This is a genomic window from Sphingomonas sp. CFBP9019, from assembly GCF_034045155.1.
GTDB lineage: Bacteria > Pseudomonadota > Alphaproteobacteria > Sphingomonadales > Sphingomonadaceae > Sphingomonas > Sphingomonas aerolata.
This window is the reverse complement of sequence record NZ_JAXCWK010000006.1, coordinates 1-57,671: the sequence shown is the minus strand read 5'-3', so window position 1 is coordinate 57,671 and position 57,671 is coordinate 1. Positions and strand designations below refer to the sequence as shown.

At 68.2% G+C, this 57,671-nt stretch carries 45 protein-coding genes and 1 tRNA gene (1 of these 46 running past the window's edge); 15 read left to right on the top strand and 31 right to left on the bottom strand.

The annotated features are described in order from the left end of the window. The 4 genes from SOM18_RS17545 to SOM18_RS17530 all read right to left on the bottom strand — a co-directional run. A protein-coding gene (locus SOM18_RS17545; RefSeq protein ID WP_160172593.1) for an MFS transporter crosses the window boundary here: on the bottom strand, positions 1-701 show its 5' portion. 649 nt of this gene lie to the left of the window's left edge; 701 of the gene's 1,350 nt are visible here — the first part of the coding sequence; it begins with the start codon at positions 699-701; its stop codon lies off the left edge, out of view. Then, a complete protein-coding gene (locus tag SOM18_RS17540; RefSeq protein WP_235188264.1) occupies positions 679-2,865 on the bottom strand; it encodes a glycoside hydrolase domain-containing protein in 2,187 nt (728 codons plus the stop codon). Before SOM18_RS17540 ends, SOM18_RS17545 begins: the two co-directional genes overlap by 23 nt. Positions 2,866-2,969: 104 nt before the next feature. Beyond that, positions 2,970-4,199 carry a YdcF family protein gene (locus tag SOM18_RS17535; RefSeq protein WP_200874005.1) on the bottom strand — a complete coding sequence of 410 codons (1,230 nt, stop codon included), beginning with the start codon at positions 4,197-4,199 and terminating at the stop codon, positions 2,970-2,972. Then, a complete protein-coding gene (locus tag SOM18_RS17530) occupies positions 4,196-6,739 on the bottom strand; it encodes a TonB-dependent receptor (RefSeq protein WP_031439267.1) in 2,544 nt (847 codons plus the stop codon). Before SOM18_RS17530 ends, SOM18_RS17535 begins: the two co-directional genes overlap by 4 nt. Before the next feature lie 122 nt (positions 6,740-6,861). Here SOM18_RS17530 and SOM18_RS17525 point away from each other — a divergent pair, with 122 nt between their 5' ends. After that, positions 6,862-7,974 (top strand): ROK family transcriptional regulator, encoded by a 1,113-nt coding sequence (locus tag SOM18_RS17525; protein WP_031439268.1) that lies wholly within the window; start codon positions 6,862-6,864, stop codon positions 7,972-7,974. Between the two features lie 15 nt (positions 7,975-7,989). Here the strand turns inward: SOM18_RS17525 and SOM18_RS17520 are convergent, their stop codons facing one another. The 5 genes from SOM18_RS17520 to SOM18_RS17500 form a co-directional block, all read right to left on the bottom strand. After that, positions 7,990-9,306: an MFS transporter gene (locus SOM18_RS17520; RefSeq protein ID WP_031439269.1), complete on the bottom strand. Its 1,317-nt coding sequence runs from the start codon at positions 9,304-9,306 to the stop codon at positions 7,990-7,992. Beyond that, entirely contained in the window at positions 9,303-10,196 is an 894-nt protein-coding gene (locus SOM18_RS17515) for an ROK family protein (RefSeq protein ID WP_320482086.1), read from the bottom strand. Before SOM18_RS17515 ends, SOM18_RS17520 begins: the two co-directional genes overlap by 4 nt. After that, entirely contained in the window at positions 10,193-11,995 is a 1,803-nt protein-coding gene (locus SOM18_RS17510; protein WP_320482085.1) for an alpha-amylase family glycosyl hydrolase, read from the bottom strand. Before SOM18_RS17510 ends, SOM18_RS17515 begins: the two co-directional genes overlap by 4 nt. A 13-nt stretch (positions 11,996-12,008) precedes the next feature. Further along, positions 12,009-14,543, bottom strand: a complete 2,535-nt coding sequence (locus SOM18_RS17505; RefSeq protein WP_320482084.1) for a TonB-dependent receptor domain-containing protein — start codon at positions 14,541-14,543, stop codon at positions 12,009-12,011. Positions 14,544-14,668: 125 nt separating this feature from the next. After that, positions 14,669-15,652 carry a LacI family DNA-binding transcriptional regulator gene (locus tag SOM18_RS17500; protein ID WP_320482083.1) on the bottom strand — a complete coding sequence of 328 codons (984 nt, stop codon included), beginning with the start codon at positions 15,650-15,652 and terminating at the stop codon, positions 14,669-14,671. 283 nt (positions 15,653-15,935) lie between these two features. Between SOM18_RS17500 and SOM18_RS17495 the strand changes: the two genes are divergently transcribed. Further along, a complete protein-coding gene (locus SOM18_RS17495; RefSeq protein WP_197975323.1) occupies positions 15,936-16,871 on the top strand; it encodes a DMT family transporter in 936 nt (311 codons plus the stop codon). A gap of 34 nt (positions 16,872-16,905) precedes the next feature. Further along, complete coding sequence (locus SOM18_RS17490; protein ID WP_200874009.1) at positions 16,906-18,375, top strand: sugar porter family MFS transporter; 1,470 nt, start codon at positions 16,906-16,908, stop codon at positions 18,373-18,375. Positions 18,376-18,396: 21 nt separating this feature from the next. Here the strand turns inward: SOM18_RS17490 and SOM18_RS17485 are convergent, their stop codons facing one another. Then, a complete protein-coding gene (locus SOM18_RS17485) occupies positions 18,397-19,350 on the bottom strand; it encodes a LacI family DNA-binding transcriptional regulator (RefSeq protein ID WP_031439654.1) in 954 nt (317 codons plus the stop codon). A 110-nt stretch (positions 19,351-19,460) separates the two neighbouring features. On the opposite strand from SOM18_RS17485, the gene SOM18_RS17480 reads away from it, so the two are divergent. Beyond that, entirely contained in the window at positions 19,461-21,290 is a 1,830-nt protein-coding gene (locus tag SOM18_RS17480; RefSeq protein ID WP_031439653.1) for a DUF885 domain-containing protein, read from the top strand. A 13-nt stretch (positions 21,291-21,303) separates the two neighbouring features. Here the strand turns inward: SOM18_RS17480 and SOM18_RS17475 are convergent, their stop codons facing one another. From SOM18_RS17475 to moaA, 6 genes are all read right to left on the bottom strand, one after another. Further along, complete coding sequence (locus tag SOM18_RS17475; RefSeq protein WP_320482082.1) at positions 21,304-22,959, bottom strand: L,D-transpeptidase family protein; 1,656 nt, start codon at positions 22,957-22,959, stop codon at positions 21,304-21,306. A 37-nt stretch (positions 22,960-22,996) separates the two neighbouring features. After that, entirely contained in the window at positions 22,997-23,341 is a 345-nt protein-coding gene (locus SOM18_RS17470) for a hypothetical protein (protein WP_031439651.1), read from the bottom strand. Between the two features lie 7 nt (positions 23,342-23,348). Then, positions 23,349-24,179, bottom strand: a complete 831-nt coding sequence (locus SOM18_RS17465; protein WP_320482081.1) for an aldo/keto reductase — start codon at positions 24,177-24,179, stop codon at positions 23,349-23,351. A 155-nt stretch (positions 24,180-24,334) separates the two neighbouring features. Beyond that, positions 24,335-24,409 (bottom strand) — tRNA-Asn (locus SOM18_RS17460). Between the two features lie 90 nt (positions 24,410-24,499). Beyond that, positions 24,500-25,279 (bottom strand): NAD kinase, encoded by a 780-nt coding sequence (locus SOM18_RS17455; RefSeq protein ID WP_056405940.1) that lies wholly within the window; start codon positions 25,277-25,279, stop codon positions 24,500-24,502. After that, a complete protein-coding gene (moaA, locus tag SOM18_RS17450; protein ID WP_320482080.1) occupies positions 25,276-26,304 on the bottom strand; it encodes a GTP 3',8-cyclase MoaA in 1,029 nt (342 codons plus the stop codon). The genes SOM18_RS17455 and moaA overlap by 4 nt, the downstream gene beginning before the upstream one ends. A gap of 115 nt (positions 26,305-26,419) precedes the next feature. On the opposite strand from moaA, the gene SOM18_RS17445 reads away from it, so the two are divergent. After that, positions 26,420-28,105 carry an EAL domain-containing protein gene (locus tag SOM18_RS17445; RefSeq protein WP_031439647.1) on the top strand — a complete coding sequence of 562 codons (1,686 nt, stop codon included), beginning with the start codon at positions 26,420-26,422 and terminating at the stop codon, positions 28,103-28,105. A gap of 17 nt (positions 28,106-28,122) precedes the next feature. Further along, entirely contained in the window at positions 28,123-28,548 is a 426-nt protein-coding gene (locus tag SOM18_RS17440; RefSeq protein ID WP_042466595.1) for a YybH family protein, read from the top strand. A 12-nt stretch (positions 28,549-28,560) separates the two neighbouring features. On the opposite strand, the gene mfd is transcribed toward SOM18_RS17440, so the two are convergent. Then, positions 28,561-32,031, bottom strand: coding sequence for a transcription-repair coupling factor (gene mfd, locus SOM18_RS17435; RefSeq protein ID WP_031439645.1), 3,471 nt, complete (start codon positions 32,029-32,031; stop codon positions 28,561-28,563). A gap of 128 nt (positions 32,032-32,159) precedes the next feature. Then, positions 32,160-32,426, bottom strand: a complete 267-nt coding sequence (locus SOM18_RS17430; protein ID WP_031395519.1) for a succinate dehydrogenase assembly factor 2 — start codon at positions 32,424-32,426, stop codon at positions 32,160-32,162. Positions 32,427-32,499: 73 nt separating this feature from the next. On the opposite strand from SOM18_RS17430, the gene recG reads away from it, so the two are divergent. After that, positions 32,500-34,551: an ATP-dependent DNA helicase RecG gene (recG, locus tag SOM18_RS17425; protein WP_031439644.1), complete on the top strand. Its 2,052-nt coding sequence runs from the start codon at positions 32,500-32,502 to the stop codon at positions 34,549-34,551. A 12-nt stretch (positions 34,552-34,563) separates the two neighbouring features. On the opposite strand, the gene SOM18_RS17420 is transcribed toward recG, so the two are convergent. From SOM18_RS17420 to serS, 5 genes are all read right to left on the bottom strand, one after another. After that, positions 34,564-34,881 (bottom strand): PilZ domain-containing protein, encoded by a 318-nt coding sequence (locus tag SOM18_RS17420; protein WP_031439643.1) that lies wholly within the window; start codon positions 34,879-34,881, stop codon positions 34,564-34,566. Between the two features lie 105 nt (positions 34,882-34,986). Beyond that, positions 34,987-36,210 carry a tyrosine--tRNA ligase gene (tyrS, locus tag SOM18_RS17415; protein ID WP_320482079.1) on the bottom strand — a complete coding sequence of 408 codons (1,224 nt, stop codon included), beginning with the start codon at positions 36,208-36,210 and terminating at the stop codon, positions 34,987-34,989. 205 nt (positions 36,211-36,415) lie between these two features. Next, positions 36,416-37,636 carry a M23 family metallopeptidase gene (locus SOM18_RS17410; protein WP_320482078.1) on the bottom strand — a complete coding sequence of 407 codons (1,221 nt, stop codon included), beginning with the start codon at positions 37,634-37,636 and terminating at the stop codon, positions 36,416-36,418. Further along, entirely contained in the window at positions 37,633-38,397 is a 765-nt protein-coding gene (gene surE / locus SOM18_RS17405) for a 5'/3'-nucleotidase SurE (protein WP_320482077.1), read from the bottom strand. Before surE ends, SOM18_RS17410 begins: the two co-directional genes overlap by 4 nt. Beyond that, positions 38,397-39,677, bottom strand: a complete 1,281-nt coding sequence (gene serS / locus SOM18_RS17400) for a serine--tRNA ligase (protein WP_166748086.1) — start codon at positions 39,675-39,677, stop codon at positions 38,397-38,399. Before serS ends, surE begins: the two co-directional genes overlap by 1 nt. Before the next feature lie 97 nt (positions 39,678-39,774). On the opposite strand from serS, the gene SOM18_RS17395 reads away from it, so the two are divergent. Beyond that, the gene (locus SOM18_RS17395; RefSeq protein ID WP_031441820.1) at positions 39,775-40,215 is read left to right on the top strand and encodes a host attachment family protein; all 441 of its coding nucleotides are present in this window, start codon (positions 39,775-39,777) and stop codon (positions 40,213-40,215) included. Positions 40,216-40,292: 77 nt separating this feature from the next. Here the strand turns inward: SOM18_RS17395 and SOM18_RS17390 are convergent, their stop codons facing one another. Further along, entirely contained in the window at positions 40,293-41,303 is a 1,011-nt protein-coding gene (locus SOM18_RS17390; RefSeq protein WP_320482114.1) for a hypothetical protein, read from the bottom strand. A 419-nt stretch (positions 41,304-41,722) separates the two neighbouring features. Here SOM18_RS17390 and dksA point away from each other — a divergent pair, with 419 nt between their 5' ends. After that, entirely contained in the window at positions 41,723-42,184 is a 462-nt protein-coding gene (gene dksA, locus SOM18_RS17385) for an RNA polymerase-binding protein DksA (protein ID WP_031393916.1), read from the top strand. 87 nt (positions 42,185-42,271) lie between these two features. After that, positions 42,272-42,694: a PilZ domain-containing protein gene (locus tag SOM18_RS17380; RefSeq protein WP_235188463.1), complete on the top strand. Its 423-nt coding sequence runs from the start codon at positions 42,272-42,274 to the stop codon at positions 42,692-42,694. A gap of 183 nt (positions 42,695-42,877) precedes the next feature. Here the strand turns inward: SOM18_RS17380 and SOM18_RS17375 are convergent, their stop codons facing one another. Next, positions 42,878-43,033, bottom strand: a complete 156-nt coding sequence (locus SOM18_RS17375; RefSeq protein WP_081874429.1) for a YdcH family protein — start codon at positions 43,031-43,033, stop codon at positions 42,878-42,880. Between the two features lie 220 nt (positions 43,034-43,253). Here SOM18_RS17375 and SOM18_RS17370 point away from each other — a divergent pair, with 220 nt between their 5' ends. Both SOM18_RS17370 and SOM18_RS17365 read left to right on the top strand, forming a co-directional pair. Continuing rightward, positions 43,254-43,451 (top strand): YdcH family protein, encoded by a 198-nt coding sequence (locus SOM18_RS17370; RefSeq protein ID WP_031393918.1) that lies wholly within the window; start codon positions 43,254-43,256, stop codon positions 43,449-43,451. A 168-nt stretch (positions 43,452-43,619) separates the two neighbouring features. Next, positions 43,620-44,081 (top strand): DUF1465 family protein, encoded by a 462-nt coding sequence (locus SOM18_RS17365; RefSeq protein ID WP_031441823.1) that lies wholly within the window; start codon positions 43,620-43,622, stop codon positions 44,079-44,081. Positions 44,082-44,117: 36 nt separating this feature from the next. Here SOM18_RS17365 and SOM18_RS17360 read toward each other — a convergent pair whose 3' ends face one another. After that, complete coding sequence (locus tag SOM18_RS17360) at positions 44,118-45,092, bottom strand: NAD(P)H-dependent flavin oxidoreductase (RefSeq protein ID WP_031441824.1); 975 nt, start codon at positions 45,090-45,092, stop codon at positions 44,118-44,120. Positions 45,093-45,220: 128 nt separating this feature from the next. On the opposite strand from SOM18_RS17360, the gene SOM18_RS17355 reads away from it, so the two are divergent. Continuing rightward, the gene (locus SOM18_RS17355; RefSeq protein WP_320482076.1) at positions 45,221-47,806 is read left to right on the top strand and encodes a M1 family metallopeptidase; all 2,586 of its coding nucleotides are present in this window, start codon (positions 45,221-45,223) and stop codon (positions 47,804-47,806) included. 49 nt (positions 47,807-47,855) lie between these two features. Here SOM18_RS17355 and SOM18_RS17350 read toward each other — a convergent pair whose 3' ends face one another. From SOM18_RS17350 to paoA, 4 genes are all read right to left on the bottom strand, one after another. After that, on the bottom strand, positions 47,856-48,380 hold the full coding sequence (locus SOM18_RS17350; protein WP_031441826.1) for a gamma carbonic anhydrase family protein: 525 nt from the start codon (positions 48,378-48,380) through the stop codon (positions 47,856-47,858). A gap of 140 nt (positions 48,381-48,520) precedes the next feature. Continuing rightward, positions 48,521-50,722: an aldehyde oxidoreductase molybdenum-binding subunit PaoC gene (gene paoC / locus SOM18_RS17345; RefSeq protein ID WP_031441827.1), complete on the bottom strand. Its 2,202-nt coding sequence runs from the start codon at positions 50,720-50,722 to the stop codon at positions 48,521-48,523. Between the two features lie 5 nt (positions 50,723-50,727). Then, positions 50,728-51,678 (bottom strand): xanthine dehydrogenase family protein subunit M, encoded by a 951-nt coding sequence (locus SOM18_RS17340; protein ID WP_320482075.1) that lies wholly within the window; start codon positions 51,676-51,678, stop codon positions 50,728-50,730. Next, positions 51,675-52,316, bottom strand: a complete 642-nt coding sequence (gene paoA, locus SOM18_RS17335; RefSeq protein WP_037529025.1) for an aldehyde dehydrogenase iron-sulfur subunit PaoA — start codon at positions 52,314-52,316, stop codon at positions 51,675-51,677. Before paoA ends, SOM18_RS17340 begins: the two co-directional genes overlap by 4 nt. Positions 52,317-52,590: 274 nt before the next feature. On the opposite strand from paoA, the gene SOM18_RS17330 reads away from it, so the two are divergent. After that, the gene (locus SOM18_RS17330; RefSeq protein ID WP_156363498.1) at positions 52,591-52,761 is read left to right on the top strand and encodes a hypothetical protein; all 171 of its coding nucleotides are present in this window, start codon (positions 52,591-52,593) and stop codon (positions 52,759-52,761) included. 443 nt (positions 52,762-53,204) lie between these two features. Beyond that, positions 53,205-54,731, top strand: coding sequence for a hypothetical protein (locus SOM18_RS17325; protein ID WP_320482074.1), 1,527 nt, complete (start codon positions 53,205-53,207; stop codon positions 54,729-54,731). Positions 54,732-54,753: 22 nt separating this feature from the next. Here SOM18_RS17325 and SOM18_RS17320 read toward each other — a convergent pair whose 3' ends face one another. Beyond that, complete coding sequence (locus tag SOM18_RS17320) at positions 54,754-57,369, bottom strand: exo 1,3/1,4-beta-D-glucan glucohydrolase (protein WP_320482073.1); 2,616 nt, start codon at positions 57,367-57,369, stop codon at positions 54,754-54,756. Between the last annotated feature and the right edge of the window lie 302 nt (positions 57,370-57,671).

Genomic DNA, 57,671 nt, shown 5'->3' with positions numbered 1-57,671 from the left:
CCGAGGATCCAGACCCGGAGCGGCGTTTGCGGGATGGATGGGGTTCGCGGCGGCGCTGGGGCGGCGGCGGGCCCCGATGCGGCGGCCAGCCACAAAGTCGCGACATAGGCGAGGGCGGCACAGGCCGTGGTGACGATAAGGCGATGACCGCCTGCAAGCCCGGGGTCGACAAAGGCGGGGGCGGACCCGGCGACCGCCAGCGCGCCGAGGCAGCTGAACATGTACCGCAAGGCCGACAGCGTCGTCGCGGCACCACGCGGTCCGGTCATCCGCATCATCAGCGCATTATGCGCGACATCGCAGGTCGCATAGGCGGTGCGGAAAACTAGTACGAGGCTGATCGCCCAGGGAATTATGAAGGCGGGCTGGGGGGTGGGGAGGAGGAAGAGGATGGTGAAGGGGATGGTGACGACAGGGGCGGCGATGACGAGGAGGCGGCGGTAGAGCCCCGCGCGGTCGGTGGCGCGGTCGAGCAGGCGGCCGAGCAGCGGGTTGCACAGCCCGTCCCAGACCAGCCCGAGCATCACGATCAGCCCGGCGGCGAGCGGCGATATCCCCCAATATTCGGTCAGCGTGAACATCAGGAAGACGTCCATCGTCGACGCGAGCAGGTTCTTGCCGAAATTGCCGCTCGCATAGCCGAGCATCCGCGCCGTGGCAGGCGGCGCGGCGGCAGCGTTATCGGGGGTGGAGCATGCCATCGACCGCGACCCTAGCGCGGCTGTCTTGCAGTTGCGGGACATTTTGCGTGGGCGGCGTCTGTGTGGTGACGACCAGCGTACCGCCGCGCATCAGATCGGCATGGTCGATCCGCGTCGTGGACAGCGCGCGTCCTTCCAGGGTCACCCGTTGCACCACGCCGTCCGCTGGGCCGTCGCGGCGGATCAGGAGCACGCGCCCCTTGCCGAGATCGAGACGGACCCGTTCGAACGCGGGCGTCGTCGGGACGTACCATGGCTCTCCCGGCACGAGCGGATAGAGCCCGAGCGTCGCGAAGACGTACCAGGCGGTCATGCCGCCCGCGTCATCGTCCATCCCGTCGGCAAATCCCTGAGGCGCCAGCGCGAAGCTGGGCCCGACGAACGGCACCGCCAGCTTGCCGCTGTTGGTATAGGGATGCGCGATCGGCCGGGTCAGGATGGTCCGGACGAGATCCGCGGTCGGCCAGGGCTCGCCCAGCGCGGCGAACATCCAGGGGACGTGGATGTCGGGCTCGTTCGTCATGTTGAACAGGCCCTGCCCGAAGAAGGTCTGGAGTTCGCCCAGCAGCCGCGCGCGCCCGACCGTCTGGGTGATCCAGCCGAGATCGAAGACCGGCGCCCAGCGATATTGCCACAGCGTGCCCTGATAGAGCCCGCGCGCCTTGACGACGTCGCCGTCCGCGCCGGGCGACTGGAACACCGATCGCCACATTGGGCGGTAGGACAGCGCCTTGGCGGTGAAGCGCGCGGCGAGATCGGTGCGGCCGAGATCGCGTGCGAGTTCGGCGGTCGCCCAGTCGTCATAGGCGGCCTCAATCTGTTCGTCGGGGGTGCCGCGCTTGAGCGTGGCGCTGTCCGCGACCATCCCGGCGAGCGCCGCGTCCGTGTCGAACGCGATCCCCTTGCGATGCATATCGAGCAGCGCGATCCCGGCATGTTCGGTGCGCACCGTCAGGAAGGGTTCGTTGCGGGTCGACCATTGCGGCTTGCCGCCGGCATAGAGCGCGACCAGCGAGGCGGCGATGTCGGCGCTGCGGTCGGGCTGGATCAGCGCCAGCAGCGGCATCTGCGTGCGGTAATTGTCCCAGAGCGACCAGCTGGCATAGCGTGTCCGGCCCTTGGGCGAGACCGCGATGCGGCCGGTCTTGTCGCGGTGACGGCCGTCCGGATCGTCGATCGCGACCGGGGTCTGCATGACGCGGTAGAGCGAGGTGTAGAACAGCGCGCGGCGGTCGCGCGGACCGGTCGGCACGACCCGCCCGAGCACGCGGTTCCAGTCGGACCGGGTCGCTGCGGCGATGGTCGCGAACGGCCGGTCGCCGAGTTCGGTGTCGCGGGTCAGCGCCGCGCCGCCGCCGTCGACGCTCGACAGGCCGGTGCGGATCTCGATCCGGTCGCCCGCGCGGGCGACGAGGCGGAGCGTCGCCAGATCACCAGCGCCGACACTCAGCCGGCGATGCACGAGGCGACCATTGATCCGGATCCGGCTGGCGGTGTGGAGGCGATAGGCGCCCTGGTCACAGACGGTGCCCGCGACGAGATCGGCACGCAGGTCGTCGCTGTCGAGGCGCGCCCAGTTGGCCGAGAGCCGTTTGGCGTAGCTGCGTCGCGGGTCGATCCGCAGGTCGAGTGTGCCCGCCCGCGGCACGGTGAAGCGCAGCACGCCACCGCCGCGCGTCGCGGTCGTCTCGGCAAGGATGCCGCCGTCGTAGCGGACGCTGTAGGTGCCGGCGCGCGCGCGTTCGCTGGGCTTGTCGATCCGCGCAGGGACTGCATCGCTGCCGGCGTAGCGTAGCGCGATCATCAGGTCGCCGCCCGCACCGCCGCAGCCGACGCCGACGCCGCGCGTGTGCGAGAAGCCGAGCAACGTGGTGGCCGCGTGATCATAGCCGGCGTGGTTGGCGGGGCTGGTGTCGGGGCCGAGCTGGACCATGCCGAACGGCGCGACCGCGGCGGGGGTGAGCTGGCCGAAATCGGCGAGTGTCCCGACGAAGGGGTCGACGAGATCGGCGGGGGTGTCCTGGGCGGAGACGGCGGCGGCGGGGGTCAGGAGCAGGATGAGGAGGAGCGGATTGGCGAGGATGCGGCGTGACCGTCGCGGTTGGAGTGGGGTCGGGATGGCGGGGAGGCACGTGCGTTGTCCCCGATCAGTGTCGTTCCCCAACTGGGCCCCGGCCTTCGCCGGGGTGGGGGTTGGGGTTGGGGTTGGGGTTGGGGTTGGGGTTGGGGTGTTTGTGTTTGCGGGGTCTGACCGCTGAAAGACACTGGTCATGGGTCGAGCGGATCGCGGGGATCCTGGCGGAGCGACTGGCGTGATGGGCGGAATTCGAGGTCGTAGACGGACAGCCGCTGGCCGATCATGCCGGGCATGTAGCCGAGCTCGGCGATGTTGCGCGTGGTGAAGGTCGGGCTTTCGATATAGGCGCTCTGCTGCGCGTCGGTGACGATCAGCGTCGGCCGGTCGAGCGGGATGCCGAGCGCGGCCATCCGCCGCGTGGCGTTGCGCAGATTGGTCGTCGTGTGCCGCGCATAGGGTTCGAGGATGATGCGATCGGCGGGGATCGCGTAGCGCTCGATCAGCGCGCGGCGGATCTCGACGGCTTCGACGAAGCGCGTGCCGCGCGGGTGGACCGCGCTGCCCGAGACGAGGATGAACGGGGCGAGCCCCTGGCGATAGCGTTGCGCGGCGAGCAGCGCGTGGAGCTTGCTGCGCGGGCTGAGCCGTGTGGCGCCGTCCTCCGGCCCGACGCCGGGGACGATCAGCGCGGTATAGCGGAAGGCGGTCCAGTCGGTGCGGGCGGCCGCGGCGCGGGCGCCGGCATTCTCGCGGTCGTCGAGCGGTTCGAACAGCGTCGCCGCGGTCGCGTCGTTGCCATCGAGCAGCGCGAGCGCGAGCGCGACGCTGCCGTCGAGCGTGTCGGGTTCGGCGCCCGAGGCGGCGCGGGCGAACTCGATGCCGACTGCGACGTCATCGGCGAAATACGGGACCGCGGGGGTGAAGACGGGGCCGTCGATCGCGGGATAGCGTGACGGATGGCCGAGCCCGTAGACGCGCAGCACCGCGTTCAGCCCGTCGAGCTCGGCATCGATCGCCGCGACCGGCGCGAGATCCGCGTTCGCCGCGAGCGTCGGCAGCCCGCGCTTGCCCGCGAGCCGGTCGAGGATCGCGACGAGCGCGGCGCGATCTTCGATCGTCCAGATCGCCGCCTCGATCGTGCAGGCGGCTGTGGTGCCACATGACGCGCGCCGCGCCGTGCGCGCAGCTTGCAGCGTGCGCATCGCCGGGTCGCGGTCGAGCGCCTGCGCCCAGCCCGGCGTCGCGCGTAACGCGCCGAGCCGGGGAAACAGGCGCTGCGAAAGCGCGTCGATCGGGGCGTCGGGGGATTGCCCGACTGCCCCGATCTGCCCGGTTGCCGCCTGTGCCGGAACCTGCGCGCCGAGCGGTACCGATGCGCTGCCCGCCAGTGCCACCGCGAGGATCATCCGCAGGCCGGTCACCAGGACTTGCTGACCACGAGGCGGACGTTGCGGCCGAAGATCGGACGGCCGTAGATCGCGTCCGCGGTGCCTTGGCCGCTGAGCTGGTCGGTGCGCGTATTGCCCTCGGTCAGGCCCTTGGCATTGAAAATGTTGTCGCCGACGACCTGCATCTGCCACGTGTCACGCGTCAGCGTGATCCCCGCGCCGACCGTCCCATAGGCGGGCAGCGCGGTGTTGTTGAAGAAATCGACATAGCGTTTCCCGACATATTCGTAGCGACCATAGAGCTGGACTGCATTCCCCGCGATGTCGAAATCGACCGAGGGGCGGATATTGCCATAGACCTTGGGCTCGCGGACGAGCTGGTTGCCCTCGACATCGCCTGCGCTGGCGCCGTTCGCGTTGACGAGGCTCTTGTACTTGGGATCGCTGACCGTGACCGCGCCGGTGATCGCAAAGCCGTAGGGCAGCGCGAGATTGCCGTCGATCTCGATCCCCTTGATGTCCGCCTTGCCGACGAACGGCACCGACTGGTCGTTGCGGCCGGTGACCGGGTCGAGCGCAACGAACGAGGCGTTGAGCGGGTCGTAGCGCGTGTAGAAGCCGATGACATAGAGATAGGATCGGCCGAACGCCGCCTTCAGCCCGACCTCATACTGGTTGGCCTTGGGCGTCAGGATCGTCGGGTTGATCTGATAGGTGACCTGGGTCGAGGGCGGGGTTTCGAGATGCGAGGCGCGCGCATAGGCGCCGAGATGCCGGGTGACGTCGTAGTTGATGCCCGCGGTCCAGTTGGTGATGTCGGGCGCGAGCGAGGAGCGGATGATCTGGCCGGTGAAGGCGCGCACGGCATTGTCGGCGAGCGTCGTCGGGTCGCCGAGATTGGCCGAGGTCGTCGCAAAGGCATAGCCGTCGAAGCTGTAGCGTTCGTGACGGATGCCGCCGTCGATCTTCAGCCCCGGCGTCAGTTCCCAGGTGTCGTTGGCGTAGAAGGCGTACATCGACGCGTCGGTATTCCCGCGGTTGAGCGTGGTCGTGTAGCGTAGCACGCCATTGTCGGTCACCGAACCGAGCGCCTGGCCGGCGGCGTTATAGGCGATCAGGTCGAGCGTGCGCGGCTTGCCGCGGACCTCGAGCAGATAGTCCTGATAGGCGACCTCGTTGGTTTCACCGTACAGGCTGCCATAGACGCCGACGCGCAGGTCGTGCGTGCCGAAGCCGGTCGCGATCGATCGGGTGACGCTGAGATCGCCCTGGGTCGAGTAGAATTTCGACGTGACGTCGCGGAACTGCGCGGGGACGACCAGGCCGGAAGCCGCATTGGGGTCATAGACCTCGGCGCCGTCGGTGCCGGCGATCGCATAGCCGAGTCGGGTGACGCCCGCGCCGAAGGCGGTGCGCGCGGCGGTCAGGTAGCTGCCTGCAAAGGCGGTGGCGTCGGACGGGTTGCTGGTCGAATAGAGCGCGTTGAAGTGGAGCTTGCCGATGCTGACCCCGCCCTTGGCGGCGACCTTCCAGCCGTCATAATCGGCGTCATACTGAACGCCGACATTGCCGAACTGCGTATGGCGGCCATTGCCGAGATCGGCGCCGACGTTGCGCGTCGTGCCGTCGGCCTCGCGGTAGCGGATCGTCGCGTTGCGTAGCGCGGGCGAATTCATCGTGCCGCTGAAGAAGTCGATATACTGGTTGAGCGTCTTCGACGGATCGCGCGGGTCGGCGGTCGGGATCGGCAGGTAGAAGACGTTGTGGTCGTTCAGGTAATTGCCCGACACCCGCAGCGACCCGTTCGAGAAGTCATGCTTGATGTTCGCGCGGACCTGGCCACCGCGGTCGTTGGGGAAGCCGTTGTCGCGATAGCCGTCGTGGCGGCGGAGGAAGCCGCCGATCGCGTAGTAGGTCGAATCGTCGATCGGCCCGGCCTGATAGCCGTCGATCCGGTAAAGGCCGGTGTCGCCGAGCGTGAGCTGTGCCTTGCCGCGCACCGTGTCGGTGCCTGAGACGGTGATGTTGTTGACGATCGCGGCGGCATAGCTCGCATAGACCGGGGCGGGGCCGCCGCGGACGACCTCGACGCGCTGCGTCATCAGGTCGAAGCGGTTGAGGCTGTCGCCGCGGAAGAAGTTGCCGTCATTCTCGTGGAACAGCGGGAGGCCGTCCTGCTGGAAGGTGACGAGGCCGCCGTCGCTGGGCAGGCCGCGCAGCCGGATGATGTTCTGGACCTCGCCGCCGGTATTCTCGACGGCGAACCCCGGCAGCTTGCCGAGCAGATCGGCGAAGTTGAGCGGCGCGAGCTTCTGGATGTCGGCGTTGCTGAGCGAATTGACCGCATAGGAGACGTCGAAGCGACGCTGTTCGCGCGCGGAGCCGGTGACGATGATGTCGGTACCGGCGACGGGGTCGGTTTGGGCGGGGTCGGCCTGGGCGGGGTCGCTGGCCTGGTCGGCAGCGGTCGCGGTCGTAGGAGCTGAAGATGCCGTCTGCGCCCAGGCCGGCGTCTGTGCCGCAATCCCCAGCGCGATCAGCGCACATCCCGAACGCAAGCCGTGTTTTGTCATGATTTTTTCTCCCACCCGATTGATATGTCAGCCGTTGGTCGGGGAATATGACAAAATTAATTAATTTCACGAAATAAACTAATCGGCTATCCGGTGCCGCGAAGGGACGTGGGCGGATGGCGATGGCGCGGTTGAGGCTGGATGACGACGAGCGGCGCGTGATGCAGATCCTGCGGTCCTGGGGGGCACGGTCGCGCAAGGATCTCGCTGCCGATCTGGGGATGAGCGCGACCAAGATCACGCGGCTGTCGGCGACGCTGCTCGCGCACGGGCTGATCGAGGAATGCCCGGGGGCGGCCCCGGTCGCGCCTGGCCGCCCCGCGGTCCCGCTGCAGATCTCACCCGAGGCGGGATACGGGGTCGGGGCGATGCTCCACCGCGGGCTGCTCGAGGTGGCGCTGGTCGATTATGCGGGCGGCGTGATCGCGCACCGGTCCGCGCCGTTCGACGATCCCGATCCGCGCGTGTTCGCGCAGCGGGTGACGACCGCGATGCACGAGATGGCGATCGCGAACCGGCTGCTCGGCCGGCGGCTGCTCGGCGTCGGGATCGGCGTACCGGGGGCGGCCTTGTCGATCGAGGGAACGCGGCGCTGGACGGTCGACAGCCTGGCGGCGTGGCGCGGGATCGACCTGAAGGCGCTGTTCGAGGAGCATATCGGCCATCCGGTGTGGATCGAGAACGACGCGAACGCGGCAGCGCTCGCCGAATATTATGTCGGGGGACTGATGCGGCGCTGTTCGACCGCCGTCGTCATCCTGCTCGGGCACGGGATCGGCGCGGGGATCATCGTCGAGGGGCGCATCCTGCGCGGGGCGATGGCCAGCGCGGGGGAGATCGGCTGCCTTTACCCGACCAGCGCGCCGCGCCCCTCGACGCTCGACCTGTTGTCGACATTGCGCGAGGCGGGCTGTGCGATCGACTCGCTGGTGGACTTCGACCGGGTGATCAAGGGCTATGAGCCGGTCGTCGACGCGTGGGTGCGCCGGGCCGCGGGGCAGATCGGGCCGATCATCAACTGGGGGATCGCCTGGATCGATCCGGGGGAGTTCGTGATCTCGAGCCCGTTGCCGACGCCGATCCTCGACGCGCTGGTCCGCCACATCGACTTCGGCGCGATGCACATCGGCGACCATTGCAGCGTCCCGCCGCGCATCTCGGTATCGACGCTGCAGGGTGCGGCCGCAACGATCGGCGCGGCGCTGATGCCGATCCACGCGACCGCGGTCGGCTGACGCCCGGCCCCGCCGTTACGACGCCGATCGCGTCGCCGTCGCGGGCATCCGGACCCGCAGCGTCGCGGCCGCGCCGAGCACCATCAGTGCGCCCGACACATACAGGATGTTGCGCGGGTCGCCGCCGAGCAGCAACTGGTAGAAGAGCGGGACGGTCAGGCTCTCGATGATCATCGGGATGACGATGAACATGTTGAAGATGCCCATATAGACGCCGTTGCGCTCGGGCGGGATCATGTCGATCAGCATGACGTACGGATTGCCCATCATGCTCGCCCAGCCGATGCCGATGCCGAGCATCGCGACGAACAGCCCCGCCTCGTCGCGGATGCCGGGGATCGCCAGCATCGCGACGCCCGATGCGAGCAGGCAGCCGGCATGCGCCGTCTTCGCGCCGAAGCGGCGGGCGACGGGCACCAGCGCAATCGCCGCGACGAACGCAACCGCATTGTAGAAGGCGCCGAGCTGGCCGACCGTCAGCACGGTGTCGCGGAACGCGACGCTCTTCGCATCCGACGTGCCGTGCAGCGAGCGTGCGACCGCGAAGGTGATGAACTGCCAATAGGCGAACATCGCATACCATTGGCACAGCATCGCCAGCGCGAGCTGGCGCATCGGCCGGGGCATCTCGACCAGCGCGGTCTTCAAGTCGCGCAGCGTGCCGCCGAGCGTGAGCGGTTCCTTCGCCAGCCGCGCCTTTTCCTCCTCGGGCAAGGGTAGCTCGGGTACGCGCAGCACCGACCAGAGGATCGTCGCGAGCGACAGCACCGCGCCAATCAGGAAGGCGATCCGCGTGATGTCGGGGATGCCGTTGCCGTCGACCGCATCCTTGTTGAAGCCGATCCAGACGAGCAGCGACGGCGCGAGATAGGACAAGGTCTGCGCGAGGCCGGTGAACGCCGACTGGGTCAGGAACCCTGCGGCGCGCTGATCATCGGGCAGCCGGTCGCCGACATAGGCGCGATAGGGCTCCATCGTCACGTTGTTGGCGGCGTCGAGCACCCACAACAGGCTGGCCGCGACCCACAAGGTCGGGCTGTACGGCATGGCGAGCAGGCACAGGCTGCACAGGACCGCGCCGACGAGGAAATAGGGGGTCCGCCGCCCGATCCGGGTCGAGGTGCGGTCGCTCATCGCGCCGATCAGCGGCTGGATCAGCAACCCGGTCACCGGCCCTGCGAGCCAGAGCAGCGGCAGGCTCGCCTCGTCCGCGCCGAGATAGCCGTAGATCGGCGCCATGTTGGCCTGTTGCAGGCCGAACGAGAATTGCAGCCCGAGAAAGCCGAGATTCATCTCGATGAGGCGGATCAGCGACAGACGGGGTTTAGTCATCGACGCGCCCTTTGTGCGAGTGCCAGCGCGCCGAGCAGCCCGGCGCGGTCGCCAAGTCCCGGCGCGACGATGAGGGTCGCATAATCGGGGGTGCCGAAATAGCCGTTCGCCATCCGCGCGGCGTGATCGCGAACCCGGTCGAGCAGCCCGGGGGTTCCCAGCACGCCGCCGCCGAGCACGATCCGCCGCGGCGACAGCAGTGCCTGCTGCGCGACGACCAGCTGGGCGAGATAATAGGCGACGATGTCATGCGCGGGATGATCGGGGCCGAGCTCCGACAGTGACGCACCCCAGCGCGCGGCGATCGCAGGTCCGCTCGCCAGTCCCTCGAGGCAGTCGCCGTGGAACGGGCAGGTGCCGGCGAAGTCGCGGTCGTCGGGATGCCGGCGGGGGAGGATATGGCCCATTTCCGGGTGGCGGCTGCCATGCACCGGGCGTTCCTCGACCAGCGCACCGCCGCCGATGCCGGTGCCGACGGTGACGTACACCGCGATGTCGGCGCCGGTGGCGGCGCCCCACAGGCTCTCGGCGAGGATCGCGCCGTTGACGTCGGTGTCGAACCCGACCGGGCAGTCGAGCGCGCGCGCGAACGGGCCGACCAGGTCGGTGCCGCTCCAGCCCGGCTTGGGCGTGTCGACGATCCGGCCCCAGCCGGGCGACGAGCGGTCGAGATCGACGGGGCCGAACGAGGCGATGCCGAGCGCGTCGACCGCGCCCCATTCGGCTTGCGCCGCGGTGAAGAATTCGAGCGCGGCGCCGAGTGTCTCGTCGGGCGTCGTGGTGGGGATGCGTGCGGTCCGGAGGACAGTGTCGGGATCACGCGCGACGCCGAGCACGAACTTGGTGCCCCCCGCCTCGATGCAGCCGAACAGAGGCGGGGCGGCGGTCATGCCGAGGGTCCTGCCCACAGCACGTTCCAGGGACCGATCATGGCGTCGTCTCCGATGGGGGTATCCGCCACCCGGTCGTGCCAGCCGGCGAGATCGCCGGCCTGGACCGCGTGGGGCGAGAAGTTGAGGAAGACGCGGTCGCTGCCACAGGCGATGCCGAGCAGCGCGGGCGTCGACGTGGCGATCGTCGCGGGCGCGCCGGCCCCGCCGCTGACGATGCGCGCGGCGCGGAGCGCCCTGATGTCGCCGGAGATCCGCCGGGCGGCGTCGCGGTCGAGCGCGTCCCAGTCCATCACCGGGCGGTGCAGCCAGCGCCCCTCATGCGCGCGATCGGGATCGTCGCGATAGCTGTGGTCGTTGAGCAGCCCGGCCTCGTCGCCCATATAGAGCGTGGCGAGTCCTCCGCTGGCGATCGACAGCGCGTTGAGCAGCGCGATGCGGCGGAACGCATGCTCGCGCTCCTCATCGGTCCGCGCGGCCTCGAGCCCGGCAAGCGACGCCATCGTCCCGTTCGAGCCGTGCAGCACGGAGCCATCGGACTGGAACGGTTCGCCCCGCGCCCAGCTGCCGTCTGCGCCGTCGAGAAACTTTGCCGCGATGGTCAGCCGCGCGACGGGGTCCGGGTCGATCCCGGCAAGGTCGCCGATCACCGCGCCCCAGCCGATATCGTCGTGGCAGCGCGCATAGCTAAGCCAGTTCGCGCCGCGCGGCAGGCCGCCGCTCGCCGCGACGATCGCGTGGGGCAGCGCGGCCGACTGCTCGGCGAGCCCGACCCAGCCGGCGACCATCAGCGAGTTGTTGTAGACGAGATGGCATTCGGGCTCGAACCCGCCATCCCAGTCCGACCCCTCGTCCGCGCCGAAATAGGGCGGGACCAGCGCGGTCGGGACGATCGCCTCGGCCTTGAGCAAGGTCGCGGGGGCGACGATGTCGAGCGCGGCGCGCAGTGCGCGGACGATGTAATGCGCCTGCGGCCGGTTGCGGCAGTCGGTACCGAGCTGCTTCCAGAGGAACGCGATCGAGTCGAGCCGGAACGCCTCGAACCCGTGATTGGCGAGCCGCAGCATCGTGTCGACGATCGCGAGCATGACCTCCGGATTGGCCCAGTTCAGGTCCCACTGGAACGGGTAGAAGGTCGTCCAGACCTGTCCGCCCATCGCCGGGACATGCGTGAAATTGCCCGGTGCGGTGGTCGGGAAGACCTGCAGCAGATCGGCCTCATAGGCCTGCGCCTCGTCGTCGCCAAGGACGTGGTAGAAGGCGCGATAATGCGGATCGCCGTCGCGGGCCGCCTGCGCCCAGGCATGATCGTCGGCGGTATGGTTGAGCGCGAGATCGACGCACAGGCTGATCCGCCCCTCGCGCAGCCGTGCGGCGAGCCGCTCGACATCGGCCATCGTCCCCAGTCGTGGCTCGACCGACAGATAGTCGGCGACCGCGAAGCCGCCATCGCTGTCGCCCTCGCGCGCCTTCAACAGCGCGAGCAGGTGGAGATAGCGGACACCGAGCGATTCGAGATGGTCGACATGCCCGATCAGACCCTCGACCGTCCCGGCGAACCGGTCGACATAGGTCGAATAGCCGAGCATGTCGGGCGCGACGAACCAGTCGGGGTCGGCGAGCCGCGCCTCGTCGAGGGCAGCCATCGCGGCGGGGCGTTCGGCGGCCCGCTCGCGCAGGATCGCCTCGAGCCGCGGCCAGATCGCCAGCCCGGTACTGCCATACAGGCGTTCGAGCTGGCGGCGCAGGCGGGGACCGAGCGCCGCGAGGCGACGCTCGGTGGGGGAGGATACGCGCACCTGGGTCGGCCGATCAGAAGCCGAAGCGGACGGCGGCGGAGATCGTGCGACCGGTGATCGACCGGGCGCGGACGATGCCGTTGGTCGGGATCGCACCCTCCTCGGCCTCGGTGATGCCCTTCACGTCGAACAGGTTGTTGCCGTTAACCGACACGGTCACATTGTCCGCCGGGCGGATCGAGACGAACGCGTTGACCTGCGTATAGCCCGGCATCTTGAGGACGTTGTTGTCCTGCGCATAGCTGTCGGTCGTGCCGATCACGTTCGCGCCGATCGTCACGCGGTCGAAATCGACCTGTGGCGTCGCCTGATAGATGAACTTGGCCTGGCGACGCGGACGGTTGCCCTCGACCCCGGGGTTGAGCACGTCGCGGGTGATCTCGGCATCGGTATAGGTGCCGCCGGCCGAGAGCGAGAACGGTCCGCGTGCGATCCGGCCCTCGATCTCGACGCCCTTGGCGTCATATTCGCGGTTGAAGAAGCGCTGCGTCGTCGCCTCGAAATTCTGTTCCTCGGTGCGCGCCCAAAAGCCGGTGGCGTAGAGCGAGACGCCGCCCTGGCGGAACTTGAACCCGCCCTCGAGCTGGCGGACGAAATCGACCGCTGCGCCCTGATCGGTCAGCCCGCCCGTCGCGGTGTTGATCGAGGGGCCGAACAACAGGCGATCGGCGTTGGCACGGCCGCCGCGGCTGTAGCGACCGAACAGCGCGGTGCTGTCGGTCAGGCGGAAGTTCACGCCACCCGAATAGGACAGGTAGTCATAGTTGTAGTCGAGCGGCGACCGGGCGTTGGGGATCACCGCGACCTGACGTTCAGCGGCCGAGATCACGCCGTCGCCGTTGATGTCGAACGTCGTGATGCCGCTGCCGAACGCGGCGCCGAGATCGGAGCCGGCGACGCTGCCGCGTGCGCGACCGAAATCGTAGCGCAGCGACCCGTCGATGTTGAACCGGCCGAGCTCGAGCCCGAGCTGCGCGAACGGTGCGTAGGTCGTGTAGTCGAGGTCATAGGAGCGGCGGCAGCAATTGCCGAAGAAGCTCGCCGAATAGCCGGGGACGCCGTTCTGCGTGACGGGCACGCCCGCCGCGGTGCGGACGTCGACAAGTTCCGAGCGGCCATTGTCCGCGACGGTCTGGACGGACGAGGTCCACAGCCAGTCGCTCTTGATGTCCTGCCGCGAGGCATAGAAGCCGCCGGTGACCGCGAGCGACCCGCCGGCGAACGGCAGCGAGCCGTTCAGGCGGATGTCGTTGGTGATGTTGTTGAGGCTCTTCAGGTCGACATCGAACAGGACGATGTTGGCGAGCAGACCGTTGCCGTTGAGCGAGGCGGGGTCGGCAATGCGCTGACCCGCCTGCGCGCCGCTGGCGTAGAACAGCTGTGCGCCCGCGCCGCCGATGCCGTTGGCGATCGACTGCGCCGAATCGACGCTGGCAGGGAAGGGCGAGGTGAAGCCGCCCGAAATGTCGGCATAGCGGAACCGCTCGACGATGTTCCAGTCGTCCGCGAGCGGGATCTGCGTCTCGAGGCCCGCCGAATAGACGACCGGGTGCTGGCCGTCACGGATCGACCGCGTGGTCAGCCGGTTGTTGCCGTCGAGCGTCTGCGCGGTACGGATGTTGGCGCTATGCAGCGTGCCGTTGTTGATCGAGAAATTGGCGATGCTGCTGTAATCGGGGTCGCTGTTGCTGCCCGTGACGCGCACCGGGTTGGGGAGGTAGCCGATCGCGCGGTCGTCGAGATACTTGCCGTAGAGCCGGACATAGCCGCCATTGCCGAACGACTTGGTAATGTTCGCCTTGAGCTGGCCGCCCTTGACGCCGTCGAAGCCGACTTCGCGCTGGCCGTCGCCGATCCGGTAGAAGCCGCCGACATGATAGGTGACGCTGTCGGAGAGCTTGCCGCCCTGGTCGAAATCGACGCGGAATTCGCGGTAGTCGAGGCCGCTCGACAGCTGGAACGCGCCGCCTTCCTGCTCGCCGGTCTTCGAGATGAAGTTGATCACGCCGCCCGGCGAGTTGGACGCGAAGGTCGAGGCGGAGCCGCCGCGGACCGACTCGACGGTGCGGACGTTGAAATCGGCGCGCAGGAAGATGTCGGCATTACCGAAAGTGATGTCGCCGAATTCGAGGATCGGCAGACCGTCTTCCTGGAGCTGGAGGAACTTCGAGCCGCCCGACGCGACCGGCAGGCCGCGGACCGAGATGTTGGCGTTGCCGTCACCGCCCGAGGCCTCGACGCGGATGCCGGGCAGGTTGCGCAGCAGCTCGCCCGAGGTGCGCGGCGCGAGCTGGATCAGCGCGTCGGAGCCGATCGAGCTGGTCGTGATCGAGGTGTTGAGGCGGTTGGTGCCGCGCGCGACCGCGGTGACGACGATGTCGTCCTGGCCGTCGATCGGCGCCGGCGTCGCGTTGGTGTCGCCTGGCTGATCGCTCGGTGCGGGTGCGGCCTGAACGGGTACGTCCTGGATGGGCGCGGTCTGCGCCGCGGCCACCGTCGTGAAGGACGTGGCGGCGATTCCGGCGAGCAAAACGTAACGTGCTTTCATGATATCCTCCCTGCGCGGTGGCTTTCTATGAAGCCCAGAATCGCCTCATACGCTTTTCGCAATCGATTGCAAGACGTGTTATGCAATCGATTGTGAAGCGTTGAAATCAGCGCAGGCGGAGCGGTTCAGGCGGACTGGCGCTCGATCAGGACGGGGGTGACGATCGCGGATCCGGTCGCATGGCCCGCGATCCGCTGCATCAGGCGATCGACCATCAGCGCGGCGCCCTCGGCGAGATCCTGGCGGATGGTCGTGAGCGCTGGCGAGGTGTGCGCGGCCAGCGTGACGTCGTCATAGCCGATCACTGCGGTGGTGGTGGGGACGTCGATCCCGGCTTCGGCGAGCGCGCGCAGCACGCTCATTGCGGCGACGTCGGACGCGGCGAAGATGCCGTCGGGCGGCGGCGCGGCGGCGAGCCGCTGCGCCATCGCCGCGTGCACGGCCTCCGGGGTCATCGGCGTCTCGAGCAGCTCGCAGGCGAGCCCGGCCTCCGCGGCGGCGGCGGCGAATCCCGCGTAGCGATCGGCGAATTCGGGCGGGGCGGGGTCGCCGACGAACATCAGACGGGACCGGCCCTGGTCGATCATGCGGCGGCCCGCGAGACGTCCGCCCGCGACATTGTCCGAGCCGATCGTCAGATGGTTCTGGTCCGCCCGGTACGCGCCCCACACGACCAGCGGCGCATAGCGTTGCGACACGCGTTCGATCACCGCCCCCTGGTCGGACTGGCCGACGAGGAGCAGGCCGTCGATGCGGCCGCTGTCGACCAGCCGGTCGAGCCAGTCGTCGCCGTCGGGGATGACCCGCGACAACAGGATGTCATAGCCGCGTTCGACCAACAGATCGGCGAGCAGCCCGAGCAGGGTCAGGAAGAACGGATCGGTGAGATGCTGGGTGCGGGCATGGCCGAGCGGCAGGACGAGTCCGATCGCGCCGGTGCTCTTCAGCCGCAGGTTGCGCGCGAGCTGGTTGGGACGGACGTCATGTTCCTGCGCCAGCGCCTGGATGCGTGCGCGGGTCTGCGCATTGACGGACGAATGCCCGGCCAGGGCCCGTGACACGGTTGCAGTCGAAACGCCGGCGAGCACGGCCAGATCGGCGAGCTTCATTGCGATAGGATATCCTCATCGTCACGGGTGATCGCCCGGTCGTACCGTCAGCCGCGCCAAGCCGCAATTGCGCGCGATCGAAGCGGGGTGCTTACGACGGGGGGGCTAAAACAGAAAACGTTTTCTGTTGCGTCCTTCACCTGCTGTCGGTACGAGCGGGATACGCAAAGCGACAGAGCTGTTTGCCGCCCCGCCATAAGGTGACGTCGGGGCGGTGGCGGCGTTCGCTCGTGCCCGCGGCTCCGGGGAGTCGTCACCGTCCACGCCAGCCCGAGAGACGCAATTGAGCATCGATCTTACCATTCAGAGCCATGGTGCGCGTCTGGCGGCCATCGGCGGCGTGCCGCTGGCCTTCCTGGCTTATGCGGCCTTCGCGTTCAGCGACGCGTCGGTACGGCTGCTCGAAGGCGCGTTCAGCCCGTTCCAGGTGACGTTCACCGGTGCGCTGCTCGGCCTGGTCGCCTTGCCCTTCGTGCGCACGCCCGGCGACCGCCTGCTCGACGTGTTCAGCGCGACGCGCCGCTCGCTATGGCTGGCGCGCGCGATCGGATCGTCGATCAGCGGCCTGTCGAGCGTCGTCGCCTTCACGCGGCTGCCGATGCCCGAGGCGTTCGCGCTGATCTTCCTGATGCCGATGCTGGTGACGTTGCTGTCGATGCTGTTCCTGAAGGAACAGGTCGGTGCCTGGCGCTGGGCGGCGGTGGCGATCGGGTTCGTCGGCGTGCTGATGGTGCTGCGACCCGGACTGCGAGCCTTCGATCTGGGCCATGGCGCGGCGATGCTGTGCGCCCTGTCGAGCGCGATCGTCATCGTGCTGTTTCGCGCCGGCGGTGCGGGCGAGAAGCGCGTGTCGATGCTCGGTGCGGGGCTGATCGGACCGCTGGTGATCAACGGCGCGGCACTGCTGTGGCTGCAGGCGTTCCGCTGGCCGGACGGGGCCGAGATGGTCCTGCTCGCCGGTTATGGCCTGCTCGCGATCCTCGGCCAGGCGCTGCTGATGCTGGCGGCGCAACGCGTCGCGGTCAGCCGGATCGCGCCGCCGCAATACAGCCAGATGATCTGGGCGGTCGCGCTCAGCTACACCGTGTTTCACCAGAGCGTCGACCTGCCGACCTTTGCCGGCATCGCCGTCATCATCGGTGCCGGCCTGCTGACCTGGGCGCGCGAGCAGATCCGCCTGCCGTCCTGGCGTCGCCGCTTCGCGCTGCGCCCGCGCTGAATATCCTTTCGACAACCACGGAGTCCTCCACGTTTTGACAGATCACAGCATCGCCCCATCCCTGACGCGGCGCAGCCTGACGGCGCGCAACGAGCCGAGAATTCCCGAACCCTATGCCAATGGCGACCGGGTGCTGCGGACCGCAGCGTTCGTCGCTGCGGTGTGCGGCGCGCTCTATGGCTATGACACGGGGATCATATCGGGGGCGCTGCTGTCGATCACCGACGAGTTCGGGCTGGATCATCGCCTGCAGGAGATCGTCACCGCGGCGATCCTGGCGGGCGCGGTGATCGGTGCGCTGGCGACAAGCTGGCTGTCCGAACGGATCGGCCGCAAGCTGTCGGTGATGGGGGTGAGCGCGCTGTTCACGCTGGGCGCGATCGCCTGTGCGATGGCGCCCAGCGTCGGCGCGTTGATCACCGCGCGGGTGTTCCTGGGCATGGCGGTCGGCGGATCGACGCAGGTCGTGCCGATGTACATCTCCGAACTCGCGCCGCAGCATCGTCGCGGCAATCTGGTGACGATGTTCAACGTCGCGATCGGCGTCGGCATCCTGCTCGCCAGCATCGTCGGGTTCGGCCTGCACGACGTCTGGAGCTGGCGGACGATGGTCGCGGTTGCGGCGATCCCCGCCGCGATCGTCTTCGTCACGATGGCGTTCATGCCGCGCAGCCCGCGCTGGGCCGCGGAGAATATCGGCATCCACGCCGCGATCGACGTGCTGCGCCGCGTGCGGACCACACGCCGCGAGATCCGCCACGAAGTCACCCAGATCCGCGATGCGACGACCGAAGCGGATCCGGCCGATAGCGGCTGGCGCGGCATTCGCCAGGCCTGGGCGCGGCCGGCGCTGATCGCGGCACTGGGGGTCGCGTTCTTTACCCAGTGCGGCGGGCTGGAGATGATGATCTACTATGCGCCGACCTTCCTGTCGGGGGTGGGGTTCGGCAAGGAATCGGCGCTGCTCGCCAGCCTCGGCGTCGCGATCGTCTATGCGGTGATGACATTGCTCGGCTGTCTGTTCGTCGACCGGATCGGGCGGCGGCGGCTGATGCTGGTGATGATCCCGGGCTCGGTCGTCAGCCTGATCGGGCTTGGCATCATGTTCGCCAGCGGCGCGCATGGCGGGTGGCAGGGCTGGCTGACGATCGGCTTCCTGCTGGCGTTCATGCTGTTCAATTCGGGTGGCATCCAGGTGTGCGGCTGGCTGCTCGGCGCGGAGATGTTCCCGCTGGCGATGCGCGGCCCCGCGACCGCGCTGCACGCGGCGATGCTGTGGGGTAGCAACCTGATCGTCACCGGGACCGCGCTGTCGCTGGTCCATGCGATCGGGCTCGGCTCGACGATGTGGGTCTATGCCGGGGTCAACCTGGCGTCGTTCGTGTTCGTGCTGCTCTTCGTGCCCGAGACGGCGGGCGCGAGCCTGGAGGATATCGAGGCGGCGCTGCGCAACGGTCGGTTCCGTCCGACGCGCGGGCACACGGCGATCGCCGCCGCCGCCTGACCTAAGGCTCAGGCGGGGCTATCAGGCGGGGCTGACGATCGTCCCGTTGAAGACGAGCCGGACGGCGTCGCCCCCCGCACCGGTCATGCGTTCGACGAGCAGCGCCAGCGCGGCATGCGCCATCTCGTCGACCGGCTGCTCGACGACGATCGGCGCGGCGTCGAGCAGGCGCAGCCAGGTGGCATCGTCGAACCCCGCGAGCCGGACGGGGGATGCCGGGGGATCGGAGCGCGCGCGCAGCACGACCGCCGCCTCGAGCATCAGGAACGTGTCGCCGACGAGCACCGCGTCGCAGGCGGTGTCGGCGAGCGCGGTCCGCACGCAAGCCGCCCGCGCCGCGGGTTCGTGCGGCACGTCGATGATCTGGGCTGGAAGCGCGTGGCGGTCGAGCGCGGCGGCATAGCCGCGACGGCGGTCGACCGCAGTGCTGCCGCGCTCGCCGAACAGGCCGGTGATCCGCCGACAGCCCGATCCGTGCAGCGCGTCGACCAGCGCGCCCGCCGCGCCGGCATTGTCGAGCTTGACGCTGTCGACCTGCGGCGTCCCCTCCACCCGATCGACCAGCACGAGCGGTGTCGCGGTCTCCGGCACGCCGCCGGCCCGGGTCGGGGCGAGGATGATGCCCGACACGCGCTCGTCCTCGAGCAATTGCAGGTAATGGCGTTCGCGCGCGGGATCCTCGCCGCTGTTGCACAGGATGACGCGCAGCCCCTCGCGCCAGGCATAGCCCTCGACCGCCTGGACGAAGGCGACGAAGAAGGGGTTGCCGATATCGGGCACGATCAGCCCGATCACGCTCGCGCGCGTCGAACGCAGCCGCCGCGCCGCCAGATTGGGGCGATAGTCGAGCGCGGCCAGCGCATCGTCGACCCGGCTGCGATAGGCAGGCCGGACGGGCTTGCCCGACAGGACGCGCGACACCGTCGCGATCGAGACGCCTGCGCGTGCAGCGATGTCCTTCAGTCCGATCGTCACGTAACTCAGCCCTTTTCCCCGCCGACCTCTAGGCGGCGGCGGGTGTTTGTCCACCGTGATGGCACGGTGGTGCGTTTGACCGCGGCGAATGGCGAGTCCATGTTTCGCAAATGAACCGACCCCTGTTCCGCCGCCGCGACGCGCTTGCCGGCATCGCGGCCACGCTCGCCGCCGCACCCGTCTCCGCACAGACTGCCGGCCGCTCGTCGACATCCGCCGACGCGGCGGCTCTTCTCGACCGGCTCGCGTGGCAGCTGCTGACGCTCGATCCCGGCAAGGCGACCGGGCTCGGCCTCGACACCGGCGCGCATGCGGCGTTGCGGGGGCAGCTCGACGACCGGTCGCCCGCGGGCATCGCGGCGCGGCGACGCGTCCTGACCGACGGGCTGGCTGCGCTCGGCCGGTTGCCGCGCGACGGGATCGACCAGGCGACGCTGACCAGCATCGCCGTGACGCAGAGCGCGTTCCAGACCGCGCTGGACGGGATGGCGCTGCCCTACGGCGTCGCGACGATCGGCGACTGGCGCAACACGCCCTATGCCGTCATCCAGAATGTCGGCGCGTGGCTGGACGTGCCGCAGCTGCTCGACGGCGATCAGCCGCTGCGCACGGCGGCGGATGCCGAGGCCTATCTCGCGCGCGTGGCGGCGATGGCGAAACAGCTCGATGACGAGACGGGCAGGGTGCGCACCGCGCGCGAGCAGGGCTTGGTGCCGCCCAGCTTCCTGCTCGACAAGACGCTGGCCGGGATGCGACGCACGCTGGCCGAGGCGGCAGCGGTCGATGGTCCACTGATCGGGCCGCTCGCGCGCAAGACGCAGGCGATCCCCGGTGACTGGACCCGGCGTTCTACGCAGATCGTCCGCGATGCGGTCATCCCCGCGCTCGAGCGGCAGATCGCCGAACTCACCGCGCAGCGCGCGGTCGCAACTGACGTCGCCGGGCTGGGATCGCGCCCGCATGGCGCGGCCTGGTATGGCTGGGGGCTGCGTGCGGGGACGACGACGCGACGGAGCCCGGCGGAGATCCATGCGCTGGGGCGTGCGCAGCTCGTCGAGCTTCAGGCGCAGATGGACAGGATCCTCAAGGGCTTCGGGCTGACCAAGGGGACCGTGGCGGAGCGCGCGGCCGAATTGCAGCGTCGGCCGGACATCGCCTTCCCCAACGACGATGCCGGTAGGAAGCAGATCGTCGCCTATATGCAGGGCCGGATCGATGCGATCCGGCCGCGCCTGCCCAAGGCGTTCCGCACGCTGGTGACCGCCAGGCTCGAGATCCGGCGGATGCCGCTCGCGCAGGAGGCGGGGGCGCCCGCCGCCTATGGCGGGCCGGGCGCGCTCGACGGATCGATCCCGGGCAAGATCTGGGTGAATCTGGGCGATCCCACGATCCACAACCGCGTCACGATCCCCGATCTGGTGTTCCACGAGGGCATTCCCGGGCATGTCTGGCAGGGGGAATATGCGCAGCAGCTGCCGCTGATCCGATCGGTGCTGGCGTTCAACGCCTATACCGAGGGCTGGGCGCTCTACGCCGAACAGCTCGCCGACGAGCTCGGGCTCTATGACGGCGATGCGGCGGGGCGGCTCGGTTATTTCATGGGGCTGTCTTGGCGCGCGGTGCGGCTGGTGGTCGACACCGGGATCCATGCGATGGGCTGGACGCGCGAGCAGGCGTTGCGCGAATTCGTCGCCGCGACCGGACTGCCGATGAGCAACGCGGTGAGCGAGGTCGAGCGCTATTGCGCCTGGCCGGGTCAGGCCTGTGGCTACAAGATCGGCCAGACCGAGATCGTCGCGCAGCGGACCCGCGCCAAGGCCGAATTGGGTACCCGGTTCGACGTGCGGGACTTCAACCAGGCGGTGCTGGCTGGCGGCAACGTCCCGCTCGACGTGCTGACCGGCAATGTCACGCGGTACATCGCCGCGCGCAGGGGCTAGTCGCGCCTCACGCTCACGGGCCGATATCGATGTCGCGGGCCTCGGCACGCCGCGCCGCCGATCGCTCGAAACCGAGTTGTTCGGCGACGGGATCGTTCCAGCCATAGGGGTCGGTACGGAAGGCGACCTTGCCGGCGTCGCCGACATAGACATTCTCGTACAGCAGCCGCACCGGGATGCGGCGCGGCAGCGGGACAAACTGCATCTCGCCCGACGCCTGCGCGGTCTGCCATGCCTCGGTAACGCCCTGGTCGTCGGCGAGCATCTGCGCGAAGCCGATCGCATCCTCGACGCGGACGCAGCCATGGCTCAGATGCCGCTGGCTGCGGTCGAACAGCCCGGGGGCGGACGTGTCGTGCAGATAGATCGCCTGGTCGTTCGCCATGTCGAACTTGACGAGGCCGAGCGCATTGCTCGGGCCGGGCTGCTGGACGATCCAGCCGTCGCGCAGGACCATGTTGTGCTCCTGCAGATAGGCGTCGTCGACATTGGCCATCTCGCCGTTCTGGATCGACTTCGGCACGGTCCAGGTCGGGTTGGCGACGAGGCGATAGATCGGTGAGGACAAGGCCGGCGTCTCGCGACCGGGTTCGCCGACGATCACCTTGCGTCGATCGACGAGCACGCCATCGCGGTAGTAGCGCAGTTGCGAGGCGGCGGTGTTGACGTCGATCCGCGTCGCCGGGGGCGTCCGTTCGAGCCAGCGCCGCCGCTCCAGCGCCACCGCGAGCGCGCGCGCGCGATCACCTGGTCCGAGATTGAGGACCTTCAGAGTCTCCGGCCCGACGATCCCGTCCGCGGCGATGCCGTAATCGGTCTGCAGCCCCTTCATCGCGTCGGCGATTGCCTGCGTATAGACCGGGGCGCTAGACGGGGTGGCCGGCTGGAGGCCGGCGATGGTCGAGGCGGATTGCGCCAGCGTCGGCGCGGTGACGGGGCCGGGGCCGGGCGTCAGGAGATAACCGCTCTCGACCAGCTGTTCGACGATCGTCGCAACGCGCGGATCGCGGGTGCCGACGCGGATCAGCGCGGCAGCGCCCGTCTGGGCGGGCGCCTCGAGCGGTGCGGGGCCGGCTGGTGCGGTGAGCGCCTTCTCGCTGAAGACGCGATAGGCATCGGACAGCAGGCGATAGTCGGCATCCTGCGGCGCCAAGCTTTCAAGCCAGTCGTCGACCTTGTGCCGCGCGATCGCGGCGACCAGCCCGGTGGCGAGGTCGACGCTGGGTCGCGGCAGGGTATAGACCTGATGCAGCGTCGCCGGATCGACACGGCCCCTTGCCAGTGCACCGGCATAGGCGAGCGCGACGCGCGTGCGGGCGACGTCGATATCCGCCGGGGCCGCGTCGGCGGGCAGGTCGGGCAGGAAGGCGACGTGATCTAGGCCATGGCAGCTGCGGTTGCCGAGCGCAGTGTTGAGCGCCGCGACATCGGCATCCGACCAGACCGCACGCCACTTCGCCTTGGTGTAGACCGCGCGGACGGTCGCGTCCGTCACCGCCTGCCGGCTGATGACGACGCCGCCGATCGCAGCGGGCGCCGCGCTCGGCTTGGCAGGGGGCGCGGCGCGCTTCGGCGCAGTCTGGGCGGGCTGGGCACCGGCGGCGCCGTTCATCAGGAGGAGTGCAAGCGGCATCGCGCCGGACGCGAGCCGGGCTCGCAGGGTCGTCACTATCATTGCTGATCAACGTACCAGTCGCCGCATCGGCTCAGATCGACGGCGAAATTCCTGCGAACCACGCTGCATAGGGGGTGTTGGCGGCCATGTGGCGATTGTAGTCGGGCGACCCGTCGTGCCACCAGACCGGGCCGCGTTCGCCGAGCGCATGCTTGGCCGCATCGACGTCGGCACGTGCAGCGGCGACCGCGTCGGCATCGTCCCGACGTCGGGCTACGCCGACCGCGCGTCGCGCCGCCATCAGTGCCCGGACCAACTCGGCCCGATCCGCTTCGGGCAGCGACGGATCCGCGCACCGCCACAACCGGCCGCGGACGACGAAATAGCGGCCGTCGGGGGTCGTCGGATAGGCCTTGGGGGGCGTGCTGCCGGTCATGCCGGGCTCAGAGCATCTCGAGCGGTTGTGGCGACCGCGGGCGGGGAAACGCCGTGTCGAGCGCGGCAAGATCCTCGGCCGACAGCACGAGATCGGCGGCTGCCCGGTTTTCGCGGACATGCGCCACGCTCGCGGCCTTGGGGATCGCGATCGTCGCGGGACGTTGCAGCACCCAGGCGAGCGCGACCTGCGCGGGCGTTGCGCCGATGTCGCGGGCGATCCGCGTCAGTGCCGGATCAGCGAGGAGCCGGCCCTGCTCGACCGGACTATAGGCCATGACGGGAATGTCGTGACGGTCGAGCCAGGGGAGGAGGTCATGCTCGGGACCGCGCCGTGTCAGGTTGTAGAGGATCTGGTCGGTCGCGCAGCTCTGTCCGCCCGCCGCATCGAGCTCGGCCATGTCCTGCGTATCGAGATTGCTGACGCCCCAGTGGCGGATCTTGCCCGCGGTCTTGAGCCGTTCCATCGCCTCGACCGTCTCGGCCAGTGGTACCGACCCGCGCCAGTGCAGCAGATACAGGTCCAGCCGGTCGGTCCTCAGCCGCGCAAGGCTCGCCTCGCAGGCGGCGGTGAGGCGATCGCGCGAGGCGTTCTGGGGATAGGCCTTGCTGACGAGGAACAGCGTGTCGCGGACGTCGTGGAGCGCATCACCGATCAGCGTCTCGGCGGCGCCGTCGCCATACATCTCCGCCGTATCGATCAGCGTCATCCCGCACTCGACGCCTGCGCGCAACGCTGCGGTCTCGGCCTCGCGACGATCAGCGCGCTCGCCCATCATCCAGCTTCCCTGGCCCAGGGCAGGCACCGTCTCGCCGCCCGGGAGAATCACCGATTTCATCGTCTGCCCCAATCGCTCTGGTCATCAGGGGTCAACGCCGGTCGGACGCGCGGGATGCGTGCCGCGAGGGTTGTATTGCAAATAGTGTATCGGGGGATCTTGCCGCGATCTGGCGCGGGGCGTCTCGCCAGAAGCGAGATTTCGCGGCTTGAAAATGGCTCCCTGAGTAGGATTCGAACCTACGGCCACTCGATTAACAGTCGAGAGCTCTACCGCTGAGCTATCAGGGAACGTTGCCGGAGGCGGCTCTATAAACGGCCAGTTGGACGATGCAACCCGGTTTTTGTCGATTTCTGCAACAAATTGCGCCGGGGCCGGGGCTATGCTGCGAACTGTTCCATCGTGATGCGGTCGTCGAGCGCATGCTCGGGATCGAACAGCAGGGTGAGTTCGCGCGCACGGTCCATGCAGATGTCGACCTGTGCCACGTCGCGGATCTCGCGCTGGTCGGCGACCGCGGAGACGGGGCGCTTGCCGGGGTCGAGGACGCGGATGCCGATCCTGGCCTTGTCGGGCAGGATCGCACCGCGCCAGCGCCGCGGACGGAAAGGGCTGATCGGCGTCAGCGCGACCATGCCCGAACCGAGCGGCAGGATCGGGCCCTGCGCGGAGAGGTTGTAGGCGGTCGAGCCTGCCGGGGTCGCGACGAGGATGCCGTCACAGGCCAGTTCGGCGAGCACGACGCGGTCGTTGACCGTCACCTCGAGCTTGGCGGTCTGGCGCGTCTCGCGCAGCAGCGAGACCTCGTTGATCGCGGGGAGGGTGAGGGTGCGTCCGTCGATCCCGGTCGCGGTCATGCTGAGCGGTGTGACCTTGAACGGCTTGGCGCGCGAAAGGCGGTCTTCGAGGCCGTGATGCCGCCACTCGTTCATCAGGAAGCCGACGGTACCCAGGTTCATTCCGAAGACCGGGACCGCGGGCTTGCGCCGTTCGAGCATCGCATGGAGCGTCTGCAACATGAACCCGTCACCGCCGAGCGCGATGACGACATCCGCCTCCTCGGGCTCGACCCAGTCGCCCAGATCGGCGAGCTGGGCGGCGGCGGCCTGTGCCGGCGGGGTGGCGGAGGCTACCAGCGCCCGGCGGACATAGTCGGTCACCCGCCGGTGACGCTCATGTGACGCGCGACCGCGGGACCTTCGCCCTCGCCGATGCGGAAGTCGTGCCGCTTGGGCTTGGCGTAGAGGCCCGCGTCGATCGCTTCGTCGAGCCCGGTGATGTCGCCGTCGCGCAGCGCACCCTTCAGGTCGACCTGATCGTCATGCCCGAGGCACAGATACAGCTTGCCCTCGGTGGTGAGGCGGACGCGGTTGCAGCCTTCGCAGAAATTGGCGGTCAGCGGCGAGATGAGCCCGAGCCGCGTACCGGTGCCGTCGACGTTCCAGTAGCGCGCCGGTCCGCCGGTCTTGTACGAATCGCGCTCGAGCCGGAACCGGGTCTCGAGATCGCGGAACACGCCGGTGAGCGGGAGGAAGCGATCGGTGCGATCCTCGTCGATCGCGCCGAGCGGCATCGTCTCGATCAGGGACAGGTCGAACCCCTCGTCACGGCACCAGGCGAGCATCGGTGCGATCTCGTCCTCGTTGAAGCCCTTGAGCGCGACCATGTTGATCTTGATCGCGAGGCCCGCATCGCGCGCCGCCATGATGCCGCCGATCACCTGCGCGACGTCGCCGTGCCGGGTGATGTAGCGGAACCGTTCGGGATCGCGGCTGTCCATGCTGACATTGACGCGGCGGATGCCTGCATCGACCATCGCCGGCGCATGCTCCGCCAGCCGCGTGCCGTTGGTGGTCATCGTCAGCTCCTCGAGCCCGCGGCCGAGATTGCCACCCAGTCGCTTGACGAGATCGCCGACGTCGCGGCGGACGAGCGGCTCGCCGCCCGACAGGCGGATCTTGGTCACGCCGCGCGCGATGAACCGCTCGGCGATGATCGCGATCTCGTCGAGGCTCAGCAGCTTTGCGCGCGGCAGGAAGGTCATCGCCTCGGACATGCAGTAACGGCACCGCAGATCGCAGCGGTCGGTGACCGAAATCCGCAGATATTTGATCGTCCGCTGATGCCGATCGACCAGCGGACGATCGACGGTTGCGGAGTGGCTCGAAGGGGAGTGAGACGCCATAGCAACAGAGCTAGGTGGTGCAGTGTCGAGCGGCAAGTGCGTTCCAGGATTGGCGACGGGCGATGGGGTGGCTAGGTTGTCGGCGATGACACCGGCCACACTGGATACAAAGGACATGCTGAACAGAACGATGCTGTTCGCATGCTCGTTCCGTCACTTCGCGGAGATCGCTGATATTGCGGTGGCTTGCGGTTGGGATGCGGTGGTCACTGCGACCGCCAGCGGTATCGACCCGGCCTATGTCGAAAGCGGCGCGCCGGTCGTGCTGATCGATGCGCGCGGGGCGATCGCGCAGGGGCTGGCGGCGGCGCAGACGATCGCCCCCCGGGTGGCCGAGGATGGCGGGGCGCTGCTGTTCGTGCTGTCGCGCCGCGACTGTACGGCGCTCGACCGCGTGTTCGAGCTGGGGGCGACGCATTTCCTGATCGACCCGGCGAGCGACGGCGAACTGATCCAGTCGCTGCGCTTCGCGGCGCGCCATGTGACGCGCGCGCCGGGCCGGCCAGGCATCGTCGACCGCCGCGACGCGATGGCCGGCGCACGCTTCGGCCGCGATCCGAACCTCGCGCAGCAGTGGATCGCCGCGCGGATCGGCGACGGACAGCCGGTCTCCGTCGTGCTCGTCTCGCTGTCACGGCTCGACATCGTCAACGCCGCGCATGGTCGGCCCGCGGTCGATTCGCTGATCGAGGTCGCGGTCGAGCGAGCGGAGGCGGTCGCGGCGGAGGCAATGGCGGGCGCGGCGCGCGTCGCGCGTCTGGGCGGCGCGGATCTCGCGCTCGTGGTCGGGGCCGGGGCCGCGGACATCGCCGCGCTGATCGCGGCGCTCGACGAGGCGCTGGCGCGGCCGTTCGCGGTCGCCAACGCGCTGGCGGTACTCGGCTGCCGGTTCGGTGTCGCAAGTCACCAGCCGGGAGATCCGAGCGATCCCGTGGACGGTGCCGCGACGCTGATGCGGCGCGCGTTCGGTGCGCTCGCCAAGGCCAAGACCAGCGACGGGGCGATGCTGCAGATCGCATCGGCGGCGCACGACATGTCGCTCGATGCGCTGGCGATCGACCTGCATCACGCGATCGAGCTCGACGAGATCGACATCCGCTTCCAGCCGCAGGTCGAGATTGCGAGCGGACGGATCACGGGCGTCGAGGCGCTCGCGCGCTGGGATCACCGCAAGCTCGGGCCGCTGGGCGCGGATGCGCTGTTCGCGGCCGCGGACCGCGCCGATCTGGGGATCGCGCTGTCCGACCATATCCAGCGGCTGGTCCTGGCACGCGCGCTGGCATGGCCCGAGGCGCTGGCGACGCTGCGCGTGTCGCTCAACCTCACCGCGGCGGATATCGCGCGGCCCGGCTTTGCCACGCTGTTCCTCGCGCGGGTCGACGATAGCGGCTTTCCGCGCGGGCGCCTGACCGTGGAGATTACCGAGACCGGGCTGATCGCGGATCTCGCCAGCGCGTCGACGCTGCTCACCGAATTGCGCGGGGCGGGGTGCCGCGTCGCGATCGACGATTTCGGCACGGGCTATTCGAGCCTCGCCTATCTCAAGGACCTGCCGCTCGACTATGTGAAGATCGACAAGGCGCTGGTCCACGACATCGGCGGCAGCCCGCGCGACCGGGTCGTCGTCGCCGGCGCGATCACGATGGCGCGGTCGCTCGGCCTGTCGGTGATCGCCGAGGGGGTCGAGACGCGCGAGCAGCTGGAGCTGCTCGCAGCGTGCGGGGCCAGCCTGTATCAGGGCTTCCTGCTGTCCGAGCCGGTCGGCGACGCGGCCTTGCTCGAACTGGTGACCCGGACATGAGCCGGGCAGGATCTGCCATGATCGTCGCGGTTGCTGCGGCGACGATCGCCGTCACGCCCGCGCTGGCCGCGCCCGACCGGGCACCCGCATCGGTGGCGATCCGGGAAGCGATGGCGGCGAGCGCGGCGGGGTGGAATGCGGGCGATCTCGCCCGGTTCGTCGCGGTCTATGCCGAGGATGCGGTGTTCGTGACGCCCAAGGGTCTGGTGCGCGGAAAGGCCGCAATAACAGCGCGCTATGCGCCGAGCTTCACGGGTGGTGGCAATAGCCGGGGGCAGCTGAGCTTCGTTCCCGCCGAGCTGCGCGGGATCGATCCGACGCATGCCCTGCTGGTCGCGCGCTGGACACTGACCGGCGCGACCTCGACCGAGACGGGGATGACGACCTTGCTGTTCGAGCGGCGCGGCGATGCATGGAAGATCGTCGCCGATCACAGCAGCTGAGCGCGGCGGCGCTCAGCCCGCCGCCTTTGCCAGCCCCTTCGACAATTGCAGCGCACCGTGCAGCCGTGCCTTGGGATCGCCCCAGGCGCGCTGGAGCACCAGCTTGCTGTCGGGCCGCAGCCGCGCGACGCCGTTGAGCCGTTCGACATAGGCGAGCAGCTTGTCGATGTTGGGCGGGGTGTCGTTGTGGAACGACACGAGCACGCCGCGGGGCCCTACGTCGATCTTCGACACGCAGGCACGCTTCGCGTTCAGCTTTATCTCGATGACCCTGATCAGGTTCTCGGTCGCGTCGGGCAGCGGGCCGAAGCGATCGATCATCTCGGCGGCGAACGCCTCGATCTCCTGACCCTCTTCGAGCTCGTTCAGGCGGCGATACAGCCCCATGCGGAGGTCTAGATCGGGGACATACTCCTCGGGGATCAGGATCGGTGCGTCGACCGTGATCTGCGGCGAGAAGTCCTTCGGGCGTGCGGAGGCGAGACCACCCGACTTGGCGTCCATGATCGCCTCCTCGAGCATCGCCTGGTAGAGTTCGAAGCCGACCTCCTTGATATGCCCGGTCTGCTCGTCGCCGAGCATGTTGCCGGCCCCGCGGATGTCGAGATCGTGGCTCGCCAGCTGGAACCCGGCGCCGAGCGAATCCAGATCGGACAGCACCTTCAGCCGCTTCTCGGCGGTCACCGTCATCTGCCGCTCGGGCGGGGTGACCAGATAGGCATAGGCGCGCGTTTTCGAACGGCCGACGCGCCCGCGTAGCTGATAGAGCTGGGCGAGGCCGAAGCGGTCGGCGCGGTGAACGATCATCGTGTTGGCGGACGCGATGTCGATCCCGCTCTCGATGATCGTGGTCGAGACGAGCACTTCGAACTTCTTGTCGTAGAAGGCGGACATGCGCTCCTCGACCTCGGTCGGCGACATCTGGCCGTGTGCGACGACGAAGCGGATCTCGGGAACCTGTTCGCGCAGGAACTCCTCGATCTCGGGCAGGTCGGCGACGCGCGGGGTAACGACAAAGCTCTGGCCGCCGCGATAATGCTCGCGCAGCAGCGCCTCGCGCAGGACGACCGGATCGAACGGCATGATGTAGGTGCGCACCGCGAGGCGATCGACCGGCGGGGTCTGGATCACCGACAGCTCGCGGATGCCTGACATCGCCATCTGCAGCGTGCGCGGGATCGGCGTCGCGGTCAGCGTCAGCATGTGGACGTCGGCCCGGAGCGCCTTCAGCCGCTCCTTGTGGGTGACGCCGAACCGCTGCTCTTCGTCGACCACGACGAGGCCCAACCGCTTGAAGTCGATATTCTTCGCCAGCAGTGCGTGCGTACCGATGACGACGTCGATCGTGCCGTTCGCCAGCCCCTCCTTGGTCGCCTTCGCCTCGCTCGCGGTGACGAGCCGCGAGAGGCGGCCCATGTTCATCGGGAAGCCTTCGAACCGGCTGACGAAGTTGTTGTAGTGCTGGCGCGCGAGGAGGGTCGTCGGGCAGACGATCGCGACCTGCTTGCCGCCCATCGCCGCGACGAACGCGGCGCGCAGCGCAACCTCGGTCTTGCCGAAGCCGACATCGCCGACGACCAGCCGGTCCATCGGCTTGCCCGCGGACAGATCGGCGAGAACCTCCTCGATCGCGCGGTCCTGATCCTCGGTTTCCTCATAGGGGAAGCGATCGACGAAGCTGGGGTAACCGCTGGCGTCGGGTTCGAGCACGTCGCCGGGATGGAGCGCGCGTTCGGCGGCGGTCGCGATGAGCTCGCCCGCAATCTCGCGGATCCGCTCCTTCATCTTCGACTTGCGACGCTGCCAGCCTTCGCCGCCGAGCTTGTCGAGCGATGCGCCTTCCTCCGACGAGCCGTAGCGCGAGAGGACGTCGATATTCTCGACCGGCACGTAGAGCTTGTCGCCGCCGGCATAGCTGAGCGCGACGCAGTCGTGCGGGCTCTGGCCGACCGGGATCGAGGTCAGCCCCTCATAGCGGCCGATGCCATGCTCGGTGTGGACGACCAGATCGCCGGGCGTCAGCGTGGCGAGTTCGGCGAGGAACGCGTCGGCGGATTTCTTGCGCTTCTTGCGGTGGACGAGGCGGTCGCCGAGCATGTCCTGCTCGGTGAGGACGGCGACGCCGGGCGCGGTGAAGCCATGATCGAGCGGGAGGACGACCAGCGCGACGCCGAAGCTTTTCGCGGTATCCGCGACGCCGAGCGCCTCCTGCCAGGTTTCGGCCTGCTTGCCGCCCTTCATCCCGTGATCGGCGAGCAGGCTCCCCAGCCGTTCGCGCGCGCCGATCGAATAGCTGGCGAGGATCGGCTTGCGACCCTGTTTGCGCAGTTTCTCGACATGATCGGCGACGGCTTCGTAGATGTTCGCCTGCGCGGCGCGTTCAGGGCCGAAATCGCGCGGGCCGTCGACGTCGAAGTCGAGTACGGTGGCGCTGGTCGGCTCGTGAAAGGGCGTGACGACATGCGCGGTGGCGGCGTCGAGCGCGGCGGACCAGTGCGACGCGTCGAGATAGAGCGCGGTCGCACCCAGCGGACGATAGCTGCCGGGCTGCGCGGCTTCGGCGCGCCGGCGGTTCGCATAATAATCGGTGATCGATTCGAACCGGCTCTCCGCCGCGGCGCCGACCCCGCTGTCGCGGACGACGACGTCGTCACCGCCGAGATGGTCGAACAAGGTCGCCATCTTGTCCTCGAACAGCGGCAGCCAATGCTCCATGCCGGCGATGCGGCGGCCGTCCGAGATCGCCTGATACATCGGATCGCCCGTCGCGGTCGCGCCGAACGCGTCGCGGTAGCGCGTGCGGAAGCGCTTGATCGACTCCTCGTCAAGCAGGGCTTCGGAGGCGGGGAGCAGGACGAAGCCGTCGATCCGGCCGGTGGTACGCTGGTCGGCGGCGTCGAAGGTGCGGACGCTCTCGATCTCGTCGCCGAAGAAATCGAGACGCAGCGCATGGTCCTCGCCCGACGGGTAGAGATCGACGATCCCGCCGCGGACCGCATATTCGCCCTGGTCGTGGACGGTGTCGGTGCGGACATAGCCGTTCGCCTGGAGCAACGTGGCGAGCTTGTCGCGGCCGATCCGTTCGCCGGGCGCGAGGCGGGCGACGAGCTGGCGGACACGAAACGGGGTCAGGACACGCTGGGTCGCCGCGTTGACCGTGGTGAGCAGGAGTTGCGGACCCTTGGGTTTGGCCTGCAGGCGGTGCAGCGCGGCGACTCGCTCGGCCATGATCCGCAGAGTCGGCGAGGCGCGGTCATAGGGAAGGCAATCCCAGGCGGGGAAGCTCAGCACTTCGAGATCGGGCGCGAAATAGGCCGCGGTCGAGGCGATCGCGCGCATCGCCGCATCATCGGGTGCGATGAACACCGCGCGCGTCTTCGCGGCGCGGGCAAGGTCGGCAAGCAGCGACGGCTGGAACCCCGATGGCACGCCCGACAAGGTCAGCGGGGTGGTCGCGGAGAGGATCGTGTTCAGATCTGGCATATTCGCTTCTCGTTCCCCGGCGAAGGCCGGGGCCCAGTTGGGAAGGCAATCTTAAATCAGGTTTTGACGTCAATCATCGACGTCCCCCAACTGGGCCCCGGCCTTCGCCGGGGAACAGTATCTCGGCGTTACTTCACGACCGTGACGTAGTTGATGTCGCGCATCGCCTGCATCATCGGGCCGTCCCATTCGGGCGGGCAGGGAATCGAGCCGATCGCCCAGCCCATGATGTCGACGTCCTGCTGTTCGAGCAGTGCCTCGAACCAGTCGAGCTGCTCGGGCGTCCAGCTGCGGCCATAGGTTTCGAAGAAGCCGCCGATCATCATGTCGGCTTCGCGCGTGCCGCGGTGCGAGCTGCGGAAGCCGAGGCGCTTGAGGCGGGTTTCGTGGTCCATCATATCTCCAACGCCGATTGACCGGCGACCCGCTGGCGGCGGGCGTCGGCTGGGCTATAGGGGGCAGATAGTCATGCGACCCGAAATCCTCAATCCGCTGTTCGCCGAAACCCTCGTCCTGAAAGGGGTGGGGCCTGCGCTCGCCAAGCCGCTCGACCGGCTCGGGCTCGCGCGTGTCGTCGACGTCGCCTTCCATCTGCCGACCGGGTATGTCGATCGGGTGCCCCGCACCGAGCTGATGTCGAGCGATGCCGGGCGGATCATCGTCATCACGCTGACCGCGCGCGAGTATCGCGTCAGCGCGGGGCGTGGCCCGACGCGGGTGCAGGCGACCGACGAGCATGGCAACTATGTCAGCCTCGTCTTCTTCGGCGGCAGTTCGGGCTGGGCGAAGAAGCTCCTCCCGATCGGCGAGGCGAAGCGCGTGTCGGGGCGGCTCGACGAATATGGCCAGGAACTGCAGATCGTCCATCCCGATATCGTCGAGCAGGACGAGGAGTTGCGCGAGCGCGAGCCGATCTATCCGCTGTCGGAGGGGCTGACATCGCGGCGGCTGGCGGCGCTGACGACGCAAGCGGTCGCGCGGGCGCCCGATCTGGCCGAGTGGATCGAGCCCGGGCTGAAGGCGAAGCGCGAATGGCCGGGCTGGCACGAATCGCTGGCGCGGATCCACGCCGATCCCTCGGATGCCAAGGCGCGCGAGCGGCTGGCCTATGACGAGGTGTTCGCCAACCAGCTCGCGATGACGCTCGTCCGGGCTGATACCCGGAAACGACGCGGGCGGGCGCTGCACGGCGACGGGCGGCTGCGGGGCATGCTCAAGCTGCCCTACACGCTGACCGGCGCGCAATCGCGGACGGTGGGGGAGATCGAGGGTGACCTCGCGCAGACCGCGCCGATGCTGCGGCTGCTGCAGGGTGATGTCGGCTCGGGCAAGACTTTGGTCGCGGCGATGGCGATGCTGATCGCGGTCGAGGCGGGCGCGCAGGCGGCGATGCTCGCACCCACCGAGATCCTCGCGCGCCAGCATTACGAGACGCTCAGGAAGACGCTCGCCGGGCTGCCGATCGCGGTCGGCGTACTGACCGGGCGCGACAAGGGGCGCGTGCGCGAGGCGACGCTGATGGCGTTGGCGAGCGGCGAGATCGACATCCTCGTCGGCACGCACGCGATCTTCCAGGACGCGGTCGCGTACAAGGACCTCGCGCTGGTGGTGGTCGACGAGCAGCACCGGTTCGGCGTCGCGCAACGGATGACGCTCCAAGCCAAGGGGATCGCACCGCCGCATCTGCTGGCGATGACCGCGACGCCGATCCCGCGCACGCTGACGCTCGCGCAATATGGCGAGATGGACGTCAGCCGGCTCGACGAGATGCCGCCGGGCCGCCAGCCGATCGAGACACGCGTGATTTCGGAGGATCGGCTCGACGACGTCGTCAACGCGCTCGGCCGGCATCTCGCCGACGGCGGGCAGGCCTATTGGGTGTGTCCGCTGGTCGAGGAGAGCGAGAAGAGCGACCTCGCGGCCGCGGAGATGCGCGCGGAGACGCTGCGTGCGCGGTTCGGCGACAAGGTGGCGCTCGTCCATGGCCGGATGAAGCCCGCCGAGAAGGACGCGGTGATGGCCGAATTCTCCGCCGCGCGCACCGCCGTGCTGGTCGCTACGACGGTGATCGAGGTCGGCGTCGACGTGCCCAATGCGACGCTGATCGTGATCGAGCATGCCGACCGCTTCGGCCTGGCGCAGCTCCACCAGCTGCGCGGTCGGGTCGGGCGCGGGAGCGGGCGGTCGATCTGCCTGCTGATGCGTGGGAGCTCGCTCAGCGAGACGTCGCGCGCGCGGCTGGCTTTGATGCGCGAGACCAATGACGGGTTCCGGATCGCCGAGGAGGATCTGCGGTTGCGCGGCGCGGGCGAACTGCTCGGCACGAAGCAGTCGGGCGAGATGGCGTTCCGGCTCGCGACGCCCGACATGATGGCCGACCTGCTGCAATGCGCGCATGACGATGCGCGGCTGCTGATCGATCGCGACGGCGGGCTGGAGGGACCGCGGGGGCAGGCGGCACGCACCGCGCTGTACCTGTTCGACCGCGATGCCGGGGTCGCGTTGCTGCGATCGGGCTGACGGGCGGTCCGGTCAGCCGGTCCGGAGCATCGCCGCGAGCATGCCGTAATAGGCCTTGGGCGGGATCGTCCGGTCGAACGCGCAGCCGATCCGTCCGCCGAGCGACCAGCGGACGTGCGCAAGGATGTCACCGACGATCGGCATGCGGACGTGGAGCCGCTCGCCGGCGTCCAGATCGCCGTCGCAACGCGCCATGAGGCCGCTTGGCGAGACGTTGACCAACGTAAGCCTCAATTCGGTGCCTGCGCTGTCCGCCGCACGCGTGCGGTGCATCACTTCGTCGCGCGGCTCAGACCGCGTCTCGTGCCTAGACGTCGCTTGGTTCGGCATTGGTCAGTCCCCGCTGTGCCCCGGTCGAGGGCTAGGCCGACATCATGAAGCCCGTGCCACCAAGCATCCCTAACGCAGTGTTCATGACCGTGCCGGTCCGGCGGGTCAGCCGGGCAGCAGCATTCCGTGACGCTTCTTGCCGAGGCTGAGGCGGACCGGCGCGGCGACGGGGATCGTGGCGGCGGGGTCGCGCAGCGGTTCGCCGTCGACGCGTACCGCGCCTTCGCCGATCTTGCGTCGCGCCTCGCCATTCGATGCGACGAAGCCGAGCCCGACCAGCGCCTCGACGACGCCGATGCCGGTCCCGGTGCAGGTCAGGCTCGGCAGGGCGTCGCCCGACGCGCCTTCCGCGAAGGTCTTGCGCGCGGTCTCGGCCGCCTGCTCGGCGGCGTCGCGGCCGCGGCACATCGCGGTTGCCTCGTTGGCGAGCACGACCTTCGCGGCGTTGATCTCCGCGCCTTCGAGCGCCTCGAGACGCGCGATCTCTTCGAGCGGCAGGTCGGTGAACAGCCGCAGGAACCGGCCGACGTCGCGGTCGTCGGTGTTGCGCCAGAACTGCCAGTAATCGAAATGCGGCAGCTGATCCTCGTGCAGCCAGACCGCGCCCGACATCGTCTTGCCCATCTTGCCGCCGTCCGCGGTCGTGATCAGCGGGGTGGTGACGCCGTACACTTCGGTGCTGTCCATCCGGCGCGAGAGCTCGATGCCGTTGACGATGTTGCCCCACTGGTCCGAGCCGCCCATCTGCAGCCGGCATCCGGCGCGGCGCGACAGTTCGAGAAAGTCGTAGGCCTGGAGGATCATGTAGTTGAATTCGAGGAAGCTCAGCGACTGTTCGCGGTCGAGGCGGAGCTTCACCGAATCGAAGGCGAGCATCCGGTTGACCGAGAAATGCTGGCCGACGTCGCGCAGGAACGGGATATATTCGAGCGCGTCGAGCCACTCGGCATTGTCGAGCATCACCGCGTCCGTGGGGCCGTCGCCGAACGTCAGGAAGCGTTCGAAGATGCGGCGGATCGAGGCAACGTTGGCCTTGATGCCGTCTTCGCCGAGCAGCTTGCGCGCCTCGTCCTTGAAGCTCGGATCGCCGATTTTGCCGGTGCCGCCGCCCATCAGGACGATTGGCTTGTGGCCGGTCTGCTGAAGCCGGCGGAGCAGCATGATTTGGACGAGGCTGCCGACGTGCAGCGACGGCGCGGTCGGGTCGAAGCCGATATAGCCAGGTACGACCTGCTTGCCCGCGAGCGCGTCGAGCGCGGCGGCGTCGGTCATCTGGTGGACATAACCGCGCGCGGTCAGCGTGGTGAGCAGGTCGGACTGGTAGGTCATGGAGGAGCCACTAGCAGCGGTTGTGCGGTCCGTCATCCCGGCTGCGCGGTCGTCGTCACGGCCCGCCGTCATCGCATTCTCAACCGTCATCCTGACGAAAGTCAGGATCCAGGGTTACAGGTCCTGGCGCTCATGGCTCTGGATCCTGACTTTCGTCAGGATGACGGATTTTGGCACGGTAAGTCCGTGGCAACGTACGCGCCGATTACATCCGCGGCAGTTGCGACGACGGGTCGACCGGGGTGCGGCCCTTGCGGAGTTCGAAATGGAGTTCGGGCCGGTCGGCGAATCCGGTGTCGCCTGAGAGCGCGATCGTCTGGCCGCGCTTCACGCTCTGGCCGCGCTGGACCAGGAGTTTCGAGGCATGGCCATAGACGCTGGTCCAGCCGCCGCCATGCTTGACGATCACCAGCCCGCCAAGCGCGGCAATGCCGTCGCCGACATAGGCGACGACGCCGTCGGCGGTGGCGCGGATCGGGGTCGAAACGGGAATGGCGATCTTGATGCCGTCGTTGCGTTCGCCGCTGGCGCCGTGACCGAACCGCTTCACGACGCGGCCATCGACCGGCCAGAGGAAACCGCCGCCCGCGAGCCGTACCGGGGCGGTGACGACCGCGCTTGGCGGCAGGACGCGTCGCGGGGTCGGGGTCGGGCGGACCGGCGCCTGGTTGCTCGCAAGCGCAGGCTCGCCGCCGGTCAGGATGTCGTCGACGTCGAGCGTGAACGCCGCCGCCCGATCGGCAAGGCTGGTGCCGCCTTCGGTATCGGGGATGACGATGCGCTGGCCCGCACGCAGCACATAGGGTTCGAGCAACGCGTTGACGGCAACGATGCGCGACCAGGCGACCCCGTAGGCACGGGCGATCGCGATCCCGGTCTCGCCGCGCCGGACGAGGTGATAACGGCCTGCCGGGATCGTCAGTCGCTGTCCCGTCTGGATCGTGAAGGGCGGTTCGATCGCATTGGCGCGCGCGATCGCCTCGCTGCTCGCCCCCGAGCGTTCGGCGATGGCGAGCAGCGTATCGCCCGGGCGGACCGTATAGAGTGATTGATCGACGCGCTGCGCATCCGCGGCGACCGGGCGCTCCTCCCACGCGGGGCGCGGCGCCGGCAGCGTAGAGACGGGCACGGGGGTGCGATCGCCGCGCCGGACGGGTGAGGGGGCAGGGCTGGCGTCCTGCCGCTCCACGCGGCGCGGATAGGTGCGCCGACGCGGCGGAGCCTCATAGGGGTCGGATCGCGTGGCGTCGCTGCGATCGCGCGCGTTGTTCGCGGAGCGGTCCTGCGGGTCGGCGGGTGGGAGGCGCTGGATCGGTTCGAGCGACTGTGGCGTCGGCCCGCGGTCGGACCGGACCGGCGAGTCGACGCTCGGGATGCATCCGGCGAGAGCCAGCGCCGCGCCCAGGATCGCGGCGGCGCGCGTCACGCGTAGGCGCGTCCCAGCATGTCCAGCGACTCGGCATGCGTCAGATCGAGATGCAGCGGCGTGACCGAGATATAGCCGTCCGCAATGGCCTCCAGATCGGTCGCGTGAAGCGGCGTCTCGACCGCGCCGCTGAGCGCGAACCAGTGATACTCATAGCCGCGCGGGTCGGTGTTGGTGACGATCTGCAACCGGCCATAGTCGCGCAGGCCCTGGCCGACGACGCGAATGCCGCGCACCGCATCGGCCGCACCGACGGGGAAGTTGACGTTGACGAGCGTCCGGGGGGCGAGCGGCGCATCGAGCAGCGGGCGCAGGACACGTTCGCCCCAGGCGGCCGCGACCTCGAACGGGACCGAATCGCCCATGCCTTCCCGGCTGTAGACCTGGCTCAGCGCGATCGACCGGACCCCGGCCAGCGCACCCTCCATCGCAGCGGAGACGGTGCCCGAATAGGTCACGTCCTCGGCGAGGTTGGCGCCACGATTGACCCCCGACAGGATCAGGTCGGGGGGGCTGTCGTTCATGATCCGGGCCAGCGCCATCATCACCGCATCGGTCGGCGTGCCGGCGACGGCATAGCGCTTCTCGGCAAACTTGCGCACGCGCAGCGGTCGCGACAGCGTCAGCGAATGGCCCGCGCCCGACTGTTCCTCCGCCGGCGCCACCACCCAGACATCGTCGGACAGCGTCGCGGCGATCGCCTCGAGCACCTTCAGCCCGCGCGCGTGATAGCCGTCGTCATTGGTCAGCAGGATCCGCATCAGGCAGCGGGCTCGAGCAGGGTGAGGCCGCCCAGATAGGGCTGGAGCGCGGTCGGTACCGCGACTGCGCCATCCGCCTGCTGATAATTCTCGATCACCGCGACGAGCGTGCGGCCGACCGCGAGGCTGGAGCCGTTGAGCGTGTGGACGAACCGCGTCGCCTTCTCGCCCTCGGGGCGATAGCGCGCGTTCATGCGACGCGCCTGGAAATCAGTGCAGGTCGAAATGCTGGATATCTCGCGATACTGCGCCTGGCCGGGGAGCCAGACTTCCAGATCATAGGTGCGCGCCGCGGTGAAGCCCATATCGCCACCGCATAGAAGCATCCGCCTGAACGGAAGCTGCAACGCGTCGAGCACGCCCTCGGCGCACTGCGTCATCCGCTCGTGCTCGGCCTCGGACTGGTCCGGGGTGACGATCGCGACCATCTCGACCTTGTCGAACTGGTGCTGGCGAATATAGCCGCGGGTGTCGCGACCGGCCGACCCGGCCTCCGAGCGGAAACACGGCGTCAGCGCGGCGAAGCGGAGCGGCAGTTCGCCGTCGGTCAGGATCCGTTCGCGCACGATGTTGGTCAGGCTGACCTCTGCGGTCGGGATTAGCCAGCGGCCGTCGGTCGTGCGGAACAGGTCCTCGGCGAACTTGGGCAGCTGGCCGGTGCCGAACACCGCCTCGTCGCGTACCAGCAGCGGCGGCGCGACTTCCTCGAAACCGTGATCGCGCGTCAGCCGGTCGAGCATGAACTGGCCGAGGGCGCGCTGCAGCCGTGCGGCGGGGCCGCGGACCAGCGTGAAACGCGCGCCGGACATCGCAACGCCCGTCTCAAAATCGAGCCCGATCGCCGGGCCGACGACGTCATGCTCGCGGGGGGCGAAGGCGAAGTCGGGCTTCGTCCCGCGTGCATGGACGAGCACATTCCCGCTCTCGTCGACCCCCGCAGGGACGTCCGATGCGGGCAGATTGGGGATCGCCGCGAGCGCCGCATCGAGCTCGGCGGTCAGCGCCGCCTCGTCGGCCTCAAGCGTCGGCAACGCGGCCTTCAGCGCGGCGACCTCGGCCATCAACGCCTGTGCGCGCGGCTCGTCCTTCTGCGCCTTGGCCTGGCCGATCGCCTTGGACAGCTCGTTGCGGCGGGTCTGCGCGGCCTGCGCTTCGGCGATCGTCGCACGGCGGCGCTCGTCGAGGGCGACGAGCCGGTCGCTGGCGGAGGCAGCGCCGCGGCGGGCGAGAGCTGCGTCGAATGCGGCGGGGTTTTCACGGATCAGACGGATATCATGCATGGCGCTAGGCTATGCCGAGGCCGGCAGGTACGCGCAACCCGGTGCGCCCGCGGGACGTTGGGGAGGGCAGAGGCACAGATCAAAGAGGAGAAAGCCCGTGGATCTTCCGCACAAGTCCGTCGTCATGGTCGCCGATGGCCGCAAGATGTTGTTCCTGCGCAACGAGGGCGATGCCGCCTTTCCGAACCTGGTCGTCGAAGAGGCGGTCGAGCAGGAGAACCCCGCGACGCGTGACCAGGCGACCGACTCGGCCGGCCGCGCCTCGTCCCCGCAGGGTGCCGCGCAGAGCTCGGTCGAACCCACCGATTTCCATCAGATCGAGGAAGACCGGTTCGCGGCCGACGCAGCCGAGCTGCTCAAGACACGCGCGTTGAAGAACGACTTCGATTCGCTCGTCATCGTCGCACCGCCCAAGACACTGGGCGAGATGCGCAAACATTATCACAAGGCGGTCAGCAGCAGGCTGGCGGGCGAGCTCGCCAAGGATCTGACCGGGCATCCGATTGCGGACATCGAGACGGCGCTCAAGAACGCCTGATCATTGCCACCCGATAGTTGAAAAGGCCCGCAACACGTTGTTGCGGGCTTTTTTTTATGTCCGAGATTTATGCAGGATCAGTGCGCGGCGCGCTTCGCGAACCGCCGGCGGGCAACGAGGGCCGCGGCCGCTGCGCCGAACAGCAGCACCATCGGGGGTGCCGGAACCGGGGCGGGTGGCCCGCCACTTGAGCCGGTGCTGCCATTGCCGCCGCCGTTCGAGCCATGCCAGCCGCCGTTCGAGCTCCAGCCGCCATTGCTGCTCCAGCCTGCGCTGCTCGATCCATAGCTCGACGACGAGGTCGAGCTCGATCCGCTGCTGGTCGACGACACGGTGCCGCCCGAACTGCTGCTGGTCGACGAGGCGACGTTGCCGCTGGACGAGGAAGACACGTTCCCGCTCGACGACGACGAAACGTTGCCACTGGATGAGGAGGATACGTTACCGCTCGACGAGGACGATACGTTACCGCTGCTCCCGCCGCTGGCGGACGACGAGGTGCTCGACACCGACGCGCCGCCGGTGCTGGACGACGATCCGCCTGTCGATGATCCGCCCGTGGATGACCCGCCGGTCGACGAGGTGCTGCTGACGCCACCGCTCGAGGTCGAGCCGCCACTCGTGCTCGATGAACCGCCGCTCGTGCTCGACGAGCCCCCGCTCGAGGTCGACGAGATGACGATGCTGCCGCCCGAGCCGCCGCCGCCAAAGAAACCGCCGCCAAAGCCGCCGCCGCCAAAGCCGCCACCCGGGCCGCCGCCGCCGAAGAAGCCGCCGCCGCTGTTTATCGGCACGGCGGTCGGACTGCCGGCGCCGCCCACGAACGGGTCGGCAAGCCCCACGGGGACCGGGGGCGCATTGGCGACCGTCACCATGGCCGGCGCGCAGGCGGTCGTCCGTGTGGTGACGACGCGACGGATGCGCGGACGGGCGACGGCGCCAATCTGGCGGGGGACAACGCGCTTGGTCATCGTCTTGGTCTGGATCGCGCGCTTCGGACGCTCGGCGACATGGACGGCGCCGCCGCCGATGATCGCGCCTCCGCAGGCGCACGCGCATAATTTGGCCAAGGCCATCCGCACCGACATACTCAAAGTCTCTCTCGTTGCCGACGCGCAGACGACGTCGGATCGCGTTCACGGCACTCGGACGCCGTGTTCGCACAAAGCGCAAAACAAAGCGTTAAGCGCAAGCGCCCATGACGTGATCTGGTGGTCATTCTCACAATATCGCGACGGGCGGGGCGCTCAATACGCAGACCGTGCCGTGGCGGGACAGTTGTCGCATCCAGGATCATGGCGACGGGCCGATTCCCGGGACTCGCTGAGGCCGTCGGCGGGCGGTGTAACCCGGATGCATCGGTACGCAAGAATGTGTCTTCATTATCGATCCAAGCGCAAGTCTGCTCGCTTGTGGTCCGGAACACGTAAGACTATAGGCCCTTTCACCATTTGGGGGTGGCTTCGAGACGCGGCTTTTCGCGCCGACCGGCCAGAGGGAGAGTGGTATGGCAACGGTAATGAATCGCGTAGACGAGCACGGTACCAATCTTGCAGCAGCCAATGATGCCGATGGCTATCGACCGACGGCCGACGAGCCGTTCATGAGCCTGCGTCAGCAGGCCTATTTCCGGCAGAAGCTGCAGCAGTGGAAGGACGCTATCCTGCGGGAATCGCAGGAAACCCTGTCGCAGCTCCAGGTCGATTCGCTGCGCGAGGCGGATTTGACCGACCGTGCGTCGAGCGAAACCGACTGGTCGATCGAACTGCGGACCCGGGATCGCCAGCGCAAGCTCGTCTCGAAGATCGAGGCGGCGATCCGCCGGATCGACGATGGCGAATATGGCTATTGCGAAGTCACGGGCGAACCGATCAGCCTGGCCCGCCTCGAGGCGCGGCCGATCGCGACGATGACCGTGGAGGCGCAGGAACGCCACGAGCGCAACGAAAAAATCTCCCGCGAGGACTGATATCGGGTCGGCGAACAGCGCATAGGCACGTGGTCCGCCTTCTGATATATGCGACGCATATCTCGACGTCGGGACACAGGAATACGGATGGACATGAGAAACCAAGGGTCGTTGGGCGCCGAGGGTGCGGCAGGTGCCGGCGCCGGGGAGTCCGTCGAGGATAGCGCAGACCCGGGCCAGAACCGGCCGGTCCGTGACAGCCTGCTGATGATCGCGCGGTTCAGCTATGCCGACGGTGCGGGTGTGTACGAGGTGCGGGTCCGCAACCTGTCCGAGGGCGGGCTGATGATCGAGTTCGATCGGCCGCTTGCCGTCGATACGCCGGTCACGATCGACCTGCGCGGGATTGGTGAGGTTACCGGACGGGTGGCGTGGTGCACGCAGGGTCGTCTGGGAATCGCGCTCGACGAGACGATCGACCCGATGAAGGCGCGCAAGTCGGTCGGGCAGGGGCAGACGACGCCGACCTTCGCCAAGCCGATCGTGTTCCGGGAGCCGCGGTCACGGTAACCTCGTCCGGTAGAGCGGGGCAGCGTTAGGTTGCCGGTAACGGTTGAATAGGGGCTGACTGAAGAGGCGGTGGTGGCGTATCCGGCACCCCGCCAGTCCGGCTTTCCCGAGGGGGAAGGAATCGGAAAAGCCGGAACCGCGTGACGACAGGCCGATCGCCCGCCGCCACGAACGGCGTTGGGTCTAGAGGTTGGCGAGTTCTTCCTTCAGGCGAAGCTTCTGCTTCTTCAGTCCTGCGAGCGCCAGCGCGTCGGGCATAGGCCGGTGTACCTCTTCGGAAATCCGGCGGTCGAGCATTTGATGCTTGGTTTCCAGCGCAGCCTGGTGCGTCGTTTGCATGGTGGAAAAACTCCTTCTGCATTCGTGTTGGGGTCCCGAGTAAACCATCGCGCCACCCAAAAGTCTTTAACGAAGATTGGTGAATCGACCGGGCGAGCCGTCACGTGCGACGGGCCGAGCCCGGGCGGCCGAACGGCGCGCGTCGGGCAGTTTTTGGTGCTCGCGCAATGCCATGCATTTGCTAAGGACCGCGTAGCAGGGGTGGGCGAAGGACATGATGGTGGACGAGGCACAGATCAGGGTCCGACTGGACGAAATCCGGACCGAGCATCGCGACCTCGATTCGGCAATCGCCGCGCTCTGGTCGCTCACCGTTCCCGACCAGCTGCAGATCGCCCGGCTCAAGAAGCGCAAGCTGCGGCTACGCGACGAAATTGCCGCGTTCGAGGACCAGTTGATCCCCGACATCATCGCCTGACCCGTCCGAGCAGGCGCGGATGCGGGGCGTGATTTCGGACAGCGCCTTCAAATTGCGTCATAATATAGATCGAGCGGTCGATCGAAGCGGCGCGTTTCGGGACACATCCTGGCGCATCGCTGCGTTTTCCCGATGGGCGCGGCGATGCGGCTATGGCAGTCGGGCAGAATGATTGGTCGACCGCCCGAACTGCCCCTGCAAGACCGCATGATCGGTGCGCTGTACCGTGAAGCGATGCGGCTGGCCGAAGAGGCGCGGGCCTATTTCGACGATACGGGACGGACCGACCGGGACGGGCTCGAACCGCTCGTCCGCGTCAGCCTGAGCTGTGAATCGCTCAAGGTCACGACCCGGTTGCTCCATGTCCTCGCGTGGTTGCTGACGCAGCGCGCGGTTCAGGCGGGTGAACTCACGCGGGGCGAGGCGCTGGATCCGGCGCGGCGGCTCGGCGAGGCGCCGGTGACCGATGACGCGATGCTGGCGGCGTTTCCACCCAGCGCGAGGGCGCTGATCACCGCGAGCATGCAGCTTCACCGGCGCGTCGCGCTGCTCGACGCCGCGCTTGATGCGCCACGGCCCGCCGCGAGCCCCGCCTTGTCGATGCAGGATCGCCTCGCCCGCGTCCTCTAATGCCGCTGGCGGGGCGTACCGTCAGACGAGCCTGGCCTAGACGAGGCCGAGCCGGGTGCGTGCCGCGCGATATTCGCGCTCAAGCCGGTCGACGCGGTCGGCGACGCTCTCTACCGCGGTAACCGCACCGATGCCCTGGCCCGATCCCCAGATATCCTTCCACGCCTTGGGCTTCGATCCACCTTCGGCATTGGCACCGCCCCCGAAGTTCATCGTCTTAAGGTCGCCCTCGGGCAGCGCATCGGGATCCATCCCGGCTGCGACGATCGACGCGCGCAGGTAATTGCCGTGCACGCCGGTGAACAGGTTCGAATAGACGATGTCCGCCGCGCGCCCCGCGACGATGCCGTCCTTATAGGCCTGGTCGGCATTCGCCTCGACCGTCGCGATGAAGGGCGAGCCGATATATCCGAAATCGGCACCCATCGCCTGCGCCGCGAGTACCGCGTCGCCGGTCGCGATCGCGCCCGACAGCGCGAGCGGACCGTCGAACCACTGGCGAATCTCCTGGATGATCGCAAACGGCGATAGTCGTCCGGCATGGCCGCCGGCGCCCGCGGCGACCGCGATCAGGCCGTCGGCACCCTTTTCGATCGCCTTGCGCGCGAACCGGTCATCGATGACGTCGTGCAGCGTGATCCCGCCCCAGCCATGCACCGCGGTGTTCAGATCCTCGCGCGCGCCGAGCGAGGTGATCACGATCGGCACCTGCCATTTGGCACAGGTTTCGAGATCGCGTTCGAGCCGGTCGTTCGACTTGTGGACGATCTGATTGACCGCGAACGGCGCGGCGGGGCGATCGGGATTGGCGCGATTGTGCGCGCTTAGCTCCTCGGTGATCCGGTGGAGCCATTCGTCGAGCATCGCCTGCGGTCGCGCATTGAGCGCCGGGAAGGATCCGACGATGCCCGCCTTGCACTGGGCGATCACCAGGTCGGGTCCGGAAATGATGAACAGCGGCGACCCGATCACGGGCAGGCGCAGGCTCTTTAGAATAGCGGGTACGGTCATGGCGCGTTTCATAGCGCAGCCGAAACGGCTGCGCCAGCATTCTGGTTAGAGCGGCAGTCACGTGTGATTGCCATGTGACCGCAAATGCTTAGAGCGATCGGCATAGAGTGTTCCGGAGATGTGCCGCCATGAAGTTTGCCGTTGCCGCCTTGCTGGCGCTGTCCGTGTCTGCGCCCGCGCTTGCCGCAGGGCAGTTGCCGCGCAGTGTCGTGCCGATCCTGTACGATATCCAGGTACGCCCGGATGCGAAGGCGATGACGTTCAGCGGGACCGAGACGGTGACCATCGACGTCAAGCAGGCGACCCGGACGATCCAGTTGAACGCGGCGGATTTGAACATCACGTCGGCGACGTTCGACGGCCGCCCCGCCACCGTAAAGGCGGACGCCGCAGCACAGCTGCTTACGGTGACGCTGCCCGCGGCGGTGAGCGTCGGGCGGCACAGCCTGGCCTTTGCCTGGACGGGCAAGATCAACCAGTCCGCGTCCGGGCTGTTCGCGATCGACTATGCCAATGCCGACGGGTCGTCGTCGCGGATGCTCGCGACCCAGTTCGAGGCCCCCGACGCGCGCCGGTTCGCACCGATGTGGGACGAGCCCGCGTTCAAGGCGAAGTTCCGCCTGTCCGCGGTCGCGCCGGGCGCTCAGCTGGCCTTCTCGAACATGCCTGCCACGGCGATCACGAAGCAGGCGGACGGCACGCAGCTCTACAAGTTCGGCGAGACGCCGCTGATGTCGAGTTATCTGCTGTTCCTCGGCATGGGGGACATGGAGCGCAAGACGCTGATGGCGGGCAAGACCGAGATCGGCATCATCAGCCGCAAGGGAGTCGTCGATCAGGGCGACTATGCGCTCGCCGCCGCGAAGGACCTGCTTGCCTATTACAACGACTATTTCGGCCAGCCCTATCCGCTGCCCAAGATGGACATGATCGCGGGGCCGGGATCGAGCCAGTTTTTCGGCGCGATGGAGAATTGGGGCGCGATCTTCTATTTCGAGAACGAATTGCTGTTCGACCCGAAGCGCGCGACCGAAAGCGCGAAGCAGCGCATTTATACCGTTGTCGCGCATGAAATGGCGCACCAGTGGTTCGGCGACCTCGTCACCATGGCGTGGTGGGACGATCTGTGGCTGAACGAGGGGTTCGCCTCGTGGATGGAGGGCAAGTCGAGCGGCGTACTCGTGCCAGCGTGGAAATCCGAGGCGGCCGCGGTGTCGGGCGAGCGCGAGGGGGCGATGGGGATCGACGCAACGTCCGCGACGCACCCGATCATCCGCAAGGTCGAGACCGTCGACCAGATTGGCGAAGCGTTCGACGGCATCACCTATTCGAAGGGGCAGGCCGTGATTGGCATGCTCGAATCGACGCTCGGCCCCGACGTGTTCCGCAAGGGCATCCGCAGCTACATGGCCAAGTATAAATACGGCAACACGGTCACCGAACAGCTCTGGGCCGAATTGTCCGCAGCCGCGGGCAAGCCGGTCGCAGAGATCGCGCACGACTTCACCTTGCAGGGCGGCGTGCCGCTGGTGACGATGACGGGCGCGACCTGCAACGGCGGCGTTACCACCGCCATGCTGACGCAGGGCCGGTTCGGGCTGGATGCGGCATCGAAGACGCCGCAGACCTGGCACGTGCCGCTGGTCGTGGGCAATCTCGGCGGTGCGCAGACGGCGACGATCGTCACGGGCGCAGCGCCGTCGCGAGTCACGATCCGGGGATGCGGTACGGTCGTCCTCAACCGCGGCAAGGGCAGCTATACCCGCGTGATGTACGACGATGCGGGCCATGCCGCGATCGTCCGCGACTATGCCAGACTAGACCTCGCCGACCGGCTGGGCACGCTGGGCGATGATTTCGCACTGGCGGCGGGCGGCTATCAGGACCTGTCGCGTTATTTCGCGGTGATGGACAAGGTCGGGCCGGGCGCCGATCCGCTCGAATGGTCGTCGGTCGCAGGCGCGCTCGGCCGGATCACCGGGCTGTACGACGACACCCCGCTCGAGGCGCCGCTGCGCGCGCGGTCGGTCGCGATCCTTGGCCCCGTGCTCGCGCGGATCGGCTTCGAGGCTAAACCGGGCGAATCGCCGCTGACGAGCAATTTGCGCGAGACGCTGGTCGGGCGGCTCGGCACCAATGGCGATACGGGCGTCGCGGACCGTGCGCGGCGCTATGTCGCGGCGCTGGCGACCGATCCGACCGCGATCCCGCCGGCGATCCGCCAGCCGATCCTGTCGACCTATGCCGTCAACGCGACCCCGGCGGAATGGGACGCGCTGCTTGCGCTCGCCAAGGCGGAGAAGAGCCCGGTTGCCAAGAACCGGTTCGTGACGCTGCTCGGGGCCGCGCGCGACCCCGCAACTGCGGGGCGGGCGCTCGCGCTGCTCAAGACCGACACAATCTCCGCGCCGCAAAAGGCCGGGCTGCTCCGCGCCGTCGCGGGGGCGCATCCCGACCTGGCGTTCGACTGGGCAGTCGCGAACCGTGAGCTGGTCGAGAGCTTCCTCGAGGCGAGCACGCGATCGGGTTATATCGTCGGGCTCGGCGCGGGCTCGAACGATCCGGCGATGCCGGGCAAGATCAGCGCCTTTGCGGACAAATATCTGCCCGCCTCGTCGCGAGGCGGCGTGACGCGGTCGCTGTCGACGATCGCGGTCCGCAAGGCCGCCGCCGACCAGCTGCGTCCCGCCGTCACCAAGTGGGTCGCCGGCTGACACAACGGCGCCGTTTCCCGGGCGATGTCCCGGGGTCCGGCGCGCATGGCTAGTCGATACGGGTCAGTCCGGTTGCGCAGGCGCGGGCCTTCTCGACATAATGCTGGGCGGAAATGCGGAGCGCCGCGATCGCCTGTTCATCGAGCTGCCGGACCGCACGCGCCGGGCTGCCGATGATCAGGCTGCCCGCGGGAAAGGTCTTGCCCTCGGTGACGAGCGCGCCGGCGCCGACGATGCAGTCCTCCGGGATCACCGCATGGTTGAGCAGGATCGCCCCCATGCCGATCAGCGACCGGTCGCCGACCGTGCAGCCGTGGAGGATGGCGTGATGGCCGATCGTGCAATCCTCGCCGATCCGAAGCGGCGCGCCGGGATCCGAATGGAGCATCGCGCCCTCCTGGATGTTGCTGCGCGCGCCGATGACGATCGGCGTATTGTCCGCGCGGACGACCGCACCGAACCACACGCTCGCCGCCTCGCCCAGCTGGACATCGGCGATCAGATCGGCGCTTGGCGCGACCCAGGCGGTCGGGTGGCAGGTGGGGCGTTTGTCGCCCAGGGCATAAAGCGGCATCGCAAGGTCTCTCCGTCGAACCCGCGGGCTGCGACGAAGCCCGAAACGACACCGCCGCACCGCAGATCATCGGTTCGATGTCTGCGATACGGCGGGATCGTCTGCAAGAGCGGCAGGACAGGCCGTCAGGCGACGGTATTTCAGGCGACGGGCGGCATGCCCTTGATCACCTTGTCGAGCGTCAGCGGATATTCGCGGATCCGGACGCCGCAGGCATTGTAGACCGCATTCGCGACCGCGGCGCCGACGCCGCAGATGCCGAGCTCGCCGACGCCCTTGGCCTTCATCGGCGACGACTTGGCGTCGGTCTCGTCCATGAAGAACACGTCCTGATAGGGGACGTCGGCATGCACCGGGACATGATATTCGGCCATGTCGTGATTGACGAAATAGCCGAACCTTTTGTCGACGACCGCGTCTTCCATCAGCGCCGCACCGACGCCCATGGTCATCGCGCCGATGACCTGGCTGCGCGCCGACTTGGGGTTAAGGATTCGCCCGGCGGCAAACGCACCGCTCATCCGGCGTACCCGAACCTCGCCGGTCGCCGAATCAACCGCGACCTCGACGAAATGGGCGCCGAAGGTCGACTGCGCATAGGTCTTGGTCAGATCGCCGAACTCGATCGAGTCCTCCGCCGACAGGCCCGCATCGCCCGCCGCCTCGGCGAGCGATACGCTGCGGTTGCCCGACTTCACCTTGCCGTCCTCGAAGACGATGTCGGTCGGGTCGAAGCCGAGCTTGCGTGCGACGCTGTCGCGCAGTGCCGAACAGGCCGCATAGACGCCCGCGGTCGAGCTGTTGCCGCCCCATTGGCCGCCCGAACCGGACGAGACGGGGAAGCTGCTGTCACCGAGCAGGACGATCACCTTGTCGAGCGGCACGCCCATCATCTCGGCCGCGGTCTGCGCGATGATCGTGTAGCTGCCGGTGCCGATGTCGGTCATGTCGGTGGCGACGGTGACGACGCCTTTCTTGTCGATCCCGACGCGCGCGCCGGACTTCATCGTGACATTGTCGCGGAAGGCGGACGCCATGCCCATGCCGATGAGCCAGCGGCCTTCGCGGACCTGGCCCGGCACGGGATTGCGCTTGTTCCAGCCGAACCGCTCCGCGCCCGTCCTGAGACAGCCGACGAGATCGCGGTGCGAGAAGGCGCGCTTGGGCGATTCGGGATCGACCTGCGTATCGTTGACGATGCGCAGCTGGACCGGATCCATTTTCAGCGTCTCGGCAAGCTCGTCCATCGCCGCCTCGAGCGCGAGCAGCCCGACCGCCTCGCCGGGGGCGCGCATCGCGTTGCCCTCAGGAAGGTCGAGCGTCGCGAGCCGCGTCGCGGTCATCCGGTTCGCGCCCGCATAGAGCAGCCGGGTGACGTTCGGCGCGGTCTCGGGTCCGCCACCGGGGAGATCGCCCGACCAGCTTTCATGCGCGATCGCGGTGATCGTGCCGTCCTTGCGCGCGCCGATCCGGAGCCGCTGGATCGTCGCCGGACGGTGCGTGGTGTTGTTCATGATCTGCGGACGGGTCAGCGCGACCTTGACCGGCTTGCCGCCGATCGCCCGCGAGGCGAGCGCGGCCATCACCGCATCGCTGCGGATCCAGAGCTTCGACCCGAAGCCGCCGCCGACGAAGGGCGACAAGACGTGGATGTCCTCCTTGGGAATGCCGAGCGTCTCGCTCATGTCGCGCACCGCCCAGTTGAGCATCTGGTTCGAGGTCCACAGCGTCAGCTTCGACCCCGTCCACGCAGCGGTCGTCGCGTGCGGCTCCATCATCGCATGGCTCTGATCGGGCGTGGTATAGGTCTGGTCGAGCTTGACCGGGGCCTTGGCAAAGGCGCCGGCGAAGTCGCCGATCGCGGTATCGGGCTTGCCGTCCTTCGGCTTCACCGCGGCGGATTTCTCCGCGGCGAGGTCGAATTTCCCGGCGCTGCGGGCATAGGTGACGCGGACCAGCTTCGCCGCTGCGCGCGCCTGTTCGAATGTCGATGCGACCACGATCGCGACCGCCTGATCGAAATGCTGGACGTCGGGGCCCGCGAGCATGCGGGCGGTATGCGCCTGCGCCTTGGCCACCGTACCGGCATTTTCATGCGTGACGACGGCGAGGACGCCTGGTGCAGCCTTGGCTTCGGCGAAATCGATCCGCTCGATCCGGCCCTTGGCGATCGCCGCGCCGACGATATAGCCATAGACCGCGCTCGGTGCGGCGTCGTTGCGTTCATAGGCATAGCGCGCGGTTCCGGTGGTCTTGCGCTTGCCGTCGATGCGGTCGACCGGTTGGCCGACGACCTTCATGCGGTCGATCGGGTTGGTCGTTGCGGGAGTGTCGAACTTCATGGCGATCAGGCCTTCGCTTCTTCGAGCACTGCGTGGATCGTGCGTTCGATCAGCGGCAGCTTGAATGCATTTTGCGACGTCGTGCGGGCACCAGCCAGAACGGCCGCGGCCGTGGCCTTGGCGCCCTTGGGCAGTTGCGCCTCGGCAGCTTCGACCCGCCACGGCTTGTGCGCGAGGCCGCCAAAGGCAAGGCGCCCGCGGCCATCGGGCTGGATGACCGCCGCGACCGACACCAAAGCGAACGCGTAGGAGGCACGGTCACGCACCTTCTGGTAGATGTGCGTGCCGCCAATCGGCTTTGGCAACGTGACCGCGGTGATCAGCTCACCCGCGGCGAGCGCGGTCTCGATATGCGGCGTCGTGCCCGGCAGCCGGTGGAAGTCGGCGATCGGGATGGCGCGTGTCTGGCCGGCCGAATTGACCGTCTCTACGGTCGCATCGAGCACTCGCATCGCGACCGCCATGTCGCTCGGGTGCGTCGCGATGCACGCATCGCTGGTCCCCATGACCGCGAAATTGCGGTTGAAGCCGCCGATCGCCGCGCAGCCGCTGCCCGGCTGGCGTTTGTTGCAGGGCTTGGTGGTATCGTAGAAATAGGGGCAGCGGGTCCGTTGCAGCAGATTGCCCGCGGTGGTCGCCTTGTTGCGCAACTGGCCGGACGCGCCTGACACGAGTGCCCGGCTGAGCACGCCGTAGTCCTTGCGGACGCGGGCGTCGGCGGCGAGGTCGGTGTTGCGAACCAGCGCACCGATCCGCAGGCCGCCGTCGCTGGTTGGTGCGATCGTATCGAGATCGAGGCCGTTGACGTCGATCAGATGCTGCGGCGTCTCGATCTGCAGCTTCATCAGGTCGAGCAGGTTGGTCCCGCCCGCGATGAACTTGGCGCCAGGCGTACGGACCGCCGCTGCCGCGGCGGCGCTCGCGGTCTTGGCGCGTTCGAAGGTAAAGGCCTTCATGCCATGCGCTCCGTGCCGGCGACGTCGTGGATCGCGTCGATGATGTTCGAATAGGCGCCACAGCGACAGATATTGCCGCTCATCCGCTCCTGAAGTTCGGCGGTCGTCACCTTCGGCTTGGCGGCGATGTCGCCGGTGGCATGGCTGGGGATGCCTTCCTTGATCTCGTTGAGCGTCGCGACCGCGGAGCAGATCTGGCCTGGCGTGCAATAGCCGCACTGATAGCCGTCATGCTTGACGAAGGCGGCCTGCATCGCGTGCAGCTTCTCCGGCGTGCCCAGACCCTCAATCGTGGTGATCGAGTCGCCCTCGTGCATCACTGCGAGCGTCAGACAGCTGTTGATCCGCCGGCCTTCGACGATGACCGTGCAGGCGCCGCACTGGCCGTGATCGCAGCCCTTCTTCGTGCCCGTCAGCTTCATCGTCTCGCGCAGCGCGTCGAGCAGGGTCGTCCGCGTATCGACCTCGATCAGGGTATTGCGGCCATTGACCTTGAGCGTCACCGGCATCGTCGTCGGCGGGGTCTGTTGCGGTGCCGCCACCTGCGCACCCACCGGGGTCCCGGTCAGGGTCGCGGTCGCTACGCCACCCGCGATCACGCCACGGCGCGATACGGGAAATCCGTCATTGCTGTTCATAAAGATCTAAAGCTCCCTGATCCGCTAACGAACGGATCGCCACGGAACCGGTTGCGTCGCCACGCCGGAATCCGCCCTAACTCGGAAAAAATAGGTATCAGGCGGCTGCCGCGCCATAGGGCGGGACCGAGATAATTGACGGTCTAAGCCAAAAGTCCCAATCCGACACCGTCATTGACCCTTCAAATCGCACGCAATTCTGATATCGTCATGATCACGATCAAGGGATTGAGCGATGCAGAGTTACGCGCAGACGGTTGCTCGACTGAGGTCGATGGCTTTCCTCCTTGAGGAGGCGTTGCGCATCGCTGACGAGGGCGGCAACGCGCTGGTCGGGGCGAAGATCAGCGATTGTGTCGACTGGATCGAACAGGAGCTGACGTCGGTCAACGTGCGCGCCGCGCTCCATCCGATCACCGAACAGGGCAGCGCGGACCCCGCCTGAGGGGCTGGCGCTCGGCGAGTCGAAACCACGTCAGTCGTGGCGCCGGGGAAAGGTCCCGTTCTAGAGGATCGCCAGCTGGACCGTCCGGGCATGATCCGTCTCGGCGTTCGATCCGCTCGCGCGCGGCCGATGCCAGTTAAGGCGGCCGATAACGGCGGCGATCCGTGAACAGCGTCGCTCGCCCTGACTGTACGCGCTGCCGGTTGCCGCAGCGCGCGCGCAGTCCGCATCCTCGCGCTTTCATCGGTGCCGCGACTCGACGTCAAAAAAAGTCGGAGGTGGAGCGATGGACAGTCTGCGCCCCCTGTGCTCGGATCTGTGCAGAGGGGAACAGCATGAGACCGGTTTTCAGATCTAAAATGGCGCTGACCGCGGTCGCCGTGACGATGGCTTTTGGCATGACCCCAGGGGTGGCTCGCGCCCAGGTCGCAGATCCCCTAGCGATGACGACCGATCCCGCAGATCGCGAGGTGATGGCGGAGGCAGCGTCGGCGATTGCCGGACGATCGCCCGACATCGCCCGGCTCGATGCGGTCCTTGCCAAACTGCCGCGGCCGACGCCGCTGCGCGGCATGGTGCAGACGGTGCGGGCCGGTGTTCTCGCAAGCGCGCAGGCGACCGGCCCCGCGGTCGCGGCGATCGAGGAGGCGCTGCGGCTTCTGCCGGATGATCCGCGGCCGAAACTCGTCGCGACGGGAATCTATACGTTTTCCGGTTCGCCGCAGCGCGCCGCGGATCTCCTCCTCCAGGCCAGCCGGCTTGCGCCGGAGATGACGCGGCATTTCGACCGCTACGTCGTCATGGCGTTGACGGGGCGTTTGACCGAGATCGGCGACCGGAGCCGGGCAGACCGGCTCAACGCCCGGCTTGGCGAGATCGGCTTCAGTTCGGGGCTCGCGCCCGAACGCTCGACCGCAGCCTTGTCCCGCACGCGCGAGGCGATGCGGATGTCGACAGGCGCATCGACTGACGAGGCGGCAAACCTCGTCACGACGATCGGCGATCCGGACGATCTGCTCACACTCTATATCGACCGACGCTATGCGCCGCTCTGGCCGCGGATCGCGGAATGGGCCGGGGCCGATCTCGCTGCCCAGTCGCGGCGCTACCTCGACGAGCTGCGCGGCGACTGGGCGGCGGCTGCCGATTTCGACACCGCTACGCCCTATGCGCGTCGCCTTTCCCGCCTCGAGGCGTATCCCGCGGTGCTCGGCCTGTTCCTGCCAATGTTCGACGGGATCGACACCGGAGCGGCGGTGCCAGTGGAGGCGCGTGCCGCGGGCGCGCCGCGGGGCGAGGGCGTGTTCCTCGCGCCGATCGTCGCCAGGGCGCTGGCGCATCAGGGGCGCTATGACGAGGCGCAGGCATTGCTGGCCAGGGTCGCGACGACCGTGCCGGCCGACGACCAGGGCAATGGCCTCAATCTCGACGGCGCCTATCTGCAGCTGGCGGCGATGGAGACCGACTGGCCGCAGGTCCTCACGCGCGCCGACGTCTTTCTCGATCGGGCGAAACGATACGGGAGCAACGTCAACCGCGCGTCCGTCCTGCTCGTCAAAGCCTGGCAGGCCTGTGCGCTCGCCCGGACTGGACAGAGCGCTGCCGCCGAACCCGTCACCGCAGAGGTGCTGTTGGACGAAGCGCTGGTGCCGGACGCCGCGATGCAGATGTATGTCTGTCGGGGCGACCAGGCCGCGGCGCGCGCGCTCGTCATCCGCCGGCTCGCTGACGAGACGACCCGCGACTGGGCGCTGCGCTATGTCCAGCCGACCGGCTCCGCAACGACGACGCCGCTCGACCGGTTGACGGACCCGGTCGACGACGCGGTCCGGACCGCGCCCGACGTCGTCGCCGCGGCGACGCGGGTAGGGCGGATCCTGCCGAATCCCGTCAGCGTCGGGCTGCCGCAGGGGTTCGATCCGTTCCGCCTCCAACCGCGGACGACGCCGCTGGACGCGAACGCCGTCTAGGCGGCCGCGACGCCGATCGACCTCAGTCGCCGCACTGGGTCATCGGCACCGGCGCCGAATCGATCCTCACGTCGGATACCGACACCCCAAGCGCGCCGTCGGTCGCGAGCACGAAGGGTGCGGTGACATCCGCCATGTCGACACCGCGCTTGGCAAAGCATTGCAGCGGCACGACGACCTGGCGCCATTCGCCCGGCGTACCGGTCGCGAGCGTCCTGGTGATCGGGACGCTCACCACGGCACCGTCATGGCTGACCATGCCGATCGTAACGGGTGCGCTGGCGGCGCGATCGACGCGCAGGTCGACGACGAGGCTCAACTCGCCATTGCTCTCCCGCGTGAGATCGAGCGGACGATCCGCCTCGATGCGTGCCTCGGCCGCACCGCCCGACCAGACGAGGCTGCGTGCATCCTCCTGGCGGCGGCGGTCGACCGCCGAGGCGGTGAGCCGCCGGTTCGTCGTCGTCGCATTGACGCCAAGGAGGCGGACCTTCGACTGTCCCTGTTCGGCGAGGACGAGCGACCAGCCTTCGGGGACGCGACCCTTGCCGAACACGATGCCGCTCGATGCCACGGCGAGTCCGGCGGGGCGCGTCTCGTCGAGCTTCGGGACGGTGCCCGGCTTCGCGTAGCTCAACCCATAGCCATAGGCGAACAGCGGATCATAGCCGGGGTCCGCGCGGTTGAGCACATATTGATCGGGGCGTTTGGGCCAGGAGAAGCTGAGCTTGCCGCGAAAGTCGTTCGCGATGCGCCCGTCCTTGGTGCGGAACAGCACGTCGGCGACGCCGCCGCCCTCGCTCCCCGGCAGGAACGCCGCGACGAACGCATCGGCGGCATTGAGCTCGGCGTTCACCCAGAGCGGCCGTCCGGAGAGGAATACCGCCACCACCGGCACGCCCGCCGCCTTGAGCTTACGGAGCAGCGCGAGATCGGCCTTGTCGTCGGGGCTATAGTCGAGCGTCGGGCGGTCGCCCTTGAACTCGGCATAGGGCTGTTCGCCGAACACGACGATCGCCGCATCGGGTTTCTTCGCGAAGCTGCCGTTCGCCGACAGCGTCGCGGTGCCGCCCGCCGCCTTGACCGCCGCGTCGATGCCCGACCAGATCGACTGGGCATTGGGGAAGTTCGCATTGGTGAGGCCGCTACCCTGCCAGGTCAGCGACCAGCCGCCCGCCTGTTGTGCGATATCATCGGCACCGCCGCCTGCGACCAGGATATTGGCCGTGGGCTTGAGCGGCAGCAGCCCGCCTTGGTTCTTGAGCAGCACCAGCGATTCGCGCACTGCCCGCCGTGCGATGGCACGGTGGTCGGCCGCGCCGATCCGCTCCATCTTGCCCGCAAGCGCGCGCGACGACGGCCGCCCGCGGTCGAACGTGCCCGCGCGCAGCTTGACGCGGAGGATGCGGCGGACCGCGTCGTCGAGCCGAGCGGCGGAGATCTCGCCCGACTGCGCCTGTTTCAGCGTGTTCGCGTAGAGCGTTTTCCACCCGCTCCCCGAATACATGAACATGTCGAGCCCGGCATTGATCGCGGCGGCGCAGCTCTCGTTCGAACAGCCCTCGACCTGGCCGTGGCCGTTCCAGTCACCGACCACGAAGCCGTCGAAATGCAGCCGGTCTTTGAGCACGCCGGTCAGCAGGCTCTTATTGCCGTGCATCTTGGCGCCGTTCCAGCTCGAGAAGCTCGCCATCACCGATTGCGTACCTGCCTCGATCGCGGCGGGGTAGCCACCGAGATGAATGTCGCGCAGCGTCGTTTCGGGGATCAGTGCATCGCCCTGGTCGCGCCCGCCGGTGCCGCCGTCGCCGAGGAAATGCTTGGTCGTCGCGATCACGCGGTCGGGGGCAAGGAAATCCCTGGTGCCGACCTTGCCCTGCACGCCCTCGATCACCGCGCCGGCGAAATCGGTCTGGACCGCGGGTTCTTCCGAATAGCTTTCATAGGTGCGGCCCCAGCGATCGTCGCGGACCACCGCGAGCGTCGGCGCGAAGGTCCAGTCGATCCCGGCGGCGGCGGTCTCGATCGCGGTCACATGGCCGATCTCGCGCATCAGGTCACGGTCGCGCGTCGCACCGAGGCCGATATTATGCGGGAAGAGCGTCGCACCGGGAATGTTGTTGTTGCCGTGCACCGCGTCGGTGCCCCAGATCACCGGAATGGCGGGCCGACCGTCGCTGCGCGCCATCGACGCATCGTAAAAGGCATCCGCGAGCTTCAGCCACTCGATCGGCGGCGCGAGATCGTCGCCGTTCGGCCCCGAATTGCCCCCGTTGAGGATCGAGCCGAGCTTGTAGGTGCGCAGGTCCGCGGGGGTGATGCTGGCGATGTCGACCTGGATCAGCTGGCCGACCTTGTCCTCGATCGACATGCGCGCGACGATCGCGTCGAGCCGCGCTTCGATCTTCGCGTCGCGCAAAGGCATGGCCTTGGCGGTCGGCCAGAGGCCTGGATTCGCGACCGCCGAAAGCGGTGTGGACGCCGGGTTTGCGGCTGGCGCGGCAGATGTCGGAGCAGATGTCGGAGTAGATGTCGGGGCAGGGGCAGGGGGCGGCGAGGCTGGCGGTCGCGACGCGATCGGCGAGGCCGCGGTCTGTAGCAGCAGTGCGATCGTCACCGATGAGAAACCCGTCGACATCCTTATCTCCCTGATCCCGGTTCGAAGCGCTTCGACTGATGCCGACGCCCCCGGGCATTGCCACCCTGCTATCGCCGCAGCGGGGCGTCGGGCAAATCATTTACGTTACAAGCAAGGGAAGGATCGAGTTCGCATCCGAACTCCGGTGTTGTCTGCCACCGCTCGGAAAGCCGGCTATAAGCGTCACGGGGGCGCAGAACGCGCCAGGGCGCAAAAATTGCCATAAAAGTGAAATTTGCGTTTGACGGGATTGGGGAGTGGGCCTAGAGGGGTGTCACCGCAGCGAACGGCCACACGGTCTG

Excerpts from the sequence above, each read along its gene's own strand:
- SOM18_RS17530 (WP_031439267.1), bottom strand. The coding sequence starts at position 6,739 with ATGACAAAACACGGCTTGCGTTCGGGATGTGCGCTGATCGCGCTGGGG.
- SOM18_RS17525 (WP_031439268.1), top strand. The coding sequence starts at position 6,862 with ATGGCGCGGTTGAGGCTGGATGACGACGAGCGGCGCGTGATGCAGATC.
- SOM18_RS17520 (WP_031439269.1), bottom strand. The coding sequence starts at position 9,306 with ATGACTAAACCCCGTCTGTCGCTGATCCGCCTCATCGAGATGAATCTC.
- SOM18_RS17515 (WP_320482086.1), bottom strand. The coding sequence starts at position 10,196 with ATGACCGCCGCCCCGCCTCTGTTCGGCTGCATCGAGGCGGGGGGCACC.
- SOM18_RS17505 (WP_320482084.1), bottom strand. The coding sequence starts at position 14,543 with ATGAAAGCACGTTACGTTTTGCTCGCCGGAATCGCCGCCACGTCCTTC.
- SOM18_RS17500 (WP_320482083.1), bottom strand. The coding sequence starts at position 15,652 with ATGAAGCTCGCCGATCTGGCCGTGCTCGCCGGCGTTTCGACTGCAACC.
- SOM18_RS17480 (WP_031439653.1), top strand. The coding sequence starts at position 19,461 with ATGAACCGACCCCTGTTCCGCCGCCGCGACGCGCTTGCCGGCATCGCG.
- SOM18_RS17470 (WP_031439651.1), bottom strand. The coding sequence starts at position 23,341 with ATGACCGGCAGCACGCCCCCCAAGGCCTATCCGACGACCCCCGACGGC.
- SOM18_RS17465 (WP_320482081.1), bottom strand. The coding sequence starts at position 24,179 with ATGAAATCGGTGATTCTCCCGGGCGGCGAGACGGTGCCTGCCCTGGGC.
- moaA (WP_320482080.1), bottom strand. The coding sequence starts at position 26,304 with ATGGCGTCTCACTCCCCTTCGAGCCACTCCGCAACCGTCGATCGTCCG.
- SOM18_RS17445 (WP_031439647.1), top strand. The coding sequence starts at position 26,420 with ATGCTGAACAGAACGATGCTGTTCGCATGCTCGTTCCGTCACTTCGCG.
- SOM18_RS17440 (WP_042466595.1), top strand. The coding sequence starts at position 28,123 with ATGATCGTCGCGGTTGCTGCGGCGACGATCGCCGTCACGCCCGCGCTG.
- mfd (WP_031439645.1), bottom strand. The coding sequence starts at position 32,031 with ATGCCAGATCTGAACACGATCCTCTCCGCGACCACCCCGCTGACCTTG.
- SOM18_RS17430 (WP_031395519.1), bottom strand. The coding sequence starts at position 32,426 with ATGGACCACGAAACCCGCCTCAAGCGCCTCGGCTTCCGCAGCTCGCAC.
- recG (WP_031439644.1), top strand. The coding sequence starts at position 32,500 with ATGCGACCCGAAATCCTCAATCCGCTGTTCGCCGAAACCCTCGTCCTG.
- SOM18_RS17420 (WP_031439643.1), bottom strand. The coding sequence starts at position 34,881 with ATGCCGAACCAAGCGACGTCTAGGCACGAGACGCGGTCTGAGCCGCGC.
- tyrS (WP_320482079.1), bottom strand. The coding sequence starts at position 36,210 with ATGACCTACCAGTCCGACCTGCTCACCACGCTGACCGCGCGCGGTTAT.
- surE (WP_320482077.1), bottom strand. The coding sequence starts at position 38,397 with ATGCGGATCCTGCTGACCAATGACGACGGCTATCACGCGCGCGGGCTG.
- serS (WP_166748086.1), bottom strand. The coding sequence starts at position 39,677 with ATGCATGATATCCGTCTGATCCGTGAAAACCCCGCCGCATTCGACGCA.
- SOM18_RS17390 (WP_320482114.1), bottom strand. The coding sequence starts at position 41,303 with ATGTCGGTGCGGATGGCCTTGGCCAAATTATGCGCGTGCGCCTGCGGA.
- dksA (WP_031393916.1), top strand. The coding sequence starts at position 41,723 with ATGGCAACGGTAATGAATCGCGTAGACGAGCACGGTACCAATCTTGCA.
- SOM18_RS17380 (WP_235188463.1), top strand. The coding sequence starts at position 42,272 with ATGGACATGAGAAACCAAGGGTCGTTGGGCGCCGAGGGTGCGGCAGGT.
- SOM18_RS17375 (WP_081874429.1), bottom strand. The coding sequence starts at position 43,033 with ATGCAAACGACGCACCAGGCTGCGCTGGAAACCAAGCATCAAATGCTC.
- SOM18_RS17365 (WP_031441823.1), top strand. The coding sequence starts at position 43,620 with ATGATTGGTCGACCGCCCGAACTGCCCCTGCAAGACCGCATGATCGGT.
- SOM18_RS17360 (WP_031441824.1), bottom strand. The coding sequence starts at position 45,092 with ATGACCGTACCCGCTATTCTAAAGAGCCTGCGCCTGCCCGTGATCGGG.
- SOM18_RS17355 (WP_320482076.1), top strand. The coding sequence starts at position 45,221 with ATGAAGTTTGCCGTTGCCGCCTTGCTGGCGCTGTCCGTGTCTGCGCCC.
- SOM18_RS17350 (WP_031441826.1), bottom strand. The coding sequence starts at position 48,380 with ATGCCGCTTTATGCCCTGGGCGACAAACGCCCCACCTGCCACCCGACC.
- paoC (WP_031441827.1), bottom strand. The coding sequence starts at position 50,722 with ATGAAGTTCGACACTCCCGCAACGACCAACCCGATCGACCGCATGAAG.
- SOM18_RS17340 (WP_320482075.1), bottom strand. The coding sequence starts at position 51,678 with ATGAAGGCCTTTACCTTCGAACGCGCCAAGACCGCGAGCGCCGCCGCG.
- paoA (WP_037529025.1), bottom strand. The coding sequence starts at position 52,316 with ATGAACAGCAATGACGGATTTCCCGTATCGCGCCGTGGCGTGATCGCG.
- SOM18_RS17330 (WP_156363498.1), top strand. The coding sequence starts at position 52,591 with ATGGCTTTCCTCCTTGAGGAGGCGTTGCGCATCGCTGACGAGGGCGGC.
- SOM18_RS17325 (WP_320482074.1), top strand. The coding sequence starts at position 53,205 with ATGACGACCGATCCCGCAGATCGCGAGGTGATGGCGGAGGCAGCGTCG.
- SOM18_RS17320 (WP_320482073.1), bottom strand. The coding sequence starts at position 57,369 with ATGTCGACGGGTTTCTCATCGGTGACGATCGCACTGCTGCTACAGACC.